Below are 57,671 nucleotides of genomic sequence, written 5' to 3' on the forward strand. Positions count from 1 at the left end.
GGTGGAAGTGATGTTGCCGCTAATGTTATTAAAATCGGTAACATCGAAAATCCAGAGTTGAAAATTGAGAAAGTAGATGCGAATAACAAGCAAATCTCAAAACCTGTTACCTTTAAGCTCTATAAAGTTGACGATAGTACAACAGGGGCAACTGTATCAAGTACCTCTCTTGACGATACCAATCTCGTACAAACCTTGACATTTACAGGTCAAAGCAGTTTGACACGATTAACTGCGACAGCGCTTGGCAAATATGTTCTTGTAGAGACACAAGCACCAGAAGGTTATGACGGTTTGAGTGCACCGGTATTGTTGGAGTTATACGAAACAACGCAAGCTTATGCGGTAACGCAACAGAAAGCTGTGACACGTTTTAGAGTTTTAAGTCAAACTAATTCGGTTAGTGTAACAGATTTACCTGGTGTTAGTGGTGCTCTTGCAAATGCGATCAGCATTAAAGTGAAAAATAACGAGCGTAGGTACAATCTTAAAATCAAAAAACGTGATTATCACCATCCGACTCTTGGTTTAAATGCGCACTTTGAACTTGTTACAGAGGATGGTCGTCCAGTTGTAATTGCTGGTGTTAATATGAAGGGGGATACAAATAGCGCTGACAACAGTATCACCTTCTCGAACTTACCAGTTGGCGTCTATATTTTGAAAGAGACAGTTGTTCCTACGGGAGGCTATCGCCCTGTTAATCAATTACAAGATACCAAATTTGAAATCCGACCAGATGGTAGTTTACAAATTTTAGAGTCAGATCCGAATATGGTGACAGTTGATACGTCACAAGGTGCTACCCTTGAGATCACCATCAAGAACTTCAAGCAATTTAAGTTCAGACTCCAAAAAACAGATAGTCGTGACGAGAATCACCTTCTAAATGGTGCAACATTTAAAATTTACAGTGATCCAAACAATGATGGTGTTGAGGATACCGAAGTTGCTAGTGGTGTGACGAAAAATGGTCTCTTTGAAACATCTTTGAGTTTTGGTTACTACATTTTGGAAGAAACTGTTGCGCCAACGGGATATCAATTAAATCCTAAGAAATACCGATTCCAGATAAACCATGATGGAACGACCAAACTTCATAATGGAGATAATCAGGTTACCTTAGCTGAAAGGGTAGATGGTGATAATATTATTCTCTTTAACATGAAGAATACAAAACAAACAACCCACATCAAACTTGCTAAACGGTCCTATAGCGATCCTACGCAACGTCTTGTAGCAACGTTTGAACTAAGAGAAAGTGACAATCCTCAAGCAATCCCAGTTGTAAAAACAACGACAACAGCAGGGGATGAAGTCCTCTTTGACAATTTAGCAGTGGGGAAAACCTATATCTTGAGAGAAACAGTAGCCCCTGACGGTTATCAAAAGATTGAGAAAGAATTCCATATTAATATTGGCGCAGATGGAGCTATCTCTATCCAAGATGGAGAGGACCTCGTCGGTCTAGACAATATGGACAATCACCTGATTATCGTGAAAAACCTCCGCAAAGGAGAATATCCGAAAACAGGTGGTATGGGTATCATTCCATATATTGCATTAGGGGGGGTGATGATGTTCATTGCTTTTGCCGTTGAGCAACGTCGGAAATATACTAGATAGTTCCTAATGTAAACAAAATAAGAAATAAAAAATAGGAGTATACAATGAAAAAATTGACGAAATTATTTTCAGTGTTTACTGTGTTCCTAATGGTGCTCGGTTCACTGATAAATATTAAACACTTAGTCCATGCCGAAGATACGCAACCACAACAAACGAAGGTTGTGGTGCATAAGGTCTTGATGAGCAAGGAAGATTTTGAAAAATTTGACCACCAGACAGCACAAGCTATCCAGAAGTATGATGGTACAGAAATTCAAACAGGTAAGTTTACACAGTATTTTGGTCAATCTGCTACAGAAATTGCAGGTGTCAACTTTAAGGTTTGGAAGAAAGTTGACAATCCAGCATCTGGCACAAAAACCGGTACTGAATTAGGTATCACTGGTGAGGGTGCTACAGAGCACTATCAAAAAATGGCCAATGACTATGGTACTAAAGGTGTCAACACAGATGCTGGCAGTGCAGGTGCTTCATTTACTCTTGAAAATGGTACTTACATTTTTGTAGAAGATAAGGAAGCATCACCATACTACAATAAAAACGGTGACGCTACTGGTAGCGAACTAACTGAAGCTAAGGCAGTTCCTTTCCGTCTTGTTCTACCAGTTACACACCCGGAGGGAAGTGGTTACTTTAATAATACAGATAAACCACTTCACGTTTATCCAAAAAACACAGAAGATAAACCGACTGTAACAAAAACTTTTGGTGACAATACAACTGACACAAAAAATGTCACTATCGGTGATGAGATAGAGTATAAAATTACAACTAAAATTCCAAAAGGTTCTAGCTACAAGACAATTGTTTGGGAAGATTTGATGGTTGAGGGATTGGACTTTAAACTACAATCATTGTCTGTTGTTTCCAAAGAAGTCCCTAACTTAGCCAAAGATACTCACTATACAGTAGCCGAAGATAAACGTGGCTTCATGGTGAAAATGAAAGAGGAAGGTCTAGCAGCTATTGAAGCTGTAGCTAAAGAGAAGGATGTTAATATCACCTTGAACTACAAAGGTATCCTCAACGATTCAGCAAAAGTGGATACTGAAATCCCTAACCAAGTGAAATTCCACTATGGTAATCGCCCACGTACTTTAACTGAACCAAAACCTGTAACGCCGAAAGAAGAAGGTGGTAAAGTAAAAATCCGAGTTAACAAGATTTGGACAAAAGAACAAGATAAAAAATCGGTAAAATTCAAGGTATATGAAAAAAATACAGGTGTACTTGCTGGCGAATTTACGTTAGAACCTAGCGAAACTACTAAAGAATTTAGTGACAATCTTAAAGCAGGTGTTGAGTATATTGTAGTGGAAGATACGACTTCTGGAACTATTCCATCTTATGCTAGTGAAGGTGGAGAAAAAGCTCACATTGTTACAGTAACCAACAACCCGTCAGACAACCCACCACCAATTGTACCAGAACAACCAAAAGTTATCACTTACGGTAAACGCTTTATCAAGACTAATGATAAGGAATCAGATGCAGCTGACATTGAAAAACTCACAGGTGCAGAGTTTGTAGTGAAGAATGGTGAAGGACGCTATTTAGCATTGAAAGCGTCCGATACAAAAGATCAAGAAGTAACAGAATACAATCGAGCAGAACAAGCCTACCTAATAGCGTTGAAGAATGGAAATGCTGAAAAAGAGAAAGCAGCGCGTGACGCAGCCTATGAAGCGTTGAGTATGCAGTGGGAGTGGGTAACAGAAAAAACTAAAGCCTTTACATTCATTTCATCTAAAGATGGTAAATTTGAAGTCAAAGGTTTAAAACAAGGTACCTATACACTAGAAGAAACCAAAGCTCCAGAAGGCTATGCTTTATTGAGTACAGGCATTGAATTCCAAGTTCAAAGAGGTAGCTGGAATGATGACAGAGTTAAATTGTCAATTGATGGACATACTCAAATCAAAAACAAAAAAGTAACCATTCCACAAACGGGTGGTATCGGTACACTTGTCTTCACAGTTGTAGGTTTGAGTGCGATGGTATTCGCTTATGTTGCTATGAAGAAACGCCAAGCAGAAGATGCTTAACCAAATGAAGAAAAGGAGGGTAATATGAGGATTATAAAACAGCTAGTTTGTTGCATGATGGCACTGGTCTGTTCGTTGTCTCTGCCCTCTTTCTCGGCTCAAGCAGAGGATACCTTTGGAGTTCAGGTTCATATTCCTCTCCCTCAAGGAGTGGACCCCAGTCAAGTATCAACGGGTTTGGAGGCTTGGTTTATCGCTACAGAAGAGCCAGTCTCTGCTGAGCAGTTGGCAGATACCTTGTATCAAAAAAGCCGTTCGGACTTGAACCAAGCCTATGGAGAACCCATTGCCTCTAAGGCCATTACATCAGAAGGTCAAACTACCTTTCGAGGATTGACTAAGGGCTGGTATTACGTTCGACAAGCAGGAACTCCTACGAGTCTTGAGGTTATCCCATTCTTGATGAATGTAGGTAGAGGTGTTACAAAGATTGAGGCTAAGGTCAGGAGACCTAGCGAAGAAAAGGGGAGTAAGCCGTTTTTAAAGGTATCAACAAGTACAGCCCCTTTATCTGGGGCAGAGTTTGCGGTTCTTGAGGAAGTAGGCGGAGAATTGAAGGAAGTGATAGTTGACGGCAATTCTTATCACGTCACTTCAAGTTCGAATGGTCAGTTTGTGGTAGGTCCTCTTCCTTATGGTACTTACTACTTAAAAGAGGTCAAGGCCCCTACTGGCTACATTTTATCTCAAGATACGATTCCTTTTGAAATAACCTCGGATTCACATGTGTCCGAGATCATTAAGATTAAGAATAAACCTGTTACACCTCCTGGAATTGAAATTCCATATACAGGAAATGTGGTGGTGATTGCAGTTTTATCTACCGGTATTTTGCTCTTCTTGCTAGGTTATCGCTTGGTAACTTATACTAAGCGATAACGTTTGACAGACTAGAATAGAGGGAAAATCCCATTGTCAGGTTGAATCTGGGGCAATGGGATTTTTCGTTTTAAAGTTGGATTATGGTATAATAAAAGCAGAATGTAGGGGATTTTATACTCTTCAAAAATCAAAATTATCCGTTGTCAACTAGCCTTGATGAACTCCAGTTCTGTCTTCGGCTTTGTTTCTCAGGCTACTTTTGGTTTTCATTGAGTATTAGCTTTGCAATGCAGTAGAAAGACAATGGAAGAATAATAAAGTTCGGATTATGATACAGAAAAAATCGGGAAAAACTACAAAGAAAAAAAAGAAAAGTAATATCCCCTTTTACTTGGTATTTTTGATTGGATTTGGGATTTTACTTTATCCTCATGTTTCTAATTTTTATTATCGATATGAGTCGGATCAGCTGACTAATTCTTTCGACCAAGAAAAAAAGACCTTAGCTTCTGAGGAGGTTAAGGAACGAATGGATTTAGCTCAAGCTTTTAATGAGAGTCTGAATAATGTGGTTTCGGAGGATCCGTATACCAAATCACGACATGAAGCTGGACGGGTAGAGTATGCACGGATGCTGGAATTGCATGAAAAGATAGGTTATGTTGAAATTCCAAAAATTGAGGTCAAGCTTCCTGTTTATGCAGGAACTTCTGAGACCGTTCTTCAAAAAGGTGTAGGGCATTTGGAAGGAACATCCTTACCGATTGGGGGGAGCGATACCCATACTGTCTTAACGGCTCATACAGGTTTACCCAAAGCTCGGTTATTCACAGACTTAACGAAGGTAAAAATCGGTGATACTTTCTACATTCACAATATCGTAGAAACATTAGCGTATGAAGTAGATCAAATAGTGGTTGCTGAACCAACTCAATTTGAGGAATTGCTGGTCAAGCCTGGGCAGGACTATGCAACCTTGCTAACCTGTACGCCTTACATGGTGAATACGCACCGTTTATTGGTACGCGGCCATCGTATTCCTTATGTTGCAGAAGAGCATCTTAAAGCGTCTGAAAATGCAGAGAAGCGTATTCTTATTCGTTATCTTCTTTATGCGCTCGGAATGTTTGTCGGTATTTTACTGATTTTCTTATTAACAAAAAGGCGGAAAAATAAAAAGAAAGTGACGAGTAATGATGAAACGTTCACAACTTAGAAAGGGAATGTCTAAACAGTCCATACTCTTGAAGCTTTTATTTCTCTTTGGTTTAGTAGTGACGCTGTATCCGTGGATTTCTCAATATTATTATCGTTATGACTCTGATTATAAAATCCAATCATTTTATGAACAAGCACAACAGTTACCGAGTGAAGAAGTTCTGAAAAGGTTGGAGCATGCTAGGGCCTACAACCAGACCTTGGAACCTCACAAATTGCAAGATCCTTACACAGAAGAAGAGAAGGCTGGGGTAGTGGAATACGCTCGTATGCTTGAGGTGAAGGAGAAAATTGGTTTTGTAGAAATTCCGAAAATCAACGAGCGAATTCCTATATATGCTGGTACAACTGAGGAAGTATTACAAAAAGGAGCGGGGCATTTGGAAGGTTCCTCCTTGCCAGTTGGTGGAGAAAGTACTCATACTGTGATTACGGCGCATCGTGGTCTTCCTAATGCTTCGCTATTTACCAATCTCGATCATTTAAAAGTCGGGGATCAATTCTACATTCATAATATAGCTGAGGTCTTGGCTTATGAGGTGGACCAGATTTTAGTTGTTGAACCGAATAATTTTGATCCTGTTATAGTTCAAAACGGAAAAGACTATGCAACCTTGCTAACCTGTACTCCTTATATGATTAACAGCCATCGTTTGTTGGTACGTGGACATCGCGTTCCTTATGAGCCGAAAGTTGCCATCAAGCAAAAACCGGCATTCTTTTTGGATATGCTAACGCTATCCTACTTGGTAGCCCTATTAATCATAGTAGTGATTGTTATTATCCTCTATCTTCTCCGTAGGAAGAAGTATCAGAAGGTGGAAAGGAAATGATGAAAAGAATAGGATATATTTTCATGTTGGTTGGTTTGTTGCTTCCTTTAGTGTTACTGACAAATATGTCAGTGCAGGAGTTTCAAGTTTTCCAACAGTATCAGTCTTATCGTAGGAATTCTAAATTCTTTTCGACAGAGCAACTCGAAGAAATTAAGGCTTATGGGGAACAGGTTAGTGGTGGTGACTTACCCACAGTTGATCCCTTTGCAGAGAAAAATGATTCAAATAGTACCGATGTGTTATTTTCTGAATTAATGGATGAGGCAATTGGTTATTTGAGTATTCCAAAAATTGAAATTCGACAACCTATTTATGTTGGGGCGACCAGTGAACATTTAAATGATGGAGTTGCTTCTGTTATAGGAACAGCTTTACCTATAGGTGGAATAGGTCGACGAAGTGTCATTGCCGGTCACCGTAGTTGGTACAATGATCTCAGATTTTTCCGACTGTCAGAGTTGAGAGAAGGCGATAAGATTTTTATTGAGGTTGGCGGGAGGACGCTGACGTATTTGGTAAAAAATACAGAAGTGATAAAAGCAACAGATTGGCAAAAGTTATTACCTGTTGAGGGTCAGGATATGGTAACCTTGTTGACATGTGATCCACTAGTTCCTCCTTTTGATTATCGCTTGTTAGTCAACGCTTATCGCGAATCAGATGTAATAGAGGAAGCTGATGAAGTGAGCCAGACCAGTCAACTTGAAATAAAGCAGTTTCAGCAATATTCATTCAGTCTTGTATTTTACCTAACGATATTTGGTTGGGTCTTGTTGCTTTATATCCTTTACCGTTTTATTAGAATCTGTATTTGGTAGGATGAAGGGCGTTTTTGGTGTACACAGAGGTCAAAAGAGGGTTGAAACAAAGATAGGTTTCCTCCTAGTGAGCATGAATTTATACTCTTCGAAAATCAAAAGCAGACGTTGTTAACTTGATTTGATGAACTTCAGTTCTATCTGCATCTGCGTCGCCTAGTCTGATTTTGATTTTCATTGAGTATTAACGAAAATTGGTTAAGAAATTAGTCCAAAATAATGGGAATAAAAGAAAAACACAGACAGCTTAGCTGGATTTCATCAAAATCAGCTTGAGTCTATCTGTGTTTTTTTATTGAGTGCAAAAGGGTATTGGTATAGTGACAAGTCGTACGAACGCCTCTTTATACTCTTCGAAAATCAAAATTATCCGTTGTCAAGAGCCTTGATGAGTGAAAAGCTCCAGTGGAGGTTTGTTTTCAGCCTGTTACCTTGAAATAAGATAGTAACAGAGTTCTATCTTCGACTTCGTTTCCTAGGCTGCTTTTGATTTTCATTGAGTATTAAGAGGTTCGTGACGAGTTAAAAGCAATGAGGCTTGAACAAGGGCTAGTTTTTGCTCAGTCTCGTCTATTTTAATGTTCTTTTTTCTTAGTCCATGCGCCGACAAAACCAATCAAAGTGAGGCCAAGCAGACTAAGCATAGAAGTAGCTTCTCCTGTTGCAGGGAGTGTCTTGGTGCTCGTTTGTGAATGTGGACTTGCCAATTTATGTTGTGGAGCAGGAGCTGGTGGATTTACCGCTGGAAGAGTAATTCGTTGACCAGATTCGAGTACAATATCTTGACCTGTGTTACCTTGATCTGATTGCTGTTCATCTGGAGTCACTACTTTAGGTTCAGTATAGACGAATTTGAACTCACCGAACCCTTCGCTGGAAGTTGAAGCCTGTAGGTAGACAATACCTTCTTGGTCAGCAACTAGAGCTTTCGCACGATCTGCTGTCAAGAAGCGGAGGTCGAGTCCCTTGATACTATCTGTAAAGGTCCAGTTATTGTCTGCTGTAGGATTGATAACTTTCTCAGCGATAATATAATTGATGATGGCTTGGCGGTTTTCCAGGTTCAATAAGCGGTTGATGGAAGCTTCGCGAACCCCAGGGAAAGTACCGTTTGCACGGTAGTTGTTGGTCACAACGATGAATTCTTGATCAGCTGTCACATCTTGCCCATTGTATTGCAGATTCCGAACTCTGCTGGCAGTTTCGTTGACTACCTTACCATCACGATCGTATTTATTTGGTTGCGTAATATCGTACTGATAGGTTACTCCATCAATAACGTCAAAATTGTAAGTGCGGAAATCTGTGTTGACTAGATTTTGTGGCTCTGTTGAGCTTGGATCAACTTGGTTGAATTGCCCTGCGGACATTTCCAACCATTCTTTGAGTTGGGCACCGTTGACTTTCAAGATGGCTACAACGTTGTCGTAGAGGTAAAGGTCTGCTACGTTCTTGATGGCGATTGGGCCAGCAGGAATGTCTGTATAGGCTGAAGCGTCGCCTCGAGTACCAGCCTTAAATGGTGCAGCCGCAGATAGGATTGGTAGATTAGCTTCTGGAGTACCCGCCAACTGTTGTTTTGCATACCAAATCTGTGCATTGTTAACAATCTGTACAGAAGGATCATCTTGAACAAGGGCAAAGAAGCTGTTGATTGGAGCAGTTGTTTCACCGACTTGTTGGCGCACATAGTTGATGGTTTCGTTATGGGCTTCTTTAGCAAGGTCGATGATGCGACCATCTGCTACAGATGATTTTGTATCGATTTTACGAATAGCCGCTTTGCTAGAAGTAGCTGTCCATTTGCCATCTTTAAAGACTAGATTAAGGTCAATCACACCGAGGTGATCACCGTATTTTCCAGCCATGGTGACAGGAGTGCCGTTGATTTTACCATTTGTATCATCCACGCCAGAGTATTTAGCGTAGAAGCTTGGTTTTTCGGCAGTTCCTGGGAATTCTGCGTGGGAGTGACCTGTGATAACCGCATCAACTCCTTTTAGGCTGGCGATTTGGTAACCGACATTTTCCTCGCCGACTTCATATTGGTCATCGCCGATACCTGAGTGGGAAAGGACCAGAACGATGTCTGCGCCATTTTCTCGCATGGTTGGGATAATATCGCGAACGGCTTCAACTGCATCACGGACAATCACTTTTCCTTCTAGATAAGCTTTGTCCCAGTTGAGAATTTGAGGGGGAACAATCCCTGTAACACCGACATTTAGTGTAACCTTTTTACCCTCGGTGTCTGTGAACGTCTTTTTCACAATGGTATAAGGGGTGTAGAGAAAGTCTTTCGTAGTCGGATCGAGGACATTGGCATTGACTAGAGGCATGTTGGCTGTACGAATTACTTTTTCGAGGTAGGCAAGGCCGTAGTTAAATTCGTGGTTGCCAAGTGTGCCGACATCAAATCCCAGCGTCTCTAAGGCGGCGTACATAGGATGTTGTTCGCCTTCTTCAATAGGATCAACGATAGACTTGTAATTTCCAAGAGGAGTACCTTGAATGGTGTCTCCATTATCTACCAATACAACATTTGGATTTTCTTTTTTTGCCTCTTCGATAAGAACAGCTGTTTTTGCCAGACCCAGCGTTTCCACTGGTTTATCTTGGTAATAGTCATAGTTGACCAAGTTCGTATGGAGGTCAGTTGTTGCGAGAATGCGAACATCAACAGTTTGTCCTTCAACAGGCTGGCTAGTTTCAGTTGCAGCAGGAGTGACCGTGCGTGCTTCTGAAGCAGTTGTGTCAGTTGTCTCGCTCGTAGGATCACTAGTTTCAGCTGTCTCGGAAGAGCTTGGATTTTCAGCTTCGGTAGTGGCTGGAGCAGGAGATTCTGTACTATCAGTTTTCTCTGTGGTGTCAGTTTCAACTGGTACAGCCTGACTTGCTTCTGTTGAAGAAGCTGGAGTTGTATTGAGAATCTCTTCGGCTTGAGCTAATTTTGGATTGCTTGCAGCCAAGAGAGCTAGTGTGAGTGCTACGGCACACTTACTGAAACGAAAATTCATAAGAATCCTCCATTTTCTTTTTGTAATAATCTTCTACAATCATTATACAGCTAAGAAATATAAAATTCAAGACTAATTCTGAACGTTTGATTGAAAAATAAGTGAAAATAGTAAGAAAAACAATAAAAAAAGGAACGTTCGTTGAATCTGAGTCTGGGTTAGATTGTTTGTAATTAGTAGTCTTATGTTAGATTCCTTTTTCTTTTTTCGTGAAAATGGTAGAATAGTAGGAAATATAAGAGGAAGAGTAGAGATATGAAAGAAATTAACTACACTGGGGAGGAAGTGGTTGCTTTGACAGCCACCTATTTACCGGAAGAAGATGTTATATTTGTCAAGAAAGCTTTAGATTTTGCGACAGAGGCACACAAGTCCCAATTTCGTAAATCGGGCGAGCCCTATATTGTACACCCGATCCAGGTAGCAGGTATTTTAGCAGGACTCAAGCTGGATGCTGTGACGGTTGCCTGTGGTTTCTTACATGATGTGGTTGAAGATACGGATGTAACCTTGGATGATATGGAGGCTGAATTTGGTCCAGAGGTTCGCCATATTGTCGGCGGTGTTACCAAACTGGGTAAGGTTGAGTATAAGTCTCATGAGGAGCAGTTGGCTGAAAACCACCGAAATATGCTGATTGCTATGTCTCAAGATATGCGGGTAATTCTGGTCAAATTAGCCGACCGTTTGCACAACATGCGGACTCTTAAGCACTTGCGCAAGGACAAGCAGGAACGTATTTCACGTGAAACAATGGAAATCTATGCACCGCTTGCCCACCGTCTAGGTATTTCTTCAATCAAGTGGGAATTGGAAGACATGTCTTTCCGCTATCTCAATGAGATTGAATTCTACAAGATTACGCGCATGATGAATGAGAAGCGCCGTGAACGGGAAGAGTTGGTCAATGAAGTTGTTGATAAGCTAAGAGAGTATACCGAGGAGCGCCATCTACATGGTCAGATTTACGGTAGACCCAAGCACATTTACTCTATCTATCGCAAAATGCACGATAAGAAAAAGCGGTTTGATCAACTCTATGACTTGATTGCCATTCGTTGTATCATGGATACTCCAAGCGATGTCTATGCTATGTTAGGGTATATTCATGAATTGTGGAAACCTATGCCAGGTCGCTTCAAGGACTACATTGCCAACCAAAAAGCTAACGGCTACCAGTCTATTCATACCACGGTTTACGGACCGAGAGGTCCAATCGAGTTCCAAATTCGGACCATGGAAATGCACCAGGTGGCGGAATACGGGGTGGCAGCTCACTGGGCCTACAAGCGTGGTGGCAAGGCAACTGCTAGTGAAAAAGAGTTGCGCTGGATTAACAACCTGATTGAACTCCAAGAAGGGGCTGGGGATGCGCAAACCTTTGTAAATTCTGTCAAGGACGATATTTTTACAGAACGTATTTACGTTTTCACGCCAGATGGTGCTGTGCGTGAGTTGCCTAAGGACTCCGTACCGATTGACTTTGCCTATGAAATTCATACCAAGGTCGGCGAGCGGGCGACAGGTGCCAAGGTCAACGGCCGTATGGTGCCTCTGACGACCAAGCTTAAGACAGGCGATCAGGTGGAAATCATCACCTCTGCCAACTCTTTCGGTCCAAGTCGTGACTGGGTCAACCTGGTTAAAACCCACAAGGCTCGCAATAAAATTAAGCAGTTCTTCAAGAACCAGGACAAGGAATTGTCTGTTTCAAAAGGGCGTGAGATGCTTCAGAACCTACTCCAAGAAAATGGCTACGTTCCCAACCAATACCTGGACCGTCGCCATATGGATGAGGTCCTGCAAAAGACCAGCTATAAGACCGACGAATCCCTTTTTGCGGCAGTTGGTTTTGGAGAAGTTTCTGCCATATCAATCTTTAACCGTCTGACAGAAAAAGAGCGTCGCGAAGCTGAGCGGGCTAAGGCCAAAGCTGTCGCAGATGAATTGGTCAACGGTGGCGAAGTCAAACACGACAACAAAGATAGTCTGAAAATCCGTCACGAAGGTGGCGTGGTCATTGAAGGGGCGTCAGGCTTGCTGATACGGATTGCCAAATGTTGTAATCCAGTACCTGGCGACGAAATTGTCGGCTACATCACCAAGGGGCGTGGGGTGGCTGTTCACCGTGTGGACTGTATGAACCTCAAGAGTCAGGAAAACTATGATGTCCGCCTGATTGATGTGGACTGGGAGGATGAGAATTCGACCAAGGAATACATGGCAAACATTGACATCTACGGTCTCAACCGCTCAGGTCTTCTCAACGATGTCCTCAAGGTTTTGACCAATGCCAGCAAGAACATTTCTTCGGTCAATGCCCAGCCAACCAAGGATATGAAATTTGCAACCATCCATGTTTCCTTTGGTATTTCTAACCTAGCAACCTTGACCAGTCTGGTGGATAAGATCAAGTCTGTGCCAGAAGTTTACTCAGTGAAAAGGACCAACGGATAAGATGAAAATTGTATTACAACGTGTATCACAGGCCAGTGTGACCATCGACGGAAGTATCCATGGGCAAATTGAACAGGGACTTTTGCTCCTAGTCGGTGTGGGACCAGATGACAGCCAGGAAGACCTGGACTATGCTGTTCGAAAAATCGTCAATATGCGGATTTTTTCAGATGAGGCAGGCAAGATGAACAAGTCCGTTCAAGATGTGGCGGGCAAGATTTTATCTATTTCCCAATTTACCCTTTTTGCGGACACAAAAAAAGGCAATCGCCCTGCCTTTACAGGAGCAGCAGCTCCTGCCCTAGCCAGCCAACTCTATGATGCTTTTAACAAAGCCCTGTCAGCCTTTGTGCCTGTTGAAGTGGGCGTTTTTGGGGCGGATATGGCGGTCAGTCTGGTCAATGATGGGCCGGTGACCATTGTTTTGGATACGAAAAATAAGTAAAACTTCTGGCAATGGTGTGTACTCTATTTGTGTATTTTGATATACTAATATTGAAAAAATAGGTATGGAGGATGCTATGAAAAAATTGCTCAAAAATCATTTCTTTTATTTGACGACTGCGTTTCTTTTGATTTTAGTGATTTACTTTAGTGGAATAGATAAACGTTGGATTATTTTGGCAAGTTTTCTTTATTTCATTCCATCGCAGATTTTATACCGTCGTCGCCTAAAAGAGCGATTACAAGAAAACCAGCCAGAGTAGGCTGGTTTTTTCGACAGTATTGGTTATTTGAAAACAACGTGCTATAATAATATTGTCAAAAAGTGGTAGTTTATGCTTTGAAGTTAGGATGAGGTGAGCAGAAATATGAAAAAATTTTTTCAAGACCTTAATCAAGAGTATCTGGAAACCAGAAGTTCAGTTGGGGAAGATTGGCTGGAGTGGATTATCCAGAGATGGGGTATGCGGTGGGGGTTGGTAGGGATTCTCATGTTTGTCTTGCAGCCTTTAACCTATAACCCTCATTTTCTATTGGGCTGTTTTTATATAGGTTTCCTACTTTGGTTGGTGTATGTATGTGGGCAACTATTTTTGCAGCCAGATCTATTTTCCGTAATTTGAAAAAGAGGTAACTATTTATTTTAGAAGAAAAAATCGCTCAGCTTGTTTAGGCTGGGCGATTGCTTTTTTCGATGAATAATTGTTGAGCGATGGCTGTTGGGACGGCGAGCTCTTTGTCCTTGTACTGGATGGTGATGGTCTGGGCAAACTGGTCGAAGGCTGTGACGGTTAGTAAGTCGCCGACAGCTAATTCATGTTGTTCCAAGTACTGAAGGAGTTGATAGAAGTCATGGATACGGACAAGTTGGTAGTTCCCTGTCTCAGTTAGCTGTGACAGCCGTGTCTGGTAGCGTTCGATGAGCGGTTGTCCTGCTTGAGGAATGCTTCCCCCGTGAGGACAAGTTTGAGGCTGTTCCAGTAGCAGGTCTAGGCGATTGATAAAGTGATCTGAAACGGTGTGTTCTAAAATCTCAGCCTCTTCATGTACTTCTTCTGGAGAGTAGCCAAGTTGCTCAACTAAGAATACCTCAATCAAGCGGTGTTTGCGATAGAGGCTGGCTACCATTTCAAGGGCAGTTTGGCTGAGGAGATAACCTGCCTTGGCATCCTTAGAAATGAGCTCTTCGGCTACCATTTTTTTGAGCATTTCGGAAACGGCTGGTGCGGAGAAGGCCATCTTCTCTGCGATGAGTTTATTGGTAATTTTTTGGTCTAATTGACCCAGTTCATAAATACATTTTAGGTAATCTTCTTTGTTTGGTGTCATGAGAACTCGCTTTCTTCTGAAACTATTATATCAAAAAATTTAAAAATCAGTTGACAAAATGATTTTTTTAGATTAATCTAATTATATAGTTAGGTATGCTTAATAAAAATAAAAGGAGAACCTATATGAAGAAAATATTGTTCAGTTTTGCTCTGCTATTGTCCCTAATAGGATTAGGAGCTTGTCGTCCATCGCAAACCACAGAAGGCTCTAGTAAGCCAAGAGTGGCTGTGACTACTTCCTTTCTCAATGACATGGTCTATCAGTTGGCGGGTGATGAGGTGGAACGTGATTTGCTGATTCCAGCAGGAGAAGACCCTCATTTGTACGTAGCCAAATCTAGTGATTTATCAAAATTACAAAAGGCTGACCTTGTTCTCTATCACGGTTTGCACTTTGAAGGTAAAATGGTTGAAGCTTTGGAGAAGACCGGAGTAGCTGTTTCTAAAAACTTTAATGCAAAAGACTTGAATACGATGGATGAGGATGGAGAAGAGATTGTCGATCCGCACTTCTGGTTTTCAATTCCCTTGTACAAGTCAGCTGTAGCTGTAGCTTCAGAGGAACTACAAAAACTCTTACCTGCTAAAGCTGAGATGATTCAGAAAAATGCAGAAAAATACCAAGCGCAGCTAGATGATTTGCATGCCTGGGTAGAAAAAGAATTAAGTGTGATTCCAAAAGAAAGTCGCTATTTGGTAACACCACATGATGCCTTTAATTACTTTGCTGCTAGTTATGACTTCACTCTCTATGCTCCTCAAGGCGTGAGCACCGACTCAGAAGTGGCTAACAGTGATATGATTGAGACAGTTAACCTAATCATTGACCATAATATCAAGGCTATCTTTACAGAGTCTACAACCAATCCAGAACGCATGAAGAAATTGCAAGAGGCAGTAAAAGCCAAAGGTGGTCAGGTTGAAGTTGTTACTGGCGAAGGTAAGGAGTTGTTCTCAGATTCCTTGGCACCAGAAGGCGAGGAAGGGGATACCTTTATCGACATGTACAAACATAATGTTAAACTGATGGTTAAATATCTGAAATAGTACAGGTCGAACGGACTTGCTATTCAATGAAGACTAGAGATATTACCGAAGATAGAGTTGATAGGTACCAATATGAGGGATAATCAATTGTTTCGAGCACAAACGGTATAGGACTCTTTCTATTGGAGGTGGTAACGCTTGGGGGAGGATAGGCGTTAGTAGCAAATCACACCAGTTATTGAGGTCCTTGACTAGAAATACCGCTTGTAGACCTCGATGATCTTGGTTCACAGCGGGACTTTATATATCAGTAGTCTGTGCGTGAATAGGGATTTCAAATGAGTAGTAAAAAGGACTCGGTCTAGGTCGAGTTCTTTCCGTTTTTGGACCATTTTTAACAGATTTATAAACATACGATTGAAGGAAGCATTGGTGCTCTACGAAAATCAAATTCATGTACTGATGTGTTGAAATAAGCGATGTATAGGGTTTGCCAGCAATTTGTTGGTACGGTATCTTAATCTTATCGACTTTCTCAGCTTGGTAGGTTAGTCTGGTTTTGATTTTCATTGAGTATGAATGAGGCATATCGTTTTTAAAAATAGGAGGAAATATGTCAGCAATCATTGAATTAAAAGATGTCAATTTAGCATATACAGCCAGCCAGACCATGGCTTTAGAAGATGTCAATTTGGTGATTCCCAGAGGGAGTCGGACGGCTATTGTTGGACCAAATGGTGCCGGAAAGTCCAGTCTATTCAAGGTCATTTTGGGGTTGGAAAAACCTGACACAGGACAGGTTCGCTTGCTTGGTCAGGAGGCAGGTCTAGAGAGGTTGATTGCTCAAAAAGTAGCCTATATTCCCCAGTCCAGTCAAGTGAACTGGCAATTTCCTGCAACAGTTTTTGAAATTGTTCTGATGGGACGCTTCGCTCATAGTAAGGGGATGTTTAGAAGACCGACTAAAGCTGATAGACAGGTTGTTGAGCAGGCTCTAGAACGGTTAAAAATTGCGGATTTACGCCATCGTCAGATTGATCAGCTTTCAGGTGGGCAGCGTCAGCGGGTATTTTTAGCGAGAGCCCTGGCACAGGAAGCAGAATTGTATCTTATGGATGAGCCTCTAGCAGGGATTGATCAGGCAACAGAAATCATGATTATGGATATGCTCAAGGAGTTCCAATGTGAAGGGAAAACTTCCATTGTCATTCATCATGACTTAACGACGCTGGATGCCTACTTTGATCACCTTGTCTGGCTTCATAAGCATGTGATTGACTCTGGTCCGATGGATGAGACTTTGACAAGTGAGAACTATCAGGCGACCTACGGCATAGGAAATGGGTTGTTTCTAGGAAATGCCAAAGGAGGCAGTCATGTTTGAGGTTTTCAAAGAGTATTCTTTCTGGACAGTTGCTTTAGGGACCGTCAGCCTAGCTGTAGCAGCCAGCACTATCGGAAGTATATCTGTTCTTACTAAACAGAGTTTGCTTGGGGATGCTCTTGGGCATGCTTCTTATCCTGGAGTGATTGTCTCTTTCATGATTTTTCAGTCGCGACATCCTCTCTACTTGCTGTTAGGAGCAGTGTTGTCAGGCTACCTTTCTTATGTACTTGTCCATTGGTTGCGTCGAAAAGGTGGTCACAGCCTAGTCAATGCCCTTTCATTGGTGTCTGCGTCTTTCTTTGGTTTGGGAATGGTCTTGAAAAATGCTATTCAGGGAAATGAAGCCTTTGCAGGGGCTTCCCAAGCTGGATTGCAAACCTATCTATTTGGACAGGCAGCCTTTATTCAGCTGGATGATGTGATACTCATCGGAATTATTTCTCTATTGGCTTTGGTATTGTTTGCTTTCTTTTATCAAGACTATAAGCTGTATCTGTTTGATCAAACTTTTGCAAGGGTTATTGGTGTTCGTGTAAAGTACTTACAGCAGTTGACGATGTTTTTGATGATTTGCCTAATTGCAGTAGGATTAAAGTTAGTCGGAGCTATTTTGATGAGTAGTTTTTTGATTGCACCAGCTGTCTTTGGCTTGATGCTGGGAAAATCGTATCATAAGAGTCTGTTACTGGCAGGAATCGTTGCAATTGGGTCGGCTTTCGTAGGGACCTGGATTAGCTCCAGTGTATCTGGTTTGTCGACCGGACCGACTATTATCGTCTGTCTGACAGGTCTGACCTTGACTGCATTTGTGTATGTTACCTATGTCAGAAAGGAGAATGGTCGTGTTTGAAGTATTACTCATTTTGATGGTTATTGCTAGTTCTTGTGGCTTGCTCGGCTCGATACTGGTTGTAAAAAATCAATCGATGTTGGCAGATGCGCTATCGCATTCTGTCTTGCTTGGGATTGTTCTGGGATTTTTTATTAGTCATAGTTTGGATTCGCCATTGCTAATAGTTGGTGCTAGTCTGTTTGGGTTATTATCGGTTCTTGCCATTGACCGTCTGCATAGTCGAAAGATAGCGCATGATGCCGCAACAGGTCTAGTTTTTTCTTTCTTTTTTGCGGTGGCGGTTTTGCTTATTTCTCTTTTTGCTCGCAATGTTCACTTGGATGTGGATCTGGTTTTGCAGGGGGAAGTACTTTTTGCTCCGCTCCATCGTATGGATGTTCTAGCCTGGTCACTCCCTGTTAGTCTGGTCAAGTCGAGTTTGGCTTGGTTGGTTATTGTTCTATTTTTTGCTTGGGCTTACCATCGTTTACAAGTGTATCTATTTGATAGCAACCATGCTCGTCTGTCTGGCTTACGAACAAGGATTTTAGAAATGGTTATTTTGATTCTAGTTTCCTTAACCACTGTTCTGGCCTTTGAAGCGATTGGCTCGATGACTGTTATTGTTTTCTTGGTAGCACCAAGTATGGCTACCCTACGTTGGGTCAAATCCTTTTGGCAATTGCTTCTTTTAGGGCAAGGTATCGCTATTTTAACGGTTGTGCTAGGTTTTTTAGTGGCCAATCAACTGGATTTAACCATGTCAGGGACCTGTGCCGTTGTCAGCCTTCTTGTGGTTTGTTCGAGTATTATTCTAAAAAATACTTGGTCACGGTCATCTGATAAGTGAAATTGTCAGAATTTTTTGTTATTATAGTCATTAAGAAAGACAAAGGAGAAAATCAATGATACGTTTACAAGATGATTTTTACGAATACGTCAATGGTGAGTGGGCAAAAACAGCCGTGATTCCAGATGATAAGCCAAGAACAGGTGGTTTCACGGACCTGGCGGATGAGATTGAGAAGCTCATGATTGCGACAACGAATGGCTGGTTGGCTGGGGAAAATGTCCCAGAAGATAGCGTTTTGCAAAACTTCGTGGCCTTTCACAAACAAGTAGCCGACTATGAAACCCGTGACCGTCTGGGTGCAGAACCAGCACAAGCCTTGATTGCAGAGTACAAGGCTCTCAACTCTTTCGAAGAATTTACCAGCAAGTTGGCAGAATATGAGTTGGCAGGCAAGCCAAACCTCATGCCTTTCGGTGTGGCACCTGACTTTATGGATGCGACTACTAATGTCCTCTGGGCAGATTCTCTAGGCATTATCCTGCCAGATACGACCTACTATGAGGAAGGTCATGAAAAAGGAGCAAAATTGCTCAAGACTTGGCGTGAGAGCCAAGAAGCCCTCTTACCTAAGTTTGGTTTCAGTGATGAGGAAATCAAGGACCTATTGGACAAGCGTTTGGAACTAGATGCCACGATTGCCAAGTATGTTCTGTCAAATGAAGAAGGTTCTGAGTACGCCAAACTCTATCATCCGTACGAGTGGGCAGATTTTACAGCCTTGGCACCAGAATTGCCTTTGGATGATTTCTTTACAGCGATTTTAGGACAAACGCCAGACAAGATTATTGTGCCTGAGGAACGTTTCTGGCAGGCTGCCAAGGACATTTACAGTGCGGATAATTGGGAGCTTTTGAAGGCGACCTTGATTTTGAAAGCGGCAGGAGCTTATACAGCCTTCCTGTCGGATGAAATCCGTATTCTAGCAGGAGCCTACAGCCGTGCTCTTTCTGGTACACCGCAGGCGCAAAACCAAGAAAAAGCAGCCTACAACTTGGCACAAGGCTACTTTAACCAAGCCCTCGGTCTTTGGTATGCAGGAGAAAAATTCTCACCAGAAGCCAAGGCCGATGTGGAAGCAAAAGTTGCCAAGATGATTGAGGTCTACAAATCTCGTTTGGAAACGGCAGACTGGTTGGCTCAGGAAACGCGTGACAAGGCCATTGTCAAACTCAATGTTATCAAGCCTTATATTGGCTACCCAGAAGCCTTGCCAGAGCGTTATTATAAGAAGCTTGTTGACACAAGCAAGTCCTTGGTGGAAAATGCCATTGAGCTAAACAAGATTGACATTGCTCATGGTTGGAGCAAGTGGAACAAGCCTGTGGACATTAAGGAATGGGGCATGCCAGCTCACATGGTCAATGCCTACTATAACCCACAGAAGAACTTGATTGTCTTTCCAGCGGCGATTTTGCAGGCGCCATTCTACTCGCTAGGACAGTCTTCATCAGCTAACTACGGCGGTATCGGTGCTGTCATTGCCCACGAGATTTCCCATGCCTTTGACTCAAACGGTGCCTCCTTTGATGAGAATGGTAGTCTCAATAACTGGTGGACAGAAGAAGACTATGCAGCTTTTGAATCTCGTACCCAGCAGGTCATTGACCAGTTTGAAGGTCAGGATTCTTACGGTGCCAAAATCAATGGTAAGTTGACTGTGTCAGAAAACATTGCCGACCTTGGTGGGATTGCAGCGGCCTTAGAAGCAGCCAAGTCAGAAGAAGACTTCTCCGCTGAGGAATTCTTTACCAACTTTGCCCGTATCTGGCGAATGAAGGCCCGTCCTGAGTTCATGCAGATGTTAGCTAGTGTCGATGTCCATGCACCAGGTCACCTACGCACCAACATCCAGTTGCCAAACTTCGATGAATTCCATGAAACCTTTGGCGTTCAAGAAGGCGACGGCATGTGGCGGGCCAAGGAAGACCGTGTGATTATTTGGTAAAAATGGGAAAACAGCTAGTGAAAACTGGCTGTTTTTGTCTTTCCCAATTCCCCCAAAACGTGATATAATAGTAAAGATAATTTATTGACATGGAGAAATGACATGAGCTTCTACAATCACAAGGAAATCGAGCCCAAATGGCAGGAATTTTGGGCAAAAAATCATACCTTTAAGACGGGAACAGATGCGGACAAGCCAAACTTTTATGCCCTAGATATGTTCCCGTATCCGTCTGGTGCGGGCTTGCACGTTGGTCACCCTGAGGGCTATACGGCGACGGACATTCTCAGCCGTTACAAGCGTGCCCAAGGCTACAACGTTCTTCACCCAATGGGTTGGGATGCCTTTGGTCTGCCAGCTGAGCAATACGCTATGGACACGGGCAATGACCCAGCTGATTTTACAGCAGAAAACATTGCCAACTTCAAGCGTCAGATTAATGCCCTTGGCTTTTCTTACGACTGGGACCGCGAGGTCAATACGACTGACCCTAACTACTACAAGTGGACCCAGTGGATTTTCACCAAGTTGTATGAAAAAGGCCTAGCCTATGAGGCAGAAGTGCCTGTTAACTGGGTAGAGGAATTGGGAACAGCTATCGCCAACGAAGAGGTCCTTCCTGACGGAACGTCTGAACGTGGTGGTTATCCAGTTGTCCGCAAGCCAATGCGTCAATGGATGTTGAAAATCACGGCCTATGCAGAGCGTTTGCTTAACGACTTAGAAGAAGTTGATTGGCCAGAGTCAATCAAGGACATGCAACGCAACTGGATTGGTAAGTCAACTGGTGCCAATGTGACTTTCAAGATTAAGGACACAGACAAGGACTTCACAGTTTTTACTACCCGTCCAGATACTCTTTTTGGTGCGACCTACGCAGTCCTTGCTCCTGAGCACGACTTGGTGGATAGCATTACCTCATCAGAGCAGGCAGAAGCTGTGGCAGAATACAAACGCCAAGCCTCTCTCAAATCAGACTTGGCTCGTACGGACCTTGCCAAAGACAAGACAGGTGTTTGGACTGGTGCCTACGCCATTAACCCAGTCAATGGTCGTGAAATTCCAATCTGGATTGCGGACTATGTGCTGGCAAGCTACGGAACAGGTGCTATCATGGCTGTTCCTGCCCACGATGAGCGTGACTGGGAATTTGCCAAACAGTTTGGTTTGGACATCATTCCAGTTCTGGAAGGTGGCAATGTAGAAGAAGCACCTTACACAGAAGATGGTGCCCACATCAACTCAGACTTCTTAGACGGTCTGAATAAGGAAGAAGCTATCGCTAAAATGGTAGCTTGGTTGGAAGAAAATGGTCTTGGTCAGGAGAAAATTTCCTATCGTCTCCGTGACTGGCTCTTCAGCCGTCAACGTTATTGGGGTGAGCCGATTCCAATCATCCACTGGGAAGATGGTACTTCCACAGCAGTCCCAGAAAATGAGTTACCTCTGGTATTGCCAAAAACCTCAGACATCAAGCCGTCAGGTACAGGGGAGTCCCCTCTTGCTAACTTGACAGACTGGTTGGAAGTGGTGCGTGAAGACGGCGTCAAAGGTCGCCGTGAGACCAACACCATGCCACAATGGGCGGGTTCGAGCTGGTACTACCTCCGCTATATCGATCCGCACAACGATGAGAAATTGGCAGACGAAGAGCTTCTCAAAGCTTGGTTGCCAGTGGACATCTACATCGGTGGTGCTGAGCACGCGGTCCTTCACTTACTTTATGCTCGCTTCTGGCACAAGTTCCTCTATGACCTTGGCGTTGTGCCAACCAAAGAGCCTTTCCAAAAACTCTTTAACCAAGGTATGATTTTGGGGACTAGCTACCGTGACAGCCGTGGTGCCCTTGTAGCGACCGATAAAGTTGAAAAACGCGACGGTTCCTTCTTCCACATCGAGACTGGTGAGGAGTTGGAGCAGGCACCTGCTAAGATGTCTAAGTCTCTTAAAAACGTGGTTAACCCAGATGATGTGGTCGAGCAATTCGGTGCGGACACCCTCCGCGTTTATGAAATGTTCATGGGCCCACTTGACGCTTCGATTGCCTGGTCAGAAGAAGGTCTCGAGGGCAGCCGTAAGTTCCTTGACCGTGTTTATCGCCTCTTGACGACCAAGGAGCTTGTGGTGGAAAATAGCGGAGCGCTTGATAAAGTTTACAATGAAACTGTGAAGACGGTGACAGAGCATATCGAAGACCTGAAATTCAACACGGCTATCGCCCAGCTCATGATTTTTGTCAACGCAGCCAACAAGGAAGAAAAGCTCTATGTCGAATACGCCAAAGGCTTTGTCCAATTGATCGCCCCATTTGCACCACACTTGGCAGAAGAACTCTGGCAGGGTCTGACAAACACTGGCCAGTCAATCAGCTACGTCGCATGGCCAACATATGACGAAAGTAAGCTGGTAGAAAGCGAAGTGGAAATCGTTGTCCAAATCAAAGGCAAAGTAAAAGCTCGCTTGACTGTAGCCAAAGACCTAGCACCAGCTGAACTTGAAAAAGTTGCCCTTGCGGACGAAAAAGTCCAAGCTGAAATCGCTGGGCAAACAGTGGTGAAGGTGATTGTTGTTCCAAACAAACTTGTCAATATCGTTACCAAATAACGATTGCCTCGTTTGTTTGTCTATTTCCAACCTCCAACAGTTCACTGAACTGTTGGAGCCAACTAAACTAGTTAATATTGTTGTGAAATAAATGTAAATAATAAGAAAACGACTTCCGTATTAGAGGTCGTTTTTTTGACAAAAAGTCCGGACACTGTGATTGTTAAGATATTGCAAGTTATCTGTAATATTTGTTACATTTCTTTAAGCTCTCTGCAAGGATTATCCCTTAGGATAGATAGGGCAGAAAAACACGAAGGAATCAAATATTATGAGTTATCAAATGATAAAAAAACAATTCAAATTGGGACTGTTTACAGCCCTCATAGGAAATCTTTTATGGTTGGGAATGGTGAATGTCAGTGCAGATGACACAGTTATAAGCGATAGTCCGACAGTATCAGCGTTAACAAAAAAGGTTGAAGCTGCAAAAATAGCAGCCAAAGCTGCTGCAGAAAAAATTGTGGCTGAGAAAGCTGCTGCCGCTGCAAAGGCTGCTTTGGCTACCAATATGGTGTCAGAGGTTGCTGTGGAATATACGGCTAATACCTATCCAGCGGGTCAGTGTACTTGGGGTGCCAAAGAAATGGCTCCTTGGGTTGGAAACTATTGGGGTAATGGTGGAGATTGGGCAGCTAGTGCGGCAGCGCTTGGATATGAAGTGGGAACTACTCCAAAAGTTGGCGCTATTGCTGTATGGACAGATGGAGGCTACGGTCATGTTGCCTATGTAACAGATGTGGCAGCTAACGGTCACATTCAAGTTAAGGAATCAAACTATGGTGGAGTATACTACCCAAGTAATGTTCGAGGTTTCTTTGATCCAACAACGACTAGCGAAGGAACAGTCAGCTATATTTACCCACCAGCTGGAGTATAATTAATATGAGATATAAAAACCGAGTAAGTATCAGATTGAAGAAAAAGTCCATTTTGGACAATTTTCTTCAATCTTTTTTCTTTATGTTAAAAATAAAAAAAACTCTCAGAAATACAAAAATATCAATGTTTCTAAAAGTTTAATGACTTGCTATCTTTCGCAAACTTCTTCAATTTTTTATATTGTTAGGAGTTTGTCTACGTTCTGAGACCGAGTAGGTCTTTTTTTATGCTCCGATACTTGATTAAAATTTTTAATGTCCCTGATAGAAAAAATATATTGGCTGGAAATTGTTATTCATGATACTATTGTAAAATCTGAAAAAGAAAGTGTGTTTTAATTATGAAGAAAATAGCTATGTTTACAAGTTTATTGTTTGCGGGTATCGTGTTAGCAGCCTGCAATTCATCTGCAGGTACATCGAATAGTACAGACCAAACCCTCTTGGCACAAATTAAGGAAGAAGGCGTTATTCAAATCGGTACTGAAGGTGCCTATGCTCCTTACTCTTACCACGATGAGAGCGGAAAATTGGTCGGTTATGATGTAGAAGTAGCCGAAGCCGTTGCTGAGAAATTGGGTGTTAAGGTGGAATTTGTTGAAACAGAATGGGATTCCATGATTGCAGGTTTGGATGCGGCCCGTTTTGATACCATCGCTAACCAAGTCGGTATTACAGATGAGCGTAAGGCAAAATACGATTTTTCAACACCATATACATACATCTATGGAGCCTTGGTAACACAGAAGGATAATACTGACATTACAAGCTTTGCAGATTTATCTGGTAAAAAATCAGCCAACAGCTTGACAAGTAACTGGGCAGATTTGGCGCGTGAAAATGGTGCAGAAGTTGTCGGTGTGGATGGATTCTCTCAGGCAGTTGAATTGTTGAACACAGGGCGTGTGGATGCTACCATCAATGACAACTTGGTGTACTTGGATTATGTGAAACAACATGCTGATGCACCGATTAAGGTTGTGACCTTGACGGATGACGTATCGACAACAGCCTTCCCAGTTGCAAAAGGAAATGAAGATCTTGTGAAAGAGATTGATGCAGCCTTGGCAGAATTGGCTAGTGAAGGAAAATTAGCTGAAATTTCAAACAAATACTTTGGTGAAGACGTATCAAAAGCTAAGTAATCAGGAGAAACAATGACAGAAAGAGTATGGCAACTATTGCTTGATTCATTTTCACAAATACTTGTTCCAGGATTGTTGGTGACTATCCCACTGACAATCCTGTCTTTTACCTTTGGCTTGTTAATTGCTATTGGGACGGCCTTGGTGCAAATTGCTCAGATTCCCATTCTCAAACAAGTGGCTCGTTTCTATATTTGGGTTGTTCGAGGGACACCACTCTTGGTTCAACTCTATGTGATATTCTTTGGGCTACCAAGTCTAGGAATTGTCTTGGATGCCTTTCCGTCGGCGGTTTTGGTTTTTTCTGTCAATACAGGTGCCTACGCTGCGGAAACCATTCGGGCATCTATCGAGTCCGTGCCTAAGGGGCAGTTGGAGGCTGGCTATTCTGTCGGGATGAGTTTTGCCCAGACCATGCGTCGGATTATTCTCCCACAGGCCTTTCGAGTGGCCTTCCCGCCCTTGTCCAATACCTTGATTGGATTGGTCAAGGATACATCGCTGGCTGCCAATATTACCGTCTTGGAGATGTTTATGGCAACTCAGCAGATTGCAGCAAGGACCTACGAACCGTTTGCCCTCTATTGTGAGGTGGCCCTTGTGTATCTACTCTTTTCAACCATTTTGACCAAGCTTCAAGCCTATGGTGAGAAGAAATTAGCCGTTTACTAGGAGGTTCAGATGATTCAAGCAAGTGGAGTAAAGCTGACCTTCGGTGGTCAGCAGGTGTTAAAAGGAATTGATGTAGAGGTCAATCCAGGTGAGGTGGTCGTCATTTTAGGTCCGTCTGGATCAGGAAAAACGACTCTTCTTCGTTCTTTAAACTTTTTGGAAAAAGCTGACGCGGGTCACTTAGTCTTCGGTGAGGACAGCTATGACTTGGCTCAGATGACCAAGAAGGACATTGCAGGCATTCGCAAGCGCACAGCCTTCGTTTTTCAAAACTATAATCTCTTTGCCAACAAGACTGCCTTACAAAATGTGACGGAAGGTCTGATTGTGGCTCGGAAAGTACCCAAACAAGAGGCTGAAAGAATCGGTAAAGCAGCCTTGGACAAGGTGGGACTATCTGATAAATATGGTTTCTATCCAAGTCAGCTGTCCGGTGGTCAGCAGCAACGGGTCGGCATTGCCAGAGCCATTGCGACCAATCCAGAGGTCATCTATTTTGATGAACCAACCTCGGCCTTGGATCCTGAGTTAATCGGTGAGGTCTTGGCTGTCATGATGCAGTTGGCAAAAGAAGGTATGACCATGGTGGTTGTGACTCATGAAATGGGCTTTGCGCGTGCGGTAGCTGATCGAGTCATATTTATGGATGGTGGTCGGATTATCGAAGAAGGTCGACCAGAAGACATTTTTGACCAGCCAAAAGAAGAACGTACTAAGCAATTCTTAGCTCGCATTCAAAAGGTAGATGTTGAGTAAGCTAAGCAAATTAATTTATCTTATTCATTTCCATAATCGTACAGAAAATGGACAGAATTTGACAAAGATACTTCAATTGTTAGACATTGATTGGTCTAGCGGTTGGAGTATTTTTTGTTTAGAGGGAATGGGTATTCTTATATAGTACTTTTAGCACGAGGCGATGAGCCGCAGGCATAGATGAAGTTAGGCAAGGGAGCTAAGGAAGTAATCGGAGGAAAACTAAATGACGATAAATGTATTCGAAAGGTCTTTACTTTTTAGTAATAAATAGTATATAATAACCTAAAGAAAACGTTTGCACAATTTTGACTGTTTGCTTGCTAAAAGATAAGCAACAGAAATAGAATTAGGGAGGAGTTCTATGACGACATTAGCCGATGTGGCTAGGTTAGCCAATGTATCAAAGATGACTGTTTCGCGTGTCATCAACCATCCAGAACAAGTTACACAAGAGCTGCGGACGCTCGTAACAGCTGCGATGGAAGAATTAAACTATAAGCCAAATGTGGCAGCCAAGGCCTTGGCTCAGCAACGGACACTGATTGTTCAGGCTGTCATTCTCGAAAAGATGGATGTGGTAGAGCCGTACTATATCGACCTTCTTGCAGGAATCGCTGATGAGCTCAATCATCGAAATTATACCTTGCAGTTGGTGACCAATCCAAGTCAGATTACTGATCAATGTGATGGTTACATTGTGACTGGTGCTCGAAAGAATGACTACCCCTGGTTGAAAGGGCTGCGGAAGCCATTGATTTTATTCGGGGAGAATCAAGAAGGCCTTCCTTTTGTAGATTCAGACAATCGTTTGGCGACTAGGTCCGCAACCCAGTTTGCTTTATCAAAAGGTTATGAGAGGATTGTTTTTGTAGGGATTGACTTGCCAGAAGCCTTTGAAAAAGGGAGAGAAGAAGGCTACAAAGATGCGATGCAGGGCCGAGAAACTCATCTCTATCGATTGGAAAATCGTTCTCGTGTTGCGGAAGAGTTTGTGAAAAATCTTGATTATTTACCAGAAAACACCTGTTTTATCTGTGCATCGGATCGTCTCGCTCTTGGGGTTACAAGAGGTTTACAAGCTCTAGGAAAGTCTATTCCGAATGACGTTGGGGTGATTGGTTTTGACGGCTTCTTTTTAGATCGGATGTCCAGACCAGCCTTGACGACGATGAAGCAGCCGATTCGTCAAATGGGGGCTCTTAGCGTCAAACATTTAATGACGATATTGGATGGTAAGCCTCTGGCTAGACAGGGGCATTACTGCCAGGCGACGTTAATTGAAAGAGAGACTACACCTCAGTAGTCTCTTTTTTTGGTCAGTGGGCGGTCTAGGAGCAAAAGAAGGGGGAGCTATTTATTCTATTTTTGTTAGATAGTAGCTCAAAACTTGTTACCGCTAACATTTAAGAAAACGTTTGCAAAGACTCCTTGGAATTGTATATACTGGTAGTGTACAATTCAAACTTATTTATATGGAGGAGTCTATGAAAAAGAAATCCGTTCAGAATATGAAACGAACAGGGATGCTAGAGAAGAAACAGATTTTTGGCATTCGTAAACTAAATGTAGGTGTAGCCTCTGTTGGGATTGCGGCTGCTCTGTTTTTAAGTGGAGCTGGTCAACTAGTGCAGGCAGAGGAAGTTGTCCTCCCTGCGTCAACTAGTTCAACGACTCTTTCGGAACAGGATGGCGGCGCGGTAGAAGCGACCACAACTGCGATAGAAGCTACAGATTCTATGGTAGCTGAAGCGACAGCGGTAACAGAAACAGCCGATGCAACTGCTTCAGAGGAAGCTCCTATCGAAGAAGGCAGCATTCGTCTGCACTTTGAAAATGTAGATGAAACAGCACCAGAAAGTCAAGGACTTTGGACTTGGGGAGGAGTGGCAGAGCCGTCCGATGGGAATCAATGGCCAACGGATACAGCGAACTTTTCAAGCAGTCAGGTAGATGACTACGGCCATTACGTTGATATTAAAAAATCTGAGACACCAGGAACGATTGGTTATCTGGTTCTCAAGAATGGGGAAAAAATAACAGAATCGGACCAAAAAGTGGAGCTTCTTGTTCCGGAACAAAATGAGGCTTGGATTGCTAGCGATTATACTGTTTCTAGCTATGAGCCACTCAAAGATGATAATGTTCTCCGCATCAATTACACACGTGAAGACAACAATTATGATGGTTGGGGCGTATGGACTTGGGGAGATACGACTGAAGCAAGTAGCGGCTGGCCAGCAGGTGCCGTTGATTTTAAAGTTGGGAAATACGGTGCTTATGTTGACATTCCTCTATCGAATGGTTTAGATTCTAAGCTTGGATTTCTACTAATCAATCAGAATAATCCAGATTTGGCAGGCAATAAAACCATTGATTTAGCTTTTGCAGATCGTAAACGGCATAGCCAAATTTTCCTTCGCAATGACGACGACAAAGTCTATACCAATCCATACTTTATCGAAGAAAAAGTAGAATTAGATACAAGCAAAGCTACTCCGGGAACAAAAAATGTAACCATTGAAGCAAGTATAAAAGCACCATTCAACTACAATGAAAGTGGCTTGGTATCTGTAACTGTCACCAACCCTGAAAATGCTGAAATAGTCAAAATGGAAGTCGATACAAGTGCCATCGGCGGAGGTCTTGTGCCAATCTCTACTGAGCTCAATCGTGTGACCATTAAAGCGACGTCTAGCACAGCGCCAGGGACATATAGTCTTCCTGTAAAGGTCTATGACAAGGACAACGGTTACTACGAAACAAAATTGGATGTGACCATTACAGAGCGTATCAAGGCAGATGGTGAAAAAGACTGGGACGAGCAAGTCATCTACTTCATGATGACAGACCGTTTCTATAATGGAGACACCAGCAATGATAAGCTGGTGGAAGGAACGGTCACCAACCCACGCGGTCTTTACCAGGGCGGTGACTTCAAAGGAGTGACAGCCAAGCTGGACTACTTGAAAGAACTGGGTGTGGACTCTATCTGGTTGACTCCGATTGTGGAAAATATTCCACAGAATGTTGGTAGTGTAAAAGATGGAGAGTACTATGCTTATCATGGTTATTGGGCATCCAATTTTGAGAAACTCAATCCGCATTTGGGAAGTTTAGCTGATTTCCATGAATTGATTGATGCCGCGGCGGAAAAAGGAATAAACATTGTTGTTGACGTGGTGCTGAACCATGCTGGCTATGGTACAGAAGAAACCTTTACAGGTATGGTACGGACTAAGGAAGAAGACAAGCAGGGAGATGATCAGCTCGGTTCGCTTGCAGGACTGCCGGACTTCAAGACAGAAGAAGCAACTGTTCGCAATCAGTTGGTTGCTTGGCAGGCATCTTGGTTGGAACGCTCAACAACTGCTAAAGGTAACTCAATCTATGGTTTCCGTGTTGATACCGTCAAACACGTTGATGATACCACATGGCAACATTTCAAAAATGAATTGGTAGATAGAGATCCTGACTTCCACTTGATTGGGGAAACTTGGGGAGCTAACTATAAAGATACCAAGGGTGACTTGGGAGTCGGTACTATGGATAGTTTGTTGGACTTTGGCTTCAAGGATATTGCCAAATATCTGGTCAATGGTCAACTAAAAGCAGCTGGAAAAGAGCTGGAAGAACGTAGCAAGGTTCTGACTAGTGCAGCTTCTCTGGGTCAATTCTTGGGTAGTCATGACGAAGATGGTTTCCTCTACAGTCTCGGTGGCACAGAAAAAGAAGGAAATCTGGACAAACTGAAATTGGCTGCTAGTCTTTTGATTACTGCTAAAGGTCAGCCAGTCATCTACTACGGCGAAGAATTGGGTCAATCTGGACAAAACAACTGGCCAGTTTATGACAACCGGTACGATTTCGATTGGAGCAAGGTAGAGACTAGCGACATCACAGACCACTATCAGAAATTGTTGGCTTTCCGTAATGCCAATTCAACATTGCTCTCACGTGGTGATACAAGCACACTTGCTGGAAATGATAGCCAAGGTTGGCTTATCAGCAAACGCAGTTATCAAGATCAAGCTGCTTATCTTGTCTTCTCAACCAATACCGAGAACAAGGAAATGGCGCTTGAAGTATCCGGTAAGGATGTAGTGGTCACAGATGCCTACACAGGAAAATCTTATCAAGCTATCGAGAAAGATGGTAAATGGGTTGTTCAAGTCGAACTTCCAACAATCGGTCAAGGTGGCACCATGCTCCTTCAGACAGAAGCAGGTGACATCGTCAATGCAAGTGTGCAAGGAGCGACTGAAGAACCAATTGAAGCAGGCTACTTCCGTGTTCACTTTAAAACTCTACCATCTGATAATGTATCTAGCCTAGGTTTATGGACATGGGATGATGTCGAAAAACCATCGTCAGATCTTGGTGCTTGGCCAACAGGTGCAACCAATTTCAGCACTGCTAAGCAGGATGACTATGGCTATTATCTGGACATCAAGATGAAAGATGAAACAGCTAGCAAGATTAGTTTGTTGATTAATAACACTTCTGGTGATAACATCACAGGTGACAAGACCATTGAACGGATTAGCACCAAGATGAATGAAGCTTGGTTTGATGAAAACTATCAACTCAGCCTCTATCAACCACTTAAAGAAGGCTACATCCGTATCAATTACTTCCGTACCGATGGCAATTATGACCAAAAAGGTCTCTGGATCTGGGGTGATGTGACTGACCTTACCTTGGGTGACTGGCCAAATGGTATTGATTTTGAAAACCAAGGCAAGTACGGTGCCTATATTGATGTCAAATTGACAGATTTACCAAGTTCCATTGGCTTCTTGCTATTGGATGAAAGCAAGTCAGGAGACGATGTGAAGATTCAGCAGAAAGATTATAGCTTTAAAGATTTGAAAAATCAGACACAAATCTTCCTCAAGGATGATGATGCGACTATTTACACCAACCCTTATTTTGTCAATAATGTCCGTGTGACAGGCGTTTCTCATGTTAGCCTAACAGCTTTAGAAGCAGCCTTTACAACATTGGAAGGTGCGGATAAGGATAGCATCTTGGAGAAATTATCTGTAACAGATAAGAATGGTCAGACAGTTGCAGTGACGGACCTTGTCTTGGACCTTACCAGCAACAAGGTGCGAGTCCTCGGGGATTTCAACCAAGAAAATGCGGGCTATACCCTCAAATATGGCAATGATAGCTTCACAACAACTATGAGCTGGCAGTTGAAGGATGAGCTCTATGCTTATGATGGAGAGCTTGGTGCGCGTGTGCGTCAGGCTGGTAGTGTCGTTGATATGACCCTATGGTCTCCAAGTGCAGACAGTGTAGCGGTTGTTCTTTATGATAAGGATGACCAGTCTAAGGTGGTCGGTAAATTAGCCATGACCAAGGGCGATAAGGGACAATGGGACCTCGAATTGAACAGTCAATCAGGTCTTGGTATCGCGGACTATCGTGGTTACTACTACCATTATGAAATCACTCGCGGGGGTCAATCTGTTCTTGTTTTAGACCCATATGCTAAATCTTTAGCGGAGTGGAATAGTGATTTGGCAGATACAGATCCATCTTATCGGATTGCAAAAGCTGCGATTGTGGACCCAGCAGAAGTTGGTCCAAGTGATTTGAACTATGCCACAATTCCTAACTTCAATCAGCGTGAAGATGCTATTATCTATGAGGCTCATGTCCGTGACTTCACATCCGATCCTGCTATTTCTGATGAATTGACAGCTCAGTTTGGCACCTTTGCGGCCTTTGCAGAGCGACTCAGCTACCTCAAAGACTTGGGTGTGACCCATATTCAACTGCTACCAGTTATGAGCTACTATTTTGTCAATGAATTGAGAAATGCAGAGCGGATGAGCGAGTACGCATCAAGCAACAGTAACTATAACTGGGGTTATGATCCACAGAGCTACTTTGCCTTTACAGGTATGTATTCTACAGATCCGACAGATCCAATGAAACGCATCGAGGAATTCAAAAACCTGGTCAATGAAATCCACAAACAAGGCATGGGTGTGATTTTGGATGTGGTCTATAACCACACTTCTAAGACTTTCTTATTTGAAGACTTAGAGCCAAACTATTATCACTTCATGGAGGCTGATGGTACGGCTAAATCAAGCTTTGGTGGTGGTCGTCTGGGAACCACTCACTACATGAGTCGCCGTGTCTTAGTTGATTCCATCAAGTATCTTGTGGATGAGTTTAAGGTAGATGGTTTCCGCTTCGATATGATGGGGGACCATGATGCCGAAGCAATTGAGCTGGCCTTTACTGAGGCTCAAAAACTCAATCCAAACATCATTATGCTTGGTGAAGGTTGGAGAACCTTTACAGGTGATGCCAATCAGCCTGTTCAGCCAGCGGACCAAGACTGGATGAGTTCAACAGATACGGTTGCGGTATTCTCAGATGAGATTCGCAATACACTTAAATCTGGTTATCCAAACGAAGGTCAGCCAGCCTTTATCACAGGCGGTGCTAAGAGTGTAGAATCTGTCTTCAATAACATCAAGGCACAACCAGGCAACTTCTTGGCTGATGATCCAGGTGATGTGATCCAATATATTGCTGCGCATGATAACTTGACCCTCTTTGATATCATTGCTCAGTCCATCAAGAAGGATCCGTCAGTTGCTGAAAACTATACTGAAATTCACCAACATCAACGCTTGGGTAATTTGCTAGTCTTGACTGCTCAAGGGACACCGTTTATCCATTCCGGTCAGGAGTATGGACGGACCAAACAGTTCCGCCATCCTGATTACAAGGAGCCAGTTTCAGAGGACAAGGTACCGAACAAGGCGCATTTGTTGACCAATGCAGATGGAACGCCATTTGACTATCCATACTACATCCATGATTCTTACGATTCATCGGATGCGGTCAACAAGTTTGACTGGACCAAAGCGACAGATGAGGCGCTCTATCCAGAGAATACCCGTACTCAGGCCTTTACAAAAGGATTGATTGCCTTGCGCAAATCTACAGATGCCTTCCGTTTGGGAACAAAAGAAGAAGTTGAACAGAAGGTTAGCTTGATTTCAATTCCAGGTCAAAATGGCATTGCCAAAAATGATGTAGTCATTGCCTATCAAACCATTGCAAGCAATGGGGACCGCTATGCTGTTTTTGTCAACGCCGACAGTAAGGAGCGCAGCTTTGTTCTTTCTGATATTTACAAAGAATTGCTTAAGGGTCAAGTGCTGGTCGATGGTAAGCGGGCTGGAATAGCAGCGCTGACTGATTTGGTAGGTGTGACATTGACAGATGATGCAGTTGTGCTTGCGCCATTGACTGCGACAGTGATTCGCTTGCCTTACATCACTATGGCAGTTCCAGATACAGCGCCTACTGCTGAAGAAAAACCAAGTCTAGACTTTACTACCAAGGAACGTACAGAGGAAAAAATTCTTCCTATTGTAGAGGAAATTCGCTATGATGCAAGTCTCTCTACCGATCAATCTTATGTCCTTCAAGAAGGCAAAACTGGTAAGAAAGTTCTAGTTTATCAGGATGTCTTGATTGATGGTAAGGTAGTTGCTACTAATTTGTTATCAGAAATAGTTGTTGATAGCGAAACACGTATTGTTGTGAAAGGCAGTATGGAGGCTAAGAAAGAGGCTGAAAAACCGAGTCTTTCTACTACTGCTCAAGCATCTGGACAAGCGACAAGTGATGCAAGCAAGGCGAGTCTGCCGATTACGGGTGACCGACAAAGCGATTTGGCACTTCTAGGTCTCGGACTTGCTGGACTTGGTTTGACAGTTGCTGCGCAAGGAAGAACTAAAAAATCAGAAGAGTAATAATATTTGGCTCTCCAGAGGAGCATTGCTCAAAATCTTGTGAATGTCTTATAAATACAAGAGTTGAGAGTATCACTTCCCTCTAGAAGAGGTTGGTTTCAAACCAACCTCTTCTTTTATGTTTTTTTGAGGTTCTTTTAAATTTTTAGGTAAAATAACGTCTATTTATTGATTATTAGAATAAATGGGCTGGTGAACTATAGGGAGGAATTCTGATTAAATCAGCCATTAAAGTTCGGAAATAGTCCAATAGTGAACACAAGCCTGTGTTTTATTTGGTCTTTTTGTTTCCGCTTACATAACTTATAATAAAACCATAAAAATCATTTCAAAAAAGGAGAATGAAAAATGGATTTCCTTCAAACCCCATTAAACTGGTTCTCACAGAATATCCTGCAGAATCCAGCCTTCTTCGTAGGTCTTTTAGTATTGGTGGGCTATGCCCTCTTAAAGAAAAAGCCTCATGATGTTTTTGCAGGGTTTATCAAAGCGACAGTCGGCTATATGATTTTGAACGTAGCAGCTGGTGGTTTGGTAACAACCTTCCGTCCGATTTTGGCGGCCTTGAACTATAAGTTCCAAATTGATGCGGCAGTTATTGACCCTTACTTTGGTCTTGCAGCAGCAAATGGGAAAATTGCTGAGGAGTTCCCTGATTTCGTATCAGCAGCCACTACAGCTCTCTTGATTGGTTTCGGTGTCAACATCCTCTTGGTTGCACTTCGTAAGGTTACAAAAGTACGTACTCTGTTCATCACTGGACACATCATGGTACAACAAGCGGCAACAATCTCATTGATGGTGCTCTTCCTTATCCCAGGACTTCGTAACCAATTTGGTACAGCAGCTATCGGGATTATCTGTGGTATCTACTGGGCAGTCAGCTCAAACATGACTGTTGAAGCAACGCAACGCTTGACAGGTGGTGGCGGATTTGCCATCGGTCACCAACAACAATTTGCAATCTGGTTTGTCGATAAGATTGCTCCAAAACTTGGTAAAAAAGAAGAAAACTTGGATAACTTGAAGCTACCTAGCTTCCTCAACATCTTCCACGATACAGTTGTTGCTTCAGCAACCTTGATGTTGGTCTTCTTCGGTGTCATCTTGTTCATCTTGGGTCCAGAAATCATGGCAAACCCAGAAGTTATCACTTCAGGCACTCCATACAACCCAGCTAAACAAGCCTTCTTCATGTACGTTGTACAAACAGCCTTCACTTTCTCAGTATATCTCTTCATCTTGATGCAGGGTGTACGTATGTTCGTAGCAGAATTGACAAATGCCTTCCAAGGTATCTCAAGCAAATTGCTTCCTGGTTCATTCCCAGCGGTGGACGTTGCAGCTTCTTACGGCTTTGGTTCATCTAACGCAGTCCTTTCAGGTTTTGCCTTCGGTTTAATCGGTCAGTTGATTACAATCGTTCTCTTGATTGTCTTCAAGAGTCCAATCCTCATCATCACTGGTTTCGTACCTGTATTCTTCGATAACGCAGCTATCGCAGTGTACGCTGACAAACGTGGTGGTTGGAAAGCGGCAGCCATCCTTTCCTTCATCTCAGGTGTCCTTCAAGTTGCTCTTGGTGCAGTCTGCGTTGGCTTGCTTGAATTGAGCGGTGGTTACCACGGAAACATTGACTTTGAAGTGCCATGGTTACCATTTGGATTTGCATTTAAGTACCTCGGTATTGCTGGTTATGTTCTTGTCTGCCTCTTCTTATTGGCTATTCCGCAACTTCAATTTGCGAAAGCAAAAGATAAGGAAGCATACTATCGTGGCGAGGCACAAGCAGAATAGTATCCTTGGTCTGTAAAATCAGAACATAATGTATTAAAAATAAAATAGGAGTGAAATTATGGTTAAAGTTTTAACAGCCTGTGGAAATGGCATGGGCTCATCTATGGTCATCAAGATGAAGGTAGAAAACGCCCTTCGTCAACTCGGCGTAACAGATTTTCAATCAGCTTCCTGCTCAGTTGGTGAAGCAAAAGGTTTGGCGGCAGGATATGATATTGTCGTAGCCTCTAACCACTTGATTTCTGAGTTGGAAGGTCGCACGAAAGGTCACTTGGTTGGTCTTGACAACCTCATGGACGACAACGAAATCAAAACAAAATTACAAGCAGTGCTATAAATAGCCGTTAGGGAGTGGGAAAGAACTCGACCAGTCTAAAAAGAGTTCGTCTTCCCACCCCCGCACAGTTGATTAGGTCAGATTTGGAGTGTGAAACACGAACAAATCTGCCAATCAACCACTGCGCTGAGATGTTGACACGAACTCTGAGAAGCGAGGTTGGACTTTCTGCCCAGCCTCTTTCATATAGCGTGTAGAAGGGAAAAACTATGAATTTACAAAAATCATTTACAGAAAATAATTCCATTCGTTTGGGATTGACAGCGGAAACCTGGCAGGAGGCTGTTCACAAGGCTGTTGAACCGCTAATTGACAGTGGTGCTGCGACAGAAGAATACTATGATGCCATCATTGCCTCGACAGAAGAATACGGTCCCTACTATGTGCTTATGCCAGGTATGGCTATGCCTCATGCCCAGGCTGGTGTCGGTGTCTTGAAGGACTCCTTTGCCTTGATTACCTTGACAAAGCCAGTAGCCTTCTCAGATGGCAAGGAAGTTTCAGTTCTCTTGACACTTGCAGCGACAGATCCAAAAATCCATACTTCAGTAGCTATCCCTCAAATCATTGCTCTCTTCGAATTGGAGAATTCCATCGAGCGTTTGATTGCCTGCAAAACTCCGGAAGAAGTATTGGCAATGGTTGAAGAGTCTAAAAATAGCCCATACTTAGAAGGTTTAGACTTGGAAAGCTAATCTGACGACAAGAAATTGACATAGACATAAATGAAAGGAATTGAAGTAGAGTAGCAAGGTCTGACAGTTTGGAGACACTAGACTGTTCAGTCTTCTATTCCTTCTTGGTAATAGTATTATGACAAAACATATCCCAAATCTACAGGTTGCATTGGATCATTCAGACTTGCAAGGTGCGATTAAAGCAGCGGTCTCTGTTGGTCATGAAGTGGATGTTATTGAAGCAGGTACAGTTTGCTTGCTCCAAGTTGGTAGCGAGTTGGTAGAAGTGCTTCGTAACCTTTTCCCAGACAAAATCATCGTTGCAGATACCAAGTGTGCGGACGCTGGTGGTACGGTTGCTAAAAACAATGCCGTTCGTGGTGCGGACTGGATGACTTGTATCTGTTCTGCAACTATTCCAACTATGGAAGCTGCTTTGAAGGCTATCAAGGAAGTGCGTGGTGATAAGGGTGAAATCCAAATCGAACTCTATGGTGACTGGACTTATGAACAGGCTCAACTTTGGTTGGACGCAGGTATTTCCCAAGCGATTTACCATCAATCGCGTGACGCCCTCCTTGCAGGCGAAACCTGGGGTGAAAAAGACTTGAACAAGGTGAAAAAATTGGTTGACATGGGCTTCCGTGTTTCTGTAACAGGTGGTCTTGATGTGGATACCCTTAAACTCTTCGAGGGAGTAGATGTCTTCACCTTTATCGCAGGTCGCGGTATTACAGAGGCGGCAGATCCAGCAGCAGCGGCGCGTGAATTTAAAGACGAAATCCGTCGTATCTGGGGGTAAGGCCTATGGCACGACCAATCGGAATATATGAAAAGGCAACGCCCAAACACTTCACATGGAAGGAACGCTTGGAGTTTGCCAAAGAATTAGGTTTCGACTTTGTGGAAATGTCGGTGGATGAGAGCGACGCTCGTTTGGCTCGTTTGGAGTGGACCAAGGAAGAGCGTTTAGACTTGGTCAAGGCCATCTATGAAACAGGTGTCCGCATTCCGACCATTTGTTTCTCAGGTCACCGTCGCTACCCGCTTGGCTCCAATGACCCTGCTCTTGAAGCCAAGTCCTTAGAAACCATGAAACAGTGTATCGAACTGGCTCAGGATTTGGGCGTTCGTGTCATCCAGTTGGCTGGCTACGATGTTTACTATGAAGAAAAATCGCCTGAAACTAGAGAGCGTTTCATCAAGAATCTCCGTCAGGCTTGCGACTGGGCAGAACAGGCTCAGGTCATGTTGGCCATTGAGATTATGGATGATCCATTTATCAACTCCATTGAAAAATACCTAGCCGTTGAAAAAGAAATCGACTCGCCTTATCTCTTTGTCTACCCAGATACGGGAAACGTGTCTGCTTGGCACAATGACATTTATAGCGAATTTTACCTAGGACACCGTTCTATCGCAGCCCTTCACCTCAAGGATACCTATGCGGTAACTGAAAATTCCAAAGGTCAATTCCGTGATGTCCCATTCGGTCAGGGCTGTGTGGACTGGGACAATATGTTTGCAGTCTTGAAAAAGACCAACTACCAAGGTCCATTCTTGATTGAGATGTGGTCAGAAAACTGTGAGACGGTTGAGGAAACACGAGCAGCTATCAAGGAGGCACAAGATTTCCTCTATCCATTGATTGAGAAAGCGGGGTTGAACTAATGCCAAAAGATTTACAGGAAATGCGTCAACGGGTCTATGAAGCCAATATCGCCCTGCCTGCCCACGGACTCGTCAAGTTTACCTGGGGCAACGTATCAGAAGTCTGCCGTGAACTTGGTCGCATTGTTATCAAGCCTTCTGGTGTGGATTATGAAAAATTGTCACCAGAAAACATGGTGGTGACTGACTTGAATGGAAATGTGGTAGAAGGAGACCTCAATCCTTCGTCTGACTTGGCGACCCACGTTGCCCTCTACAAGGCTTGGCCAAACGTACATGCTGTCGTGCATACCCATTCGACAGAAGCAGTTGGTTGGGCTCAGGCAGGTCGTGACATTCCATTTTATGGGACAACTCATGCGGACTATTTCTACGGTCCGGTACCATGTGCCCGTTCCTTGACAGCTGAGGAAGTAAACTCGGCCTATGAAAAAGAAACAGGAGCGGTCATCATCGAGGAATTTGAACGCCGAGGCATTGATCCAGTGGCCGTTCCAGGAATTGTTGTCCGTAACCATGGACCATTTACCTGGGGCAAGGATCCTGCTCAGGCAGTTTACCATAGTGTTGTCCTTGAGGAAGTGGCTCGGATGAACCGCTACACCGAACAAATCAATCCACGGGTGGAGCCAGCGCCAAGCTATATCATGGACAAGCACTACCTTCGTAAACATGGTCCCAATGCCTACTATGGACAAAAGGGTGATGAACATTAAGTTCTTGTGTGAAAAAAACAGTAGGGAAAAGTAGCAGACTCCCCAAAAAGGAGAACTGCTTTTTCCCTTTTGATGAGGAGAAAGATGAGGAAATTTTTACAGGATAGTCTGACAGAGACAGCCTACTATTTAGAATTGATTTTATCTGCCATACTTGGCTTAGCCCTTTTAGCCTTGTCAACGCTTCTTTTTGCAGACCTACTCAGCTCATTAGCTGGTGATATTCAAGCGGATACGTTTATTCAAAATTTTCTGAGTCGTGCAATGACCTTGGCGGTCGGAGTCGAATTTATCAAAATGCTTTGCAAACAGTCACCTAGCACCGTGATTGAGGTACTTCTGGTTGCCATTGCTCGCCAACTGATTGTGGAACATGGCTCAAGCATGGACTACTTGATTGGTATTGCGTCGGTCGCCATCCTATTTGCAGTTAGAAAATACCTTTTCACTCAGTTTGATGATTCCAATAATATTATTATGCGCGCCAGCCAGAAAGTAAAAGTGGCCAATATCATCGCACGAGTAAAAATTCCAAGTGAAGGTAGTGAGACTTTGAGAGATTTTGTGACACGAAAACTCAATGAAGAAGAGAAAACCATTGCTATTGGTGCCTGTGTATATTTGAAAAATGTTGCCCTTCGGATAGATAACATGCACGGAGAACTGATTACCCGAGTAGAAATTATTAAAAGCATCTATTAATTCTAACTATAAATATTTATGCAACATAAAACAAGTAATAATCAGATAAATTTTAATAATTATTAGAATATCTCAGATAATTATGTTAAGATAGTAACGGGACGGGGGAAAGAGGAGGAGAATCTTGTTATTAGATAAGAGTAGTTGCGCTCTACTGAGGTACCTGATTGGTCTACAGGAACCTGAGACAATCATGGCTATTTCCAAGGGCTTGCAACAATCACGTCGAAAAATCTATTACCATCTAGAAAAAATCAATGATGCCCTACCAACAACTGTAGAGAGTATTGAAAGCTTACCTCGCCTCGGTATTCGACTTACCGAAGCGCAAAAACTAGCCTGTCGAGATCTTCTCGATTCCATTGATTCGTACACCTACGTCATGAGCATGCCTGAGCGCATTCAGCTGATGTTGGTATATATCTGTATCACACCAGAAAGAGTGACCATTGAACGGCTAATGGAGTTGACAGAAGTCTCTCGTAATACGGTCTTAAATGATTTGAATGAAATTCGAACCCAGTTGGCTCAAGAACAATACAAGATGACCCTCTATGTATCTAAGAGTCATGGCTATAGTCTCGTTTGTCACCCTTTAAATAAAATCCAATATGTCCACTCACTTCTCTATACCATCTTCTTGGATGCCAATAAAGGTTTTTTGCAGGTTCTAGAAGATAAGTTATTTGAGTTGGTGGGGTGTCAGTTGCTCTTCTCAGAAGAAATGGCACAATTTTTACAGGGACAAGTATCGCAGTTAGAAAAGAAACTGGGCAAGAAAATCAATCGCTACGAAATCGAGTTTATGCTCAAAGTATTGCCTTTCTTGCTCCTTAGCTATCGCAATATGGAGCTGGATGACTTGGAAGAACGAGCCATTCTCAAAGAATTTGAACAAGTTCGAGAGCGTATCGAGTACCGAGTTGCTCAGGAATTGAAAGATGCCTTGTTGCAAACCTTTGATTTGAAATTGGATGAAATAGAAATCTCCCTGATTGCCATTTTACTTCTATCCTATCGAAAGGATAGCGATGTTCATGTATTCAGTCAAGATTTCATTGACTTGAAGCGTGTGGTAGAGCGATTTATTCATCATTTTGAGATACATTCACCATTTGAATTGGAAAATCCTGACGAATTAGCCAAACATCTCTTGGCACATTGCAAGGCTCTGTTGTTCAGAAAAACCTACGGCATCCTATCTAAAAATCCAATGGTCCAACAAATCCAAGATAAATACGGCACCCTGTTTGCTATGACACGGGTTTCTGGAAAGATTTTGGAGGAGGAGTGGCAGATTGAGTTATCCGATGGAGATATTGCCTATTTGACGATTCATCTAGGAGGAGCTATTCGACGCAGTGGGACGCGCAAGGTACAGACACAGATTGTCTATTTAATCTGTGATGAAGGGGTGTCAGTCCAACGCTTACTTTATAAACAATGCCAGCATCACTTGCCAGATAAGAAGATTGGCGCCGTCTTTACCACTGAACAATTCAAGAGTGTCGAGGACTTACTAGAGGTTGATTTCTTGATTACAACCAGCGATGGGTTGGAAACGGATTTCCCTTTGTTGCAGGTTCACCCCATTTTAGATTTTGATGATGTGCTAAACATGACTCATTTTGCAAAATATCGTAGTTTGGCAGATGAAAAACAAGTTTTTGCAGTAGAACTAGACAAGCTTTTGTCGGGATATATCGCAGACGGAAGGACCGCTCGAGAACTCAAACAACGGCTACAAAAACTGATTACCAATGAATTATTAACCAATTTATCCAGTCAAGATATTGAAACAGATCTGTATTAGGGTAAAGTCCAAGTTTGAACACAAGCCTGTGTTTTATTTGGTCTTTTTTTTGTTGCCTTTGGAGCATATACTAGAAGCATAGAAACGTACCTTATAGGAGGAATGGAAAATGGCTAAAGTTCAAGATATTACAAGAGAATCCTGGATTCTTTCAACCTTCCCAGAATGGGGAACTTGGCTCAATGAAGAAATTGAAGAAGAAGTAGTGCCAGAAGGCAACTTTGCTATGTGGTGGCTTGGAAACTGTGGTGTCTGGATTAAAACACCAGGTGGAGCTAACGTGGTCATGGACCTCTGGTCATCACGTGGGAAATCCACTAAAAAAGTGAAAGATATGGTTTGGGGACACCAAATGGCTAACATGGCCGGTGTACGCAAATTGCAACCAAACTTGCGTGTGCAGCCAATGGTTATCGACCCATTTGCCATCAATGAATTGGACTACTATCTAGTATCGCACGTCCACAGTGACCACATGGACATCAGCACAGCCGCTGCCATCATCAACAATCCAAAATTAGACCACGTCAAATTTGTCGGTCCAGTTGAAAGTGGCGACATCTGGGAAAAATGGGGGGTTCCAGCTGACCGTATCATCTGTATCGCACCAGGCGATAGCTTTGAGTTTAAAGACATCAAGGTCCACGCTGTAGAATCCTTCGACCGTACTTGCTTGGTGACCTTGCCAATCGAAGGTTATGACGAAAATGGTGGTAAATTAGCAGGACTTCCTGTGACAGATGAACTCATGGCTCGCAAGGCAGTCAACTATGTCTTTGAAACACCTGGCGGAACTATCTACCATGGTGCAGACTCCCACTTCTCAAACTACTTTGCAAAACACGGTCGTGACTTCAACATCGACGTTGCTATCAACAACTACGGTGACAACCCAATCGGTATCCAAGACAAGATGACATCAATCGACCTTCTCCGTATGGCAGAAAACTTGCGTGCTAAGGTAATCATCCCTGTTCACTACGACATCTGGTCTAACTTCATGGCGTCAACAGATGAAATCTTGCAGCTCTGGAAAATGCGTAAGGAACGCTTGCAATACGATTTCCATCCATTCATCTGGGAAGTTGGTGGCAAGTATACTTATCCGATGGACAAGGACCGTATCGAATATCACCACCCACGTGGCTTTGATGATTGCTTCTTAGAAGATTCAAATATTCAATTTAAGGCTTTGTTATAAGATTGAGAACTCTCTTGCTCCATAGAGACGAGGAGAGGTACTATAAACTCTGATAAAGTATGAAATGTGCGAATTACTACTGTTCACTCCAAGGGCGGGACGAAAGTCCTGCCTCTTTTCTACGGACAATTTATTTCTCGCTTCATTTCAAACAGACATAGAAAACGCTTTATGGTATAATAAATTCATGACTTTAAAAAAGGAGAAAAACATGTCAAATCTTTCAGTCAATGCGATTCGTTTCCTTGGTATTGATGCCATCGAAAAATCAAAATCAGGTCACCCAGGTGTCGTCATGGGTGCGGCTCCAATGGCCTACAGCCTTTTTACTAAAGAACTTCGTATCAACCCAGCTCAACCAAACTGGATCAACCGCGACCGCTTTATTTTGTCTGCTGGTCACGGCTCAATGCTCCTTTATGGATTACTTCACCTTTCAGGTTTTGAAGAAGTGAGCATGGACGAAATCAAGAACTTCCGTCAATGGGGTTCAAAAACACCAGGTCACCCAGAATTTGGTCACACAGCAGGTGTAGATGCAACAACAGGTCCACTTGGACAAGGTATTTCAACTGCGACAGGTTTTGCGCAAGCAGAGCGTTTCCTTGCAGCTAAGTACAACCGTGATGGTTTCCCAATCTTTGACCACTATACTTACGTAATCTGTGGTGATGGCGACTTGATGGAAGGTGTTTCTGCAGAAGCGGCTTCTTACGCAGGTCTTCAAAAATTAGAAAAACTCATCGTTCTTTACGATTCAAATGACATCAACTTGGATGGTGAAACAAAAGACTCCTTCACAGAAGATGTACGTGCCCGTTACAATGCTTATGGCTGGCATACAGACCTCGTAACAGACGGTACAGATGTAGATGCCATCTTTGCTGCTATTGAAAAGGCAAAAGCAGCTGGTAAGCCATCTCTTATCGAAATCAAGACTGTTATCGGTCATGGTTCACCAAACAAACAAGGTACAAATGCCGTTCACGGTGCTCCACTTGGTGCAGAAGAAACAGAAGCAACTCGTAAGGCGCTTGATTGGAACTATGGTCCATTTGAAATTCCAGCTGAAGTTTATGCGGACTTCAAGGAAAATGTCGCAGACCGTGGTGCTGCAGCCTACGATGCCTGGGTGAAATTAGTTGAAGACTACAAAGTAGCTCATCCAGAATTAGCAGCTGAAGTAACAGCTATCTTGGAAGGTCGTGACGTAGTTGAAATCAAGCCAGAAGACTTCCCTGTTTACGAAAATGGCTTCTCACAAGCAACTCGTAACTCATCACAAGATGCCCTCAACGCAGCGGCTAAAGTTTTGCCAACCTTCCTTGGAGGTTCAGCTGACTTGGCTCACTCAAACATGACCTATATCAAGGAAGATGGTTTGCAAGATTCAGTAAATCCACTCAACCGCAATATCCAGTTTGGTGTGCGTGAATTTGCTATGGGTACTATCTTGAACGGTATGGCAGCTCACGGTGGACTTCGTGTCTATGGTGGTACCTTCTTCGTCTTCTCAGACTATGTGAAAGCAGCAGTTCGTTTGTCAGCTCTTCAAGGACTTCCAGTGACTTATGTCTTCACTCATGACTCAATCGCAGTCGGTGAAGATGGTCCAACTCACGAGCCGATTGAGCACTTGGCAGGACTTCGTGCTATGCCAAACCTCAATGTCTTCCGTCCAGCAGATGCGCGTGAAACACAGGCAGCTTGGTACTTGTCATTGACCAGCAAGTCTACACCATCAGCCCTTGTTCTCACTCGTCAAAACTTGACAGTTGAGGAAGGAACCGACTTTGACAAGGTTGCAAAAGGTGCCTATGTGGTTTACGAAGCAGAAGGCTTTGATACTATCCTTCTAGCATCTGGTTCAGAGGTTAACTTGGCTGTTAAAGCTGCCAAAGAACTAGAAGCAGCAGGCACTAAGGTTCGTGTGGTTTCTGTGCCATCAACTGAACTCTTCGATGCACAAGACGCTGCCTACAAGGAAGAAATCCTTCCAAATGCCATCCGTCGTCGCTTGGCAATTGAAATGGGTGCAACTCAAGGTTGGTACAAGTATGTCGGCCTTGACGGTAAAGTCCTTGGTATTGACACATTTGGTGCATCAGCTCCAGCCCAAACAGTTATTGACAACTATGGCTTCACAGTAGAAAATGTTGTGAAATTAGTTGGCGAATTGTAATAGAAAATATCAGAGACAGCCTTTCGAGGCTGTTTTTGATATTTTTTTAAAAATTTTCTTGACAATATCGACAATAAACGATATATTAATATCTGTGAATATCAATGTTGCTCCCCCTACCTTCTCGACTGAGGAGGTATTTTTATATTTTTAAGGTAATAGAAGGGCAGCATTTTGAAAGAAATGTGTGACAAGGAAGAAGTAGTGTTAGATTCATTTTGATAGCAGAGAATAAAGAAGTGATTTTGAACTGTTATCAGGGCTGTGCTATAATAGATTTATGAACTATACACATGAAGAAAAAGAGTATTTTATGACTCAAGCATTGCAAGAAGCTAGAAAGTCGCTAGAAAAGGATGAAATTCCAATTGGTTGTGTGATTGTCAAGGATGGCCAGATTATTGGCAGAGGGCATAATGCGCGTGAGGAACTCAATCAGGCAATCATGCACGCTGAGGTGATGGCAATCCAAGAGGCTAACAATGTTGAGGGGAATTGGCGCCTGCTTGATTCGACCCTTTTTGTGACGATTGAACCTTGTGTGATGTGTAGCGGAGCTATTGGCCTAGCACGCATTCCGCAGGTCATCTATGGAGCAACCAACAAAAAGTTTGGAGCTGCAGGGAGCCTCTATGACATTTTGACAGATGAGCGGCTCAACCATCGTGTCAAGGTAGAAACAGGTATTTTAGAAGCGGAATGTGCCAATATCATGCAAGATTTTTTCAGACAACGCAGAGAAAGTCAGAAGGCTACTAAACTTATCATGAAGACGCAAGAGGAAGCGACTTCGGATAGCTAGTTAATATTCCAAACTTGCACTCTGGCCAAATTGTGTTATAATATTAAACGGAGCAACATTCGTGCGTGAAGCGGGTCAGGGGAGGAATCCAGCAGCCCTAAGCGAGGTCGAATGTGTGCTCTTTTTGCGTATAATCTAAAAATCCTTTGAAATCAAGCTTTCAGAGGGTTTTCTTTGTCTTATTTTTAGAAATAGGGGCAAAATAGGGGCAACTTAAGAAAACTTTTTGGATGCTCTGCTATTCTACTGAGGAATAAGGAGGAAAGCCTATGTTTTTATTTGCCTTTCCAGGTATGGGAAAAACGACACTTGCTAAGAAATATACAGATGTTGTGGACTTAGAAATGTCTGACATTAAGTACGATAATAGCAGTGTTCGCCATTTAACGAAAGAGGAGCGAAAATCCACCAAACGCCCACTGAAGGATAAACGCTATAAAACAATCTATGTCAATAAGGCCTACACTCTTCATAGACAAGGAAAGACAGTCCTAGTAGCGCTGAATTTTCTGATGAGAATGTTGCTGGCCATGTCTATACGCGGTGGTGTACCATTTCATATCTATATTCCCCACCCTTCTCTCAAAGAAGAATACCGCCAACGTTACATTTCAAGGGGCAACAACGACCGGTTCATCTTTGAAGTCATGTTTATTTGGTATCCTGCCCTCATTCCGCTTTACCTACTATCTAAGATTCTCCCGAAATGGATTACAGTAACCCAGTCGGGAGAGACTTTGGAGGATTATTACAAACGCGAAAATTTCGTTAGATTTTCACAAAAATTAAGATTTATACAACATATTTCATGAAAATAAATGAAAATTGATAAATTTCTTGAAAAAAATATGATAAAGCGTTATCATATTATGGTACATAAATGGAGGAAAAACATGACACATATTACATTTGATTATTCAAAAGTTTTGGGCCAATTCGTTGGAGCTCAAGAAGTAGAATACATGCAACCACAAGTTACCCTTGCAGACCAAATGCTCCGTCAAGGAACAGGTCCTGGTAACGACTTTATTGGCTGGTTGGATTTGCCAGAAAACTACGACAAAGAAGAGTTTGCTCGTATCAAGGAAGCTGCAGCTAAAATCCAAAATGAAAGTGAAGTTTTGGTAGTTATCGGTATCGGTGGTTCTTACCTTGGTGCTAAAGCAGCTATTGATTTCTTGAGCAATGCCTTTGTAAACTTGCAAACACGTGAAGAGCGCAAAGCTCCACAAATCCTTTACGCTGGAAACTCTATCTCATCAAGCTATCTTGCTGACTTGGTGGATTATGTTGCTGACAAGGATTTCTCAGTTAACGTGATTTCAAAATCAGGTACAACAACTGAGCCTGCCATTGCTTTCCGCGTCTTCAAAGAATTGCTTGTGAAGAAATACGGTCAAGAAGAAGCTAACAAGCGTATCTATGCGACAACTGACAAGGCAAAAGGTGCTGTTAAGGTTGAAGCGGATGCAAACGGTTGGGAAACCTTTGTAGTTCCAGATGATGTCGGCGGTCGTTTCTCTGTCTTGACAGCAGTTGGTCTTTTGCCAATCGCGGCAGCTGGTGCAGACATTGATGCCCTTATGGAAGGTGCAAACGCAGCCCGCACGACATTTACATCTGATAAGATTGCTGAAAACCAAGCTTACCAATATGCAGCTGTTCGTAATATCCTTTACAGAAAAGGCTATGTAACAGAAATCTTGGCTAACTACGAGCCATCACTTCAATACTTCAGCGAGTGGTGGAAACAATTGGCGGGCGAGTCAGAAGGTAAGGACCAAAAAGGTATCAACCCAACATCTGCTAACTTCTCAACAGACTTGCACTCACTTGGACAATTTATCCAAGAAGGAAATCGTAATATCTTTGAAACAGTTGTTCGTGTTGACAAACCAAGAAAAAATATCTTGATTCCTGACATGGCAGAGGACCTTGACGGTCTTGGCTACTTGCAAGGTAAGGACGTTGACTTTGTAAACAAAAAAGCAACGGACGGCGTATTGCTTGCCCACACAGATGGTGGCGTACCAAACATGTTTGTAACTCTTCCACAACAAGATGAGTTCACACTCGGTTATACCTTCTACTTCTTCGAGTTGGCGATTGCTATCTCTGGTTACCTCAATGCGATCAACCCATTTGACCAACCAGGTGTAGAAGCCTACAAGAAAAACATGTTCGCTCTTCTTGGAAAACCAGGATTTGAAGAACTCGGTGCAGAATTGAACGCACGTTTGTAAGAAAATGAAACTTTAAGCCCGCCTATCAGAGTTCGTGTTTCATACTCCCAATCTGGCCTAACGACTGTTGCGAACAGAGTTCGCTTCATTTCCAACCTCAAAAGGTTCACTGAACCTTTTGAGCTGTGCGGGGGTGTGAGGACGAACTCTTTTTCTATGTCTTGAGTTCTATCACACTCCCAGTTTTTCTTTGTTTATTAAATATGGTAGAATAGAGTCTATGAAAAGAGAGTTTTTTGTAGTTGGAGATGTTCATGGAAAGTTTGAACTGCTACTTGATATTTTGAAGAAATGGGATGAAGAGCGGCAACAACTGATTTTTCTAGGCGATTTGATTGACCGTGGAGAAAACTCAAAGGCCTGTCTAGAGCTGGTGCGACAGTTGGTCCGCGAAAAAGGTGCTATCTGTTTGACTGGGAATCATGAACGAATGTTTTTGGCTTGGCTGCGTGACCCCTTAGACCGCTACGATCACTATCGGAGAAATGGTGGAGATACGACTATCAATTCCTTACTGGGGCGTCCCTTGGATGCACCGGTAGATGGCCTGGTGGATGCCAATACAGTGATGGAACAATATGAGGACCTGATTGATTTTGTCAAATCTTGCCCCTATCATATGGAGACTGAGCGCTATATCTTCGTCCATGCGGGAGTTGATTTAACCTTACCAGATTGGCGTGAAACCAATAATCATGATAAGGTTTGGTTACGCACCCCTTTCCATGAGGCTGAAAATACCACAGGAAAAATAATTGTCTTTGGACATACACCTGTGTATAACCTCTTTCAAACTCAACTTCGCATTAGTCAAATCTGGACCAGTCCAGATGGGAAAATGGGAATTGACGGAGGAGCTGTTTATGGCGGAGTTCTGCATGGTCTAGTCTTGAATCAACAGGGATTGGTTAGAGATTATGCAGTGGGCTGTATGGAGTCGACCCAGTAGCTTACTGTAAAAATTTACAAAATTGCATGGTAATACATACTAGGGATATTAACAATTTTTAGGAGATGAATATGCTAATTTGTTCGGTATAAAATTTCTAGTCAATCTGGCAGATTACTATTGCAAGCTTATTAAGCTTTATCCGAGTGTTTAGTCAGGAATGGTATGAAATATCCCATCAAAACCTAGCGATTCTTATAATGATTCTGCATTTTGAGAGGGCTACTGGCTGTATATTCTAAAAAGATAAATTGTTTTCTAGATATACTTGACTTTCATACTTAAAAATAATATTATCTAGTAGTAATAAACAAAAGGAGTTTTATAATGAAAAAGAAATGGTTGCTGATTTTCTCAGCTCTTCTAACAGTTACTACTTTGGTGGCTTGTTCTAATAGTAAGGAAGAAACAACGTCAAAAAGCTCTTCAACGGAACAAACATCCACAACGAAATCCTCTACTAAAGAGTCTACATCTGAATCCTCGACTGTTACTTTAAAAGAGTCAACAGTGACTTATCTGGCAGATGCAGAGATTGATGCGATTCAGACTATCGGAGAATATAAAACATCATTGAACTCATTGATGGACTCTTATGTTGCTGACTTTGATGGGCTAATCGTTCAGTTACCAGAAGAAGCACAGACTACTTTAAAACCATATCGTGAGCAAATTGTAACGATGCTTGAACAACAAAAATCAGCACTGGATTCACAATTTGCGACATTAGGGGATGACTCGACAGTGATTCCAGAAGAAGCACGAGCTACTGTTTTGGATAGTTTAAAAACAGTTCGTGATCAACTAAAACAAACGATGACAACTGTGCATGAACAGGCACAAACATTATTAAATGAATAACAGAGAAAGATTTGGCTCCTGCTCAATGTTATTAGGTTAGCTAACTTAATAACATTGGGAACTGAGGGCCTCTTTTTCATTTTTTTGCATTTCTTCCCAAATTTTCAGAAAATTTTGATATAATAGAAAAAATATGATTTATAGATTGGAAATACTATGACTGCACAAAAAATGACTGCCCAAGAAATCATTGCCTTTATTGGTAATGCTGTGAAAAAAACGACTGTTAAGGTGACCTTTGAAGGTGAATTGGCTGGGCCTGTTCCTGCTGAGGTAACAAAGCTTGGCAATGTCCTCTTCGGTGACTGGAAGGATGTCGAGCCACTTTTGGCAAATTTGACTGAAAATGTGGACTATGTGGTCGAGCAAGACGGTCGCAATTCGGCTGTGCCTTTGCTGGACAAACGTAATATCAATGCCCGTATCGAGCCAGGTGCCATTATCCGTGACCAAGTGACAATCGGTGATAATGCCGTTATCATGATGGGTGCTGTGATCAACATCGGTGCGGAAATCGGCCCAGGTACCATGATTGACATGGGCGCTATCCTTGGTGGTCGTGCGACGGTTGGTAAAAACAGCCACATCGGTGCAGGTGCGGTCCTTGCAGGTGTCATCGAGCCAGCTTCGGCTGAGCCAGTGCGTGTTGGCGACAATGTCTTGGTTGGTGCCAATGCCGTTGTCATCGAAGGAGTGCAAATCGGTAGCGGCTCTGTTGTCGCAGCGGGCGCTATTGTGACCCAAGACGTCCCTGAAAATGTTGTGGTGGCAGGTGTGCCAGCCCGCATCATCAAGGAAATCGACGCTCAAACCCAACAAAAAACAGCCTTGGAAGAGGCTTTGCGGACACTCTAAGAGGTAGCTATGCTAGATTTAATCGCGACACACCGGGCCCTCCACCAGATTCCAGAGCTGGGCATGGAGGAGTTCAAGACCCACGCCTTTCTCATGGAAACCATTGAGAACTTGCTGGAAGATTGCTCTTTTGCCCAAGTCCGTACATGGAAGACAGGTATCCTGGTCTATCTGACAGGTTCTGCTCCTGAAAAGACCATTGGCTGGCGGGCAGATATTGACGGCCTGCCTATCGTGGAAGAAACGGACCTGGACTTCAAGTCCCTCCACCCAGACCGGATGCACGCTTGCGGACATGATTTCCACATGACCATTGCCCTGGGGCTTTTGGAGAAAATGGCAGAGCAGCAACCGAAAAATAATCTACTTTTCTTGTTTCAGCCTGCTGAGGAAAATCTAGCAGGTGGTATGCTCATGTATGAAGCGGGGGCTTTTGGGGATTGGTTGCCAGATGAATTTTATGGGCTCCATGTCCGACCAGACCTCAAAGTCGGTCAAATGGCCACCAACCGTGCGACCCTCTTTGCTGGGACCTGTGAAGTCAAGATACGGTTTACAGGAAAGGGTGGCCACGCAGCATTTCCCCATACCGCCAATGACGCCTTGGTGGCAGCCAGCTACTTTGTGACCCAGGTCCAGTCAGTGGTCAGCCGTAACGTTGATCCGATCGAGGGAGCGGTGGTAACCTTCGGCTCCATGCACGCGGGCACGACCAACAATGTCATTGCTGAAACAGCCTTTCTGCACGGGACCATTCGGGCCTTGACTCAGAACATGAGCCTCTTGGTGCAAAAACGGGTGCGGGAAGTGGCAGAAGGGATTGCACTGTCCTTTGGAGTAGACTTGGAAATCGAGCTCAATCCAAGCGGTTATCTGCCTGTGGAGAACAATCCCCAGCTGGCGGATGAACTGATGACCTACTTTGATGGTGTTGACGGAGTGGAGATGATTGATTGTCCACCTGCCATGACGGGAGAGGACTTCGGCTACCTGCTCAACAAGGTTCCAGGTGTTATGTTCTGGTTGGGTGTGGATACGCCTTATCCCCTTCACAATCCACGTCTCAGTCCCAAAGAGGAAGTGCTTCCCTTTGCTGTGGATAAGTTGAGCGATTTTTTGAAAATGAAAGCAAACTAGACTATTTTTTCCAGTCTTTTTCTGAAAAGAAAGGAGTTTCTGTGGATAAAAAGAGCATTCGGCAAGAGGTCTTGCAGAGTTTGAAAGACCTAACTAGTAGTCAGCGAGCAAGATGGAGCCAGCGGCTAACGGAACGCCTCCTTGCTTCTGATACTTATCAGGGCGCAAAGTCGCTTGGGACCTACCTTTCCATACCCCATGAGTTCGACACTTCTTACCTGATTGAGCAGGCTCAAAAGGATGGCAAGCAGATTTTCATTCCTAAGACCTATTCACAAGGGCGTATGGATTTTGTAGAATATAATCCTGATGATTTGGTGAAATCTAGGTTTGGAGTTTGGGAACCTGGAATTTATTCACAACCTGTGGATAAGTCTGTGGTTAAGTTGATTCATGCCCCTGGTTTAGCTTGGAATCAAGCGGGTTTTCGAGTGGGCTATGGAGGTGGTTTTTACGATCGCTACCTAGCAGATTATCAGTGGGAGACAGTATCGACCTTGGCAGACTTTCAAGTCTATGATTTCGAACCAGATGTATTTGATATTCCAGTAAAGGAGTTGTTGATTTTTGAAGAACTTTTTTGATAAGCGCTATCCTGTGACCAATGGCTTGTTGGCAGTCACGGCTCTTGTTTTTCTTTTGATACAAATATTTCGATTTGGGCAGACCACTACAGCCTATACGATTTTTGAATTCGGTGGTATGTACGGTCAAGTGGTGCGGTATGATCCGACTCAGTTGTGGCGCTTGATTTCTCCTATCTTTGTCCACATTGGTTGGGAACATTTTATCTTTAACAGCATTACCTTGCTTGGTTTGGGTTATCAATTAGAAGGGCTTTTTGGGTCCCGGAGGTTCTTTCTTCTCTATCTATTATCTGGTATTATGGGGAACCTTTTTGTTCTCTTTTTTACACCAGATGTAGTTGGCGCAGGTGCGTCGACCTCGCTCTTTGGCCTATTTGCAGCCATGGCTCTTTTGAGAAAATTTAGTCGTAGCCCTTATCTACAGGTTCTTGGTCAACGCTACATGGTCCTTTTGGGATTGAACTTGGTCTTGGGACTTTTTAATCCAACCATTAGCATGGCAGGACATATTGGAGGAGCTATTGGAGGATGCTTGGTCGTGATTTTCCTTCCACCTCTTGTGGAAAAGAATCTCTTTACAGGAAAACAGATTTTTTTCAGTTTCATTGGCTATATTGGCTTGATTGTTTTTCTACTAGGGATATTCTATTTGATATAAGAAAAAAACTAGCGATTGCTAGTTTTTCTTTTTATCTAATTTTTTACCAAGATCGATTAAGTATTGTTTCAAATCATCTTTTACTTGAGGGTGTTGGAGGGCGTAGTCGATAGAAGTTTTCATGAAACCGAACTTATCCCCAACATCGTAACGGTTGCCTTTGAATTCACGAGCGAAAACACGTTGCGTTTTGTTCAGAGTATCAATGGCATCTGTCAACTGGATTTCATTGCCGGCACCTGGTTCTTGATTTTCCAAGATATTGAAGATTTCAGGCGTTAACAAGTATCGACCGATGATGGCAAGGTCAGATGGTGCATCTTCTGGTTTTGGTTTTTCCACAAAGGTTTCCACACTATAGAGACCGTTGACACCTTCACCTTGTGGAGCGATAACACCGTATGCAGAAACTTCTTCATGAGGAACAGGCATAACAGCAATGGTTGAAGCATGTGTTTTTTCATAGTCGTTCATGAGTTGCTTGGTCAATGGGACAGCTTTTGTATCTGTGATGTCCATCAAGTCATCGCCGAGCATGACAACAAATGGCTCATTTCCGACAAAGGCTTTTGCTTGAAGAACAGCATCACCAAGTCCACGTGGATGGCTTTGACGAATGAAGTGTAGTCGAATGCCTGTTGTCTCATCAACAAGTTTCAACAAATCATTTTTGCCTTTTTCTTTGAGGTTATATTCTAATTCAAAGTTTGAATCAAAGTGATCTTCGATAGAACGTTTTGACTTACCAGTGACCACCAAAATATCTTCAATACCTGAACGGAGGGCTTCTTCAACGATAAATTGGATGGTTGGCTTGTCAACGATTGGCAACATTTCTTTGGCAAGAGCCTTAGTAGCAGGCAAGAAACGTGTTCCCAAACCTGCAGCTGGGATAACGGCTTTTCTAACTTTTTTCATAAGTATGTAATCCTTTATAATTTATTTTTTGTGTTTAATAAGAATCAATGCCATTCATTTTCATGGCGGAATTCACCCGTCATGATTTCTTTGATGGCATCTTCAATACCTGCACCTTGGTAGATGACCTTGTAGATTGCTTGGGTAATAGGCATGTAAACATCTAATTCTTGAGCCAACTCATAGGCTGCCTTAGTTGTCGAAATACCTTCAATCACCATTCCCATGTTGCGTTCTACATCTTCGAGTTTTTCACCGCGACCGAGCTGATCTCCAGCTCTCCAGTTGCGGGAGTGGACAGATGTACCGGTAACAATCAAATCACCAACACCAGAAAGACCGCTGTAAGTCAGAGGATTTGCGCCCATAGCAACGCCTAGACGTGTGATTTCTGTCAAACCGCGAGCGATAATAGCTGCCTTGGCATTATCACCATAACCAAGTCCGTGTAAAGCGCCAGCGCCGACAGCAATAATATTTTTAAGGGCACCTGCTGTTTCTACACCGATGACATCATTATTTGTATAAAGTCGGAAGTAGTGGTTGCTGAAAAGATTTTGGACGTAGCTGGCTGTTTCCAAGTCTTTTGAAGCTGCAGAAATCAAGGTCAAATCACGGACGATAGTCTCTTCTGCATGACTTGGCCCTGAAACCACGACGATTTCAGAACGGAGTTCAGCAGGAATTTCTTCCTCCAGTACCTCAGACAAGCGCTTGTGACTATCAGGCTCTAAGCCTTTTGAAGCGTGCATGACAACTACCTTGTGTTTGAGAGCTTGTGCGACTTGCTTGGCAACTAGGCGTGTTACCTTGGTTGGCACAACGAAAAGAACCGCGTCAACACCGTCCAAGGCTTCAGTCAAATCCTTATATCCTTTGATGTTTTCATCTAGGATAACACCCTTGAAATAGCGCTTATTTGTATGTTCTTTATTGATTTCGTCGATTTGTTCGGGGACATTGCCCCAAATACGGACAGTATGACCGTTGTCGTTGAGAACTTGTCCTAGGGCGGTGCCCCATGAACCGGGTCCCAAGATGGCAATGGTTTGTTTGGTCATAAAAAATCCTTTCTAGTTGGTGTAATTTAGATATATTATACCATAATTGATACATAAAATCTTATATAAGTTATACAGTATATATATTATGGTTTTTGAGTAAGTAATGGTGCTGAAACAACAAAATATTTTCAGAAAAGAGCAAACGAAATAATTGACAATAGTTCCTAAGAGAACTATAATAGTTCTCATGGTAATTATTTTCGTAGAAAGGAGCTATTATGGGACACACTATTGCAGATTTTCGGAATCTATTAAATCAGATTGAACAAATCAGTGAAACCATTGCAAAGGAATATGATGTGGAACACCTAGCTGGACCACAGGGATGGGCTCTGCGTTTCATAGCAGAACGGTCTGAAGTTGAAACCTTTGTCAAAGACATTGAAGCGGAGTTGAAGATTTCCAAATCCGTTGCCAGCAATCTAGTTAAGCGAATGGAGAAAAATGACTTTATTCAGGTTTTACCTTCTCAGTTTGACAGACGCTACAAGCAGTTGGTCTTGACAGAGAAAGGTCGGAGCAAGATTTGTCACCTAAAATCCTTCCATGAGGAGATGCACCATTCTCTCTTTCGAGGTATTCAAAAGGAAGAATTTGATTTGATCAGACAGGTAGCCAATCAATTAAAAGAAAATATTCAACACTATAAGGAGAAGAATCATGTTTAAAGAAGCCATTTTACGTTACAAATGGTATGCCTTGGCATCGGTCTTGTTGACGTCTATTGTCGTAGCAACGACCTTGATGCAACCTAGTTATTTACAGGATGTATTGACTGCTGTCTTGGCCAATGATAAGGATGAGATTGTCCGTGTCGGTAAGTTCCTCTTGCTGATTGCGGGAATTGGTCTCTTGGCTGGTCTGACCAATACAATCATGGCAGCTAAGATTTCTCAGGGAGTGTCTGCGGATATTCGTGAGAAGACCTTTCGGAAAATTCAGAGCTTTTCTTATGCCAATGTAGAGGAATTTAATGCAGGGAATTTGGTGGTTCGTATGACCAACGACGTCAACCAAATTCAGAACCTTGTCATGATGCTCTTTACGATCTTGATGCGGGTACCTCTGCTCTTTGTTGGTGCCTTTATCATGGCAGTGCGCACTTTGCCAGAACTTTGGTGGATTATCGTGCTCATGATCATCATCATCATGGGAATCATGGCAGTCGTGATGGGCTTGATGGGACCGCGCTTTGGTAAATTCCAGTCCCTGATGGACAGGATGAACAGCATTGCAAAGGAAAACCTCCGTGGGATTCGTGTGGTTAAGTCCTTTGTACAGGAGAAGAATCAATACGCTAAATTTAAAGAAGTATCCAATGAGCTTTTGGATCTCAACCTCTTTATTGGTTATGGTTTTTCTATCTTGCAACCTTTGATGATGTTTATCTCCTACATGGCGATTTTTGTGTCGCTTTATCTCGTTTCAGGGATGTTAGACACTAATATCGAAGCAGTTGGGGGCTTTACTTCCTTTATGAGTTACCTCATGCAAATCATGTTTGCGATTATCATGACTAGCTTTATGGGGATGCAGGCTTCACGTGCTGCTATTTCCATTAAACGTTTGAGTGAGGTTTTAGATACAGAGCCAGCGATGACCTTTAAAGATGGTGCAAAAGAGGACTTGGATGGACGGATTGTCTTTGACAATGTTAGCTTCACCTATCCGCATGACACCGAGCCAACCTTGAAAAATATCTCCTTTGAGATTGAGTCTGGTCAGATGGTCGGTGTGGTTGGTGCAACGGGTGCGGGTAAATCAACACTAGCTCAGCTCATTCCGCGTTTGTTTGATCCACAGGAAGGGACTGTGTCAATTGGCGGTCGTGATTTGAAAGACATCAGTCAGGAAACCTTGAGAGATACAGTGTCTATCGTTTTGCAAAAAGCTATTCTCTTCTCAGGGACCATTGCGGACAATTTGCGTCAAGGTGCACCTGGTGCAGATTTGGAACGTTTGGAGCGGGCCACAGGTATTGCCCAAGCCAAAGAATTTATCGACCGCTTGGATGATACCTATGAGAGCC

Annotated in this window: 46 protein-coding genes and 1 other RNA gene (2 of these 47 cut by a window edge); 43 read left to right on the top strand and 4 right to left on the bottom strand. The window is 43.0% G+C overall.

What is annotated here, in order from left to right; all coding sequences use genetic code 11:
• The 6 genes from ODU50_RS02945 to ODU50_RS02970 form a co-directional block, all read left to right on the top strand.
• Window positions 1-1,626 carry the end of a SpaA isopeptide-forming pilin-related protein gene (locus tag ODU50_RS02945; protein ID WP_398581297.1) on the top strand. Its footprint begins 5,718 nt before the window's first position, so 1,626 of the gene's 7,344 nt are visible here — the last part of the coding sequence; its start codon lies beyond the left edge, outside the window; the stop codon is at window positions 1,624-1,626.
• 44 nt (window positions 1,627-1,670) lie between these two features.
• The gene (locus ODU50_RS02950; RefSeq protein ID WP_398581298.1) at window positions 1,671-3,674 is read left to right on the top strand and encodes a pilin N-terminal domain-containing protein; all 2,004 of its coding nucleotides are present in this window, start codon (window positions 1,671-1,673) and stop codon (window positions 3,672-3,674) included.
• Window positions 3,675-3,698: 24 nt separating this feature from the next.
• Window positions 3,699-4,553 (top strand): prealbumin-like fold domain-containing protein, encoded by an 855-nt coding sequence (locus ODU50_RS02955; RefSeq protein ID WP_398581299.1) that lies wholly within the window; start codon window positions 3,699-3,701, stop codon window positions 4,551-4,553.
• Between the two features lie 271 nt (window positions 4,554-4,824).
• Complete coding sequence (locus ODU50_RS02960) at window positions 4,825-5,712, top strand: class C sortase (protein WP_024381230.1); 888 nt, start codon at window positions 4,825-4,827, stop codon at window positions 5,710-5,712.
• Window positions 5,690-6,547, top strand: coding sequence for a class C sortase (locus ODU50_RS02965; protein WP_044761632.1), 858 nt, complete (start codon window positions 5,690-5,692; stop codon window positions 6,545-6,547). The genes ODU50_RS02960 and ODU50_RS02965 overlap by 23 nt, the downstream gene beginning before the upstream one ends.
• The gene (locus tag ODU50_RS02970; protein WP_044761635.1) at window positions 6,544-7,368 is read left to right on the top strand and encodes a class C sortase; all 825 of its coding nucleotides are present in this window, start codon (window positions 6,544-6,546) and stop codon (window positions 7,366-7,368) included. Before ODU50_RS02965 ends, ODU50_RS02970 begins: the two co-directional genes overlap by 4 nt.
• 575 nt (window positions 7,369-7,943) lie before the next feature.
• Here ODU50_RS02970 and sntA read toward each other — a convergent pair.
• Window positions 7,944-10,385 (bottom strand): heme-binding protein SntA, encoded by a 2,442-nt coding sequence (gene sntA / locus ODU50_RS02975; RefSeq protein ID WP_398581300.1) that lies wholly within the window; start codon window positions 10,383-10,385, stop codon window positions 7,944-7,946.
• 255 nt (window positions 10,386-10,640) lie between these two features.
• On the opposite strand from sntA, the gene ODU50_RS02980 reads away from it, so the two are divergent.
• The 3 genes from ODU50_RS02980 (at window position 10,641) to ODU50_RS02990 (ending at window position 13,549) form a co-directional block, all read left to right on the top strand.
• Window positions 10,641-12,842: a bifunctional (p)ppGpp synthetase/guanosine-3',5'-bis(diphosphate) 3'-pyrophosphohydrolase gene (locus ODU50_RS02980; RefSeq protein WP_105178877.1), complete on the top strand. Its 2,202-nt coding sequence runs from the start codon at window positions 10,641-10,643 to the stop codon at window positions 12,840-12,842.
• A 1-nt stretch (window position 12,843) separates the two neighbouring features.
• Complete coding sequence (gene dtd / locus ODU50_RS02985) at window positions 12,844-13,287, top strand: D-aminoacyl-tRNA deacylase (RefSeq protein WP_398581301.1); 444 nt, start codon at window positions 12,844-12,846, stop codon at window positions 13,285-13,287.
• Window positions 13,288-13,363: 76 nt separating this feature from the next.
• A complete protein-coding gene (locus ODU50_RS02990) occupies window positions 13,364-13,549 on the top strand; it encodes a hypothetical protein (protein WP_398581302.1) in 186 nt (61 codons plus the stop codon).
• A 406-nt stretch (window positions 13,550-13,955) separates the two neighbouring features.
• Here the strand turns inward: ODU50_RS02990 and ODU50_RS02995 are convergent, their stop codons facing one another.
• On the bottom strand, window positions 13,956-14,615 hold the full coding sequence (locus tag ODU50_RS02995) for a metal-dependent transcriptional regulator (RefSeq protein WP_012027964.1): 660 nt from the start codon (window positions 14,613-14,615) through the stop codon (window positions 13,956-13,958).
• 125 nt (window positions 14,616-14,740) lie between these two features.
• Here ODU50_RS02995 and ODU50_RS03000 point away from each other — a divergent pair, with 125 nt between their 5' ends.
• The 32 genes from ODU50_RS03000 to ODU50_RS03155 all read left to right on the top strand — a co-directional run bounded on the left by ODU50_RS03000 (window position 14,741) and on the right by ODU50_RS03155 (window position 53,660).
• The gene (locus ODU50_RS03000) at window positions 14,741-15,664 is read left to right on the top strand and encodes a metal ABC transporter solute-binding protein, Zn/Mn family (protein ID WP_013730650.1); all 924 of its coding nucleotides are present in this window, start codon (window positions 14,741-14,743) and stop codon (window positions 15,662-15,664) included.
• Window positions 15,665-16,217: 553 nt separating this feature from the next.
• Complete coding sequence (locus ODU50_RS03005) at window positions 16,218-16,988, top strand: metal ABC transporter ATP-binding protein (RefSeq protein ID WP_398581303.1); 771 nt, start codon at window positions 16,218-16,220, stop codon at window positions 16,986-16,988.
• Window positions 16,981-17,841 carry a metal ABC transporter permease gene (locus ODU50_RS03010; protein WP_398581304.1) on the top strand — a complete coding sequence of 287 codons (861 nt, stop codon included), beginning with the start codon at window positions 16,981-16,983 and terminating at the stop codon, window positions 17,839-17,841. The genes ODU50_RS03005 and ODU50_RS03010 overlap by 8 nt, the downstream gene beginning before the upstream one ends.
• The gene (locus ODU50_RS03015; RefSeq protein ID WP_024381220.1) at window positions 17,834-18,673 is read left to right on the top strand and encodes a metal ABC transporter permease; all 840 of its coding nucleotides are present in this window, start codon (window positions 17,834-17,836) and stop codon (window positions 18,671-18,673) included. Before ODU50_RS03010 ends, ODU50_RS03015 begins: the two co-directional genes overlap by 8 nt.
• Before the next feature lie 55 nt (window positions 18,674-18,728).
• Window positions 18,729-20,621: a M13 family metallopeptidase gene (locus ODU50_RS03020; protein WP_398581305.1), complete on the top strand. Its 1,893-nt coding sequence runs from the start codon at window positions 18,729-18,731 to the stop codon at window positions 20,619-20,621.
• A gap of 102 nt (window positions 20,622-20,723) precedes the next feature.
• Window positions 20,724-23,225 carry a leucine--tRNA ligase gene (leuS, locus tag ODU50_RS03025; protein ID WP_398581306.1) on the top strand — a complete coding sequence of 834 codons (2,502 nt, stop codon included), beginning with the start codon at window positions 20,724-20,726 and terminating at the stop codon, window positions 23,223-23,225.
• 271 nt (window positions 23,226-23,496) lie between these two features.
• Entirely contained in the window at window positions 23,497-24,105 is a 609-nt protein-coding gene (locus tag ODU50_RS03030; protein WP_002938557.1) for a CHAP domain-containing protein, read from the top strand.
• A 357-nt stretch (window positions 24,106-24,462) separates the two neighbouring features.
• On the top strand, window positions 24,463-25,251 hold the full coding sequence (locus tag ODU50_RS03035) for an amino acid ABC transporter substrate-binding protein (RefSeq protein ID WP_023371758.1): 789 nt from the start codon (window positions 24,463-24,465) through the stop codon (window positions 25,249-25,251).
• A 12-nt stretch (window positions 25,252-25,263) separates the two neighbouring features.
• The gene (locus ODU50_RS03040; protein WP_002938543.1) at window positions 25,264-25,923 is read left to right on the top strand and encodes an amino acid ABC transporter permease; all 660 of its coding nucleotides are present in this window, start codon (window positions 25,264-25,266) and stop codon (window positions 25,921-25,923) included.
• A gap of 9 nt (window positions 25,924-25,932) precedes the next feature.
• The gene (locus ODU50_RS03045; RefSeq protein WP_024381211.1) at window positions 25,933-26,679 is read left to right on the top strand and encodes an amino acid ABC transporter ATP-binding protein; all 747 of its coding nucleotides are present in this window, start codon (window positions 25,933-25,935) and stop codon (window positions 26,677-26,679) included.
• A 364-nt stretch (window positions 26,680-27,043) separates the two neighbouring features.
• Complete coding sequence (locus ODU50_RS03050; protein WP_014638775.1) at window positions 27,044-27,985, top strand: LacI family DNA-binding transcriptional regulator; 942 nt, start codon at window positions 27,044-27,046, stop codon at window positions 27,983-27,985.
• A 181-nt stretch (window positions 27,986-28,166) separates the two neighbouring features.
• Window positions 28,167-34,472 carry a pullulanase gene (locus tag ODU50_RS03055; RefSeq protein WP_398581307.1) on the top strand — a complete coding sequence of 2,102 codons (6,306 nt, stop codon included), beginning with the start codon at window positions 28,167-28,169 and terminating at the stop codon, window positions 34,470-34,472.
• A 348-nt stretch (window positions 34,473-34,820) separates the two neighbouring features.
• The gene (locus ODU50_RS03060) at window positions 34,821-36,269 is read left to right on the top strand and encodes a PTS sugar transporter subunit IIC (protein WP_398581308.1); all 1,449 of its coding nucleotides are present in this window, start codon (window positions 34,821-34,823) and stop codon (window positions 36,267-36,269) included.
• A gap of 58 nt (window positions 36,270-36,327) precedes the next feature.
• Window positions 36,328-36,606: a PTS sugar transporter subunit IIB gene (locus ODU50_RS03065; RefSeq protein ID WP_009910950.1), complete on the top strand. Its 279-nt coding sequence runs from the start codon at window positions 36,328-36,330 to the stop codon at window positions 36,604-36,606.
• 209 nt (window positions 36,607-36,815) lie between these two features.
• Window positions 36,816-37,301 carry a PTS sugar transporter subunit IIA gene (locus ODU50_RS03070; protein ID WP_105153092.1) on the top strand — a complete coding sequence of 162 codons (486 nt, stop codon included), beginning with the start codon at window positions 36,816-36,818 and terminating at the stop codon, window positions 37,299-37,301.
• A gap of 118 nt (window positions 37,302-37,419) precedes the next feature.
• On the top strand, window positions 37,420-38,085 hold the full coding sequence (locus ODU50_RS03075; protein ID WP_105153091.1) for a 3-keto-L-gulonate-6-phosphate decarboxylase UlaD: 666 nt from the start codon (window positions 37,420-37,422) through the stop codon (window positions 38,083-38,085).
• Window positions 38,086-38,090: 5 nt separating this feature from the next.
• Window positions 38,091-38,954 (top strand): L-ribulose-5-phosphate 3-epimerase, encoded by an 864-nt coding sequence (locus ODU50_RS03080; protein WP_024403063.1) that lies wholly within the window; start codon window positions 38,091-38,093, stop codon window positions 38,952-38,954.
• Window positions 38,954-39,670 (top strand): L-ribulose-5-phosphate 4-epimerase, encoded by a 717-nt coding sequence (locus tag ODU50_RS03085; RefSeq protein ID WP_105153090.1) that lies wholly within the window; start codon window positions 38,954-38,956, stop codon window positions 39,668-39,670. Before ODU50_RS03080 ends, ODU50_RS03085 begins: the two co-directional genes overlap by 1 nt.
• Window positions 39,671-39,754: 84 nt before the next feature.
• Window positions 39,755-40,372, top strand: a complete 618-nt coding sequence (locus ODU50_RS03090) for a phosphate-starvation-inducible PsiE family protein (RefSeq protein ID WP_024384341.1) — start codon at window positions 39,755-39,757, stop codon at window positions 40,370-40,372.
• A 124-nt stretch (window positions 40,373-40,496) separates the two neighbouring features.
• Window positions 40,497-42,185, top strand: coding sequence for a BglG family transcription antiterminator (locus tag ODU50_RS03095; RefSeq protein ID WP_398581309.1), 1,689 nt, complete (start codon window positions 40,497-40,499; stop codon window positions 42,183-42,185).
• A gap of 109 nt (window positions 42,186-42,294) precedes the next feature.
• Window positions 42,295-43,386, top strand: a complete 1,092-nt coding sequence (ulaG, locus tag ODU50_RS03100) for an L-ascorbate 6-phosphate lactonase (protein WP_398581310.1) — start codon at window positions 42,295-42,297, stop codon at window positions 43,384-43,386.
• Window positions 43,387-43,597: 211 nt separating this feature from the next.
• Entirely contained in the window at window positions 43,598-45,568 is a 1,971-nt protein-coding gene (gene tkt, locus ODU50_RS03105) for a transketolase (RefSeq protein ID WP_105141599.1), read from the top strand.
• Window positions 45,569-45,848: 280 nt separating this feature from the next.
• Entirely contained in the window at window positions 45,849-46,370 is a 522-nt protein-coding gene (tadA, locus tag ODU50_RS03110) for a tRNA adenosine(34) deaminase TadA (protein ID WP_024393381.1), read from the top strand.
• A gap of 42 nt (window positions 46,371-46,412) precedes the next feature.
• An RNA gene (gene ffs, locus ODU50_RS03115) (signal recognition particle sRNA small type) lies at window positions 46,413-46,502 on the top strand.
• Window positions 46,503-46,639: 137 nt separating this feature from the next.
• A complete protein-coding gene (locus tag ODU50_RS03120; RefSeq protein ID WP_023371733.1) occupies window positions 46,640-47,182 on the top strand; it encodes a hypothetical protein in 543 nt (180 codons plus the stop codon).
• Between the two features lie 81 nt (window positions 47,183-47,263).
• A complete protein-coding gene (locus tag ODU50_RS03125) occupies window positions 47,264-48,613 on the top strand; it encodes a glucose-6-phosphate isomerase (RefSeq protein WP_044672925.1) in 1,350 nt (449 codons plus the stop codon).
• 220 nt (window positions 48,614-48,833) lie between these two features.
• Entirely contained in the window at window positions 48,834-49,562 is a 729-nt protein-coding gene (locus tag ODU50_RS03130) for a metallophosphoesterase family protein (RefSeq protein ID WP_105153089.1), read from the top strand.
• 327 nt (window positions 49,563-49,889) lie between these two features.
• Entirely contained in the window at window positions 49,890-50,423 is a 534-nt protein-coding gene (locus ODU50_RS03135; RefSeq protein WP_024399695.1) for a hypothetical protein, read from the top strand.
• A 156-nt stretch (window positions 50,424-50,579) separates the two neighbouring features.
• Window positions 50,580-51,278, top strand: coding sequence for a 2,3,4,5-tetrahydropyridine-2,6-dicarboxylate N-acetyltransferase (gene dapD, locus ODU50_RS03140; RefSeq protein WP_024376132.1), 699 nt, complete (start codon window positions 50,580-50,582; stop codon window positions 51,276-51,278).
• 9 nt (window positions 51,279-51,287) lie between these two features.
• Window positions 51,288-52,415 carry an N-acetyldiaminopimelate deacetylase gene (locus ODU50_RS03145; protein ID WP_105153088.1) on the top strand — a complete coding sequence of 376 codons (1,128 nt, stop codon included), beginning with the start codon at window positions 51,288-51,290 and terminating at the stop codon, window positions 52,413-52,415.
• 41 nt (window positions 52,416-52,456) lie between these two features.
• Complete coding sequence (locus ODU50_RS03150; RefSeq protein ID WP_105153087.1) at window positions 52,457-52,999, top strand: 5-formyltetrahydrofolate cyclo-ligase; 543 nt, start codon at window positions 52,457-52,459, stop codon at window positions 52,997-52,999.
• Complete coding sequence (locus tag ODU50_RS03155; RefSeq protein WP_105153086.1) at window positions 52,983-53,660, top strand: rhomboid family intramembrane serine protease; 678 nt, start codon at window positions 52,983-52,985, stop codon at window positions 53,658-53,660. Before ODU50_RS03150 ends, ODU50_RS03155 begins: the two co-directional genes overlap by 17 nt.
• 18 nt (window positions 53,661-53,678) lie before the next feature.
• On the opposite strand, the gene galU is transcribed toward ODU50_RS03155, so the two are convergent.
• Window positions 53,679-54,578 carry a UTP--glucose-1-phosphate uridylyltransferase GalU gene (gene galU / locus ODU50_RS03160; protein WP_105153085.1) on the bottom strand — a complete coding sequence of 300 codons (900 nt, stop codon included), beginning with the start codon at window positions 54,576-54,578 and terminating at the stop codon, window positions 53,679-53,681.
• 44 nt (window positions 54,579-54,622) lie between these two features.
• On the bottom strand, window positions 54,623-55,639 hold the full coding sequence (locus ODU50_RS03165) for an NAD(P)H-dependent glycerol-3-phosphate dehydrogenase (protein WP_105095017.1): 1,017 nt from the start codon (window positions 55,637-55,639) through the stop codon (window positions 54,623-54,625).
• Window positions 55,640-55,860: 221 nt separating this feature from the next.
• Between ODU50_RS03165 and ODU50_RS03170 the strand changes: the two genes are divergently transcribed.
• Together ODU50_RS03170 and ODU50_RS03175 are read left to right on the top strand one after the other, a co-directional pair.
• Complete coding sequence (locus tag ODU50_RS03170) at window positions 55,861-56,310, top strand: MarR family winged helix-turn-helix transcriptional regulator (RefSeq protein ID WP_105153084.1); 450 nt, start codon at window positions 55,861-55,863, stop codon at window positions 56,308-56,310.
• Window positions 56,303-57,671, top strand: partial view of an ABC transporter ATP-binding protein gene (locus ODU50_RS03175; RefSeq protein ID WP_398581311.1) — the 5' portion only. Its footprint extends 338 nt past the window's final position; the window shows 1,369 of its 1,707 coding nt (coding positions 1-1,369); it begins with the start codon at window positions 56,303-56,305; its stop codon lies beyond the right edge, outside the window. Before ODU50_RS03170 ends, ODU50_RS03175 begins: the two co-directional genes overlap by 8 nt.

Origin of the sequence: Streptococcus sp. 2020WUSS084 (genome assembly GCF_044427445.1) — a bacterium.
In the GTDB taxonomy this organism is placed as follows: domain Bacteria; phylum Bacillota; class Bacilli; order Lactobacillales; family Streptococcaceae; genus Streptococcus; species Streptococcus suis.

Coding starts and splice junctions, on each gene's coding strand:
- ODU50_RS02950 (WP_398581298.1), top strand. CDS start 1,671: ATGAAAAAATTGACGAAATTATTTTCAGTGTTTACTGTGTTCCTAATG.
- ODU50_RS02955 (WP_398581299.1), top strand. CDS start 3,699: ATGAGGATTATAAAACAGCTAGTTTGTTGCATGATGGCACTGGTCTGT.
- ODU50_RS02960 (WP_024381230.1), top strand. CDS start 4,825: ATGATACAGAAAAAATCGGGAAAAACTACAAAGAAAAAAAAGAAAAGT.
- ODU50_RS02965 (WP_044761632.1), top strand. CDS start 5,690: ATGATGAAACGTTCACAACTTAGAAAGGGAATGTCTAAACAGTCCATA.
- ODU50_RS02970 (WP_044761635.1), top strand. CDS start 6,544: ATGATGAAAAGAATAGGATATATTTTCATGTTGGTTGGTTTGTTGCTT.
- sntA (WP_398581300.1), bottom strand. CDS start 10,385: ATGAATTTTCGTTTCAGTAAGTGTGCCGTAGCACTCACACTAGCTCTC.
- ODU50_RS02980 (WP_105178877.1), top strand. CDS start 10,641: ATGAAAGAAATTAACTACACTGGGGAGGAAGTGGTTGCTTTGACAGCC.
- dtd (WP_398581301.1), top strand. CDS start 12,844: ATGAAAATTGTATTACAACGTGTATCACAGGCCAGTGTGACCATCGAC.
- ODU50_RS02990 (WP_398581302.1), top strand. CDS start 13,364: ATGAAAAAATTGCTCAAAAATCATTTCTTTTATTTGACGACTGCGTTT.
- ODU50_RS02995 (WP_012027964.1), bottom strand. CDS start 14,615: ATGACACCAAACAAAGAAGATTACCTAAAATGTATTTATGAACTGGGT.
- ODU50_RS03000 (WP_013730650.1), top strand. CDS start 14,741: ATGAAGAAAATATTGTTCAGTTTTGCTCTGCTATTGTCCCTAATAGGA.
- ODU50_RS03005 (WP_398581303.1), top strand. CDS start 16,218: ATGTCAGCAATCATTGAATTAAAAGATGTCAATTTAGCATATACAGCC.
- ODU50_RS03010 (WP_398581304.1), top strand. CDS start 16,981: ATGTTTGAGGTTTTCAAAGAGTATTCTTTCTGGACAGTTGCTTTAGGG.
- ODU50_RS03020 (WP_398581305.1), top strand. CDS start 18,729: ATGATACGTTTACAAGATGATTTTTACGAATACGTCAATGGTGAGTGG.
- leuS (WP_398581306.1), top strand. CDS start 20,724: ATGAGCTTCTACAATCACAAGGAAATCGAGCCCAAATGGCAGGAATTT.
- ODU50_RS03030 (WP_002938557.1), top strand. CDS start 23,497: ATGAGTTATCAAATGATAAAAAAACAATTCAAATTGGGACTGTTTACA.
- ODU50_RS03035 (WP_023371758.1), top strand. CDS start 24,463: ATGTTTACAAGTTTATTGTTTGCGGGTATCGTGTTAGCAGCCTGCAAT.
- ODU50_RS03040 (WP_002938543.1), top strand. CDS start 25,264: ATGACAGAAAGAGTATGGCAACTATTGCTTGATTCATTTTCACAAATA.
- ODU50_RS03045 (WP_024381211.1), top strand. CDS start 25,933: ATGATTCAAGCAAGTGGAGTAAAGCTGACCTTCGGTGGTCAGCAGGTG.
- ODU50_RS03050 (WP_014638775.1), top strand. CDS start 27,044: ATGACGACATTAGCCGATGTGGCTAGGTTAGCCAATGTATCAAAGATG.
- ODU50_RS03055 (WP_398581307.1), top strand. CDS start 28,167: ATGAAAAAGAAATCCGTTCAGAATATGAAACGAACAGGGATGCTAGAG.
- ODU50_RS03060 (WP_398581308.1), top strand. CDS start 34,821: ATGGATTTCCTTCAAACCCCATTAAACTGGTTCTCACAGAATATCCTG.
- ODU50_RS03065 (WP_009910950.1), top strand. CDS start 36,328: ATGGTTAAAGTTTTAACAGCCTGTGGAAATGGCATGGGCTCATCTATG.
- ODU50_RS03070 (WP_105153092.1), top strand. CDS start 36,816: ATGAATTTACAAAAATCATTTACAGAAAATAATTCCATTCGTTTGGGA.
- ODU50_RS03075 (WP_105153091.1), top strand. CDS start 37,420: ATGACAAAACATATCCCAAATCTACAGGTTGCATTGGATCATTCAGAC.
- ODU50_RS03080 (WP_024403063.1), top strand. CDS start 38,091: ATGGCACGACCAATCGGAATATATGAAAAGGCAACGCCCAAACACTTC.
- ODU50_RS03085 (WP_105153090.1), top strand. CDS start 38,954: ATGCCAAAAGATTTACAGGAAATGCGTCAACGGGTCTATGAAGCCAAT.
- ODU50_RS03090 (WP_024384341.1), top strand. CDS start 39,755: ATGAGGAAATTTTTACAGGATAGTCTGACAGAGACAGCCTACTATTTA.
- ulaG (WP_398581310.1), top strand. CDS start 42,295: ATGGCTAAAGTTCAAGATATTACAAGAGAATCCTGGATTCTTTCAACC.
- tkt (WP_105141599.1), top strand. CDS start 43,598: ATGTCAAATCTTTCAGTCAATGCGATTCGTTTCCTTGGTATTGATGCC.
- tadA (WP_024393381.1), top strand. CDS start 45,849: ATGAACTATACACATGAAGAAAAAGAGTATTTTATGACTCAAGCATTG.
- ODU50_RS03120 (WP_023371733.1), top strand. CDS start 46,640: ATGTTTTTATTTGCCTTTCCAGGTATGGGAAAAACGACACTTGCTAAG.
- ODU50_RS03125 (WP_044672925.1), top strand. CDS start 47,264: ATGACACATATTACATTTGATTATTCAAAAGTTTTGGGCCAATTCGTT.
- ODU50_RS03130 (WP_105153089.1), top strand. CDS start 48,834: ATGAAAAGAGAGTTTTTTGTAGTTGGAGATGTTCATGGAAAGTTTGAA.
- ODU50_RS03135 (WP_024399695.1), top strand. CDS start 49,890: ATGAAAAAGAAATGGTTGCTGATTTTCTCAGCTCTTCTAACAGTTACT.
- dapD (WP_024376132.1), top strand. CDS start 50,580: ATGACTGCACAAAAAATGACTGCCCAAGAAATCATTGCCTTTATTGGT.
- ODU50_RS03145 (WP_105153088.1), top strand. CDS start 51,288: ATGCTAGATTTAATCGCGACACACCGGGCCCTCCACCAGATTCCAGAG.
- galU (WP_105153085.1), bottom strand. CDS start 54,578: ATGAAAAAAGTTAGAAAAGCCGTTATCCCAGCTGCAGGTTTGGGAACA.
- ODU50_RS03165 (WP_105095017.1), bottom strand. CDS start 55,639: ATGACCAAACAAACCATTGCCATCTTGGGACCCGGTTCATGGGGCACC.
- ODU50_RS03170 (WP_105153084.1), top strand. CDS start 55,861: ATGGGACACACTATTGCAGATTTTCGGAATCTATTAAATCAGATTGAA.